The 55,545-nt window shown below is 72.8% G+C and carries 55 protein-coding genes (1 of these 55 only partly in view); 31 read left to right on the forward strand and 24 right to left on the reverse strand.

Annotated elements, in window-relative coordinates:
- Window positions 1-235: 235 nt before the first annotated feature.
- The 4 genes from Q0994_RS28225 to Q0994_RS28240 form a co-directional block, all read right to left on the reverse strand.
- Window positions 236-646 (reverse strand): rodlin, encoded by a 411-nt coding sequence (locus Q0994_RS28225; RefSeq protein WP_299540030.1) that lies wholly within the window; start codon window positions 644-646, stop codon window positions 236-238.
- Window positions 647-871: 225 nt separating this feature from the next.
- Window positions 872-1,189, reverse strand: coding sequence for a hypothetical protein (locus Q0994_RS28230; protein ID WP_299540032.1), 318 nt, complete (start codon window positions 1,187-1,189; stop codon window positions 872-874).
- 252 nt (window positions 1,190-1,441) lie between these two features.
- A complete protein-coding gene (locus tag Q0994_RS28235; RefSeq protein WP_299540034.1) occupies window positions 1,442-1,675 on the reverse strand; it encodes a chaplin in 234 nt (77 codons plus the stop codon).
- A gap of 290 nt (window positions 1,676-1,965) precedes the next feature.
- Window positions 1,966-2,367, reverse strand: coding sequence for a rodlin (locus Q0994_RS28240; RefSeq protein WP_299540036.1), 402 nt, complete (start codon window positions 2,365-2,367; stop codon window positions 1,966-1,968).
- Between the two features lie 661 nt (window positions 2,368-3,028).
- Between Q0994_RS28240 and Q0994_RS28245 the strand changes: the two genes are divergently transcribed.
- Window positions 3,029-3,721: a chaplin gene (locus tag Q0994_RS28245; protein WP_299540039.1), complete on the forward strand. Its 693-nt coding sequence runs from the start codon at window positions 3,029-3,031 to the stop codon at window positions 3,719-3,721.
- Between the two features lie 337 nt (window positions 3,722-4,058).
- Here Q0994_RS28245 and Q0994_RS28250 read toward each other — a convergent pair whose 3' ends face one another.
- Window positions 4,059-5,363 carry a YihY/virulence factor BrkB family protein gene (locus Q0994_RS28250; RefSeq protein ID WP_299540042.1) on the reverse strand — a complete coding sequence of 435 codons (1,305 nt, stop codon included), beginning with the start codon at window positions 5,361-5,363 and terminating at the stop codon, window positions 4,059-4,061.
- Window positions 5,364-5,380: 17 nt separating this feature from the next.
- Here Q0994_RS28250 and Q0994_RS28255 point away from each other — a divergent pair, with 17 nt between their 5' ends.
- The 14 genes from Q0994_RS28255 (at window position 5,381) to Q0994_RS28315 (ending at window position 19,051) form a co-directional block, all read left to right on the forward strand.
- A complete protein-coding gene (locus Q0994_RS28255; RefSeq protein ID WP_299540045.1) occupies window positions 5,381-7,018 on the forward strand; it encodes an acyl-CoA dehydrogenase family protein in 1,638 nt (545 codons plus the stop codon).
- 340 nt (window positions 7,019-7,358) lie between these two features.
- Window positions 7,359-8,612: a helix-turn-helix domain-containing protein gene (locus tag Q0994_RS28260; RefSeq protein ID WP_299540250.1), complete on the forward strand. Its 1,254-nt coding sequence runs from the start codon at window positions 7,359-7,361 to the stop codon at window positions 8,610-8,612.
- Between the two features lie 78 nt (window positions 8,613-8,690).
- Window positions 8,691-9,290, forward strand: a complete 600-nt coding sequence (locus Q0994_RS28265) for a GNAT family N-acetyltransferase (protein WP_299540047.1) — start codon at window positions 8,691-8,693, stop codon at window positions 9,288-9,290.
- Window positions 9,291-9,540: 250 nt separating this feature from the next.
- Window positions 9,541-9,624: a putative leader peptide gene (locus Q0994_RS34205; protein WP_363325583.1), complete on the forward strand. Its 84-nt coding sequence runs from the start codon at window positions 9,541-9,543 to the stop codon at window positions 9,622-9,624.
- Between the two features lie 119 nt (window positions 9,625-9,743).
- Complete coding sequence (locus Q0994_RS28270; protein WP_299540051.1) at window positions 9,744-11,441, forward strand: nitrite/sulfite reductase; 1,698 nt, start codon at window positions 9,744-9,746, stop codon at window positions 11,439-11,441.
- Complete coding sequence (locus tag Q0994_RS28275) at window positions 11,438-11,617, forward strand: hypothetical protein (protein WP_299540054.1); 180 nt, start codon at window positions 11,438-11,440, stop codon at window positions 11,615-11,617. The genes Q0994_RS28270 and Q0994_RS28275 overlap by 4 nt, the downstream gene beginning before the upstream one ends.
- Window positions 11,614-12,330: a phosphoadenylyl-sulfate reductase gene (locus Q0994_RS28280; protein WP_299540056.1), complete on the forward strand. Its 717-nt coding sequence runs from the start codon at window positions 11,614-11,616 to the stop codon at window positions 12,328-12,330. Before Q0994_RS28275 ends, Q0994_RS28280 begins: the two co-directional genes overlap by 4 nt.
- Window positions 12,331-12,353: 23 nt before the next feature.
- Window positions 12,354-12,899 (forward strand): adenylyl-sulfate kinase, encoded by a 546-nt coding sequence (gene cysC / locus Q0994_RS28285; protein ID WP_299540252.1) that lies wholly within the window; start codon window positions 12,354-12,356, stop codon window positions 12,897-12,899.
- Window positions 12,896-13,831, forward strand: coding sequence for a sulfate adenylyltransferase subunit CysD (gene cysD / locus Q0994_RS28290; RefSeq protein WP_299540058.1), 936 nt, complete (start codon window positions 12,896-12,898; stop codon window positions 13,829-13,831). The genes cysC and cysD overlap by 4 nt, the downstream gene beginning before the upstream one ends.
- 2 nt (window positions 13,832-13,833) lie before the next feature.
- The gene (locus Q0994_RS28295) at window positions 13,834-15,189 is read left to right on the forward strand and encodes a sulfate adenylyltransferase subunit 1 (protein ID WP_299540060.1); all 1,356 of its coding nucleotides are present in this window, start codon (window positions 13,834-13,836) and stop codon (window positions 15,187-15,189) included.
- Window positions 15,190-15,421: 232 nt separating this feature from the next.
- A complete protein-coding gene (locus tag Q0994_RS28300) occupies window positions 15,422-16,537 on the forward strand; it encodes an aliphatic sulfonate ABC transporter substrate-binding protein (protein ID WP_299540063.1) in 1,116 nt (371 codons plus the stop codon).
- A 39-nt stretch (window positions 16,538-16,576) separates the two neighbouring features.
- Window positions 16,577-17,368, forward strand: a complete 792-nt coding sequence (locus Q0994_RS28305; protein ID WP_299540065.1) for an ABC transporter ATP-binding protein — start codon at window positions 16,577-16,579, stop codon at window positions 17,366-17,368.
- Window positions 17,355-18,278, forward strand: a complete 924-nt coding sequence (locus Q0994_RS28310; protein ID WP_299540068.1) for an ABC transporter permease — start codon at window positions 17,355-17,357, stop codon at window positions 18,276-18,278. Before Q0994_RS28305 ends, Q0994_RS28310 begins: the two co-directional genes overlap by 14 nt.
- Before the next feature lie 8 nt (window positions 18,279-18,286).
- Window positions 18,287-19,051, forward strand: a complete 765-nt coding sequence (locus tag Q0994_RS28315; RefSeq protein WP_299540070.1) for a sirohydrochlorin chelatase — start codon at window positions 18,287-18,289, stop codon at window positions 19,049-19,051.
- 20 nt (window positions 19,052-19,071) lie between these two features.
- Here the strand turns inward: Q0994_RS28315 and Q0994_RS28320 are convergent, their stop codons facing one another.
- Window positions 19,072-19,812 (reverse strand): metallophosphoesterase, encoded by a 741-nt coding sequence (locus tag Q0994_RS28320; RefSeq protein WP_299540073.1) that lies wholly within the window; start codon window positions 19,810-19,812, stop codon window positions 19,072-19,074.
- A 197-nt stretch (window positions 19,813-20,009) separates the two neighbouring features.
- Between Q0994_RS28320 and Q0994_RS28325 the strand changes: the two genes are divergently transcribed.
- On the forward strand, window positions 20,010-20,750 hold the full coding sequence (locus tag Q0994_RS28325; RefSeq protein WP_299540076.1) for an ABATE domain-containing protein: 741 nt from the start codon (window positions 20,010-20,012) through the stop codon (window positions 20,748-20,750).
- A gap of 106 nt (window positions 20,751-20,856) precedes the next feature.
- Window positions 20,857-21,648, forward strand: coding sequence for an ABC transporter ATP-binding protein (locus tag Q0994_RS28330; protein ID WP_299540255.1), 792 nt, complete (start codon window positions 20,857-20,859; stop codon window positions 21,646-21,648).
- Between the two features lie 22 nt (window positions 21,649-21,670).
- On the opposite strand, the gene Q0994_RS28335 is transcribed toward Q0994_RS28330, so the two are convergent.
- A complete protein-coding gene (locus Q0994_RS28335; RefSeq protein ID WP_299540079.1) occupies window positions 21,671-22,051 on the reverse strand; it encodes a nuclear transport factor 2 family protein in 381 nt (126 codons plus the stop codon).
- Entirely contained in the window at window positions 22,044-22,589 is a 546-nt protein-coding gene (locus Q0994_RS28340) for a DUF1697 domain-containing protein (protein WP_299540081.1), read from the reverse strand. Before Q0994_RS28340 ends, Q0994_RS28335 begins: the two co-directional genes overlap by 8 nt.
- 141 nt (window positions 22,590-22,730) lie before the next feature.
- Between Q0994_RS28340 and Q0994_RS28345 the strand changes: the two genes are divergently transcribed.
- Both Q0994_RS28345 and Q0994_RS28350 read left to right on the forward strand, forming a co-directional pair.
- Window positions 22,731-23,222, forward strand: a complete 492-nt coding sequence (locus Q0994_RS28345; RefSeq protein WP_299540084.1) for a MarR family winged helix-turn-helix transcriptional regulator — start codon at window positions 22,731-22,733, stop codon at window positions 23,220-23,222.
- Window positions 23,219-23,665 carry a MarR family transcriptional regulator gene (locus Q0994_RS28350; protein ID WP_299540086.1) on the forward strand — a complete coding sequence of 149 codons (447 nt, stop codon included), beginning with the start codon at window positions 23,219-23,221 and terminating at the stop codon, window positions 23,663-23,665. Before Q0994_RS28345 ends, Q0994_RS28350 begins: the two co-directional genes overlap by 4 nt.
- Before the next feature lie 122 nt (window positions 23,666-23,787).
- On the opposite strand, the gene Q0994_RS28355 is transcribed toward Q0994_RS28350, so the two are convergent.
- Together Q0994_RS28355 and argG are read right to left on the reverse strand one after the other, a co-directional pair.
- A complete protein-coding gene (locus Q0994_RS28355; RefSeq protein WP_299540089.1) occupies window positions 23,788-24,984 on the reverse strand; it encodes a S8 family peptidase in 1,197 nt (398 codons plus the stop codon).
- A gap of 856 nt (window positions 24,985-25,840) precedes the next feature.
- A complete protein-coding gene (gene argG / locus Q0994_RS28360) occupies window positions 25,841-27,292 on the reverse strand; it encodes an argininosuccinate synthase (RefSeq protein WP_299540091.1) in 1,452 nt (483 codons plus the stop codon).
- 256 nt (window positions 27,293-27,548) lie between these two features.
- Here argG and Q0994_RS28365 point away from each other — a divergent pair, with 256 nt between their 5' ends.
- Complete coding sequence (locus Q0994_RS28365; RefSeq protein WP_299540093.1) at window positions 27,549-28,295, forward strand: dienelactone hydrolase family protein; 747 nt, start codon at window positions 27,549-27,551, stop codon at window positions 28,293-28,295.
- A 59-nt stretch (window positions 28,296-28,354) separates the two neighbouring features.
- On the opposite strand, the gene Q0994_RS28370 is transcribed toward Q0994_RS28365, so the two are convergent.
- From Q0994_RS28370 to Q0994_RS28380, 3 genes are read right to left on the reverse strand one after another with little or no spacing between them, the layout of a single operon-like run.
- Window positions 28,355-29,644: an ABC transporter substrate-binding protein gene (locus Q0994_RS28370; protein WP_299540095.1), complete on the reverse strand. Its 1,290-nt coding sequence runs from the start codon at window positions 29,642-29,644 to the stop codon at window positions 28,355-28,357.
- Window positions 29,644-30,483 (reverse strand): carbohydrate ABC transporter permease, encoded by an 840-nt coding sequence (locus Q0994_RS28375; RefSeq protein WP_299540097.1) that lies wholly within the window; start codon window positions 30,481-30,483, stop codon window positions 29,644-29,646. The genes Q0994_RS28370 and Q0994_RS28375 overlap by 1 nt, the downstream gene beginning before the upstream one ends.
- Window positions 30,480-31,430, reverse strand: coding sequence for a carbohydrate ABC transporter permease (locus tag Q0994_RS28380; RefSeq protein WP_299540099.1), 951 nt, complete (start codon window positions 31,428-31,430; stop codon window positions 30,480-30,482). Before Q0994_RS28380 ends, Q0994_RS28375 begins: the two co-directional genes overlap by 4 nt.
- A 123-nt stretch (window positions 31,431-31,553) precedes the next feature.
- Between Q0994_RS28380 and Q0994_RS28385 the strand changes: the two genes are divergently transcribed.
- The gene (locus tag Q0994_RS28385; protein ID WP_299540101.1) at window positions 31,554-32,450 is read left to right on the forward strand and encodes a phosphotransferase enzyme family protein; all 897 of its coding nucleotides are present in this window, start codon (window positions 31,554-31,556) and stop codon (window positions 32,448-32,450) included.
- Window positions 32,451-32,480: 30 nt separating this feature from the next.
- Here the strand turns inward: Q0994_RS28385 and Q0994_RS28390 are convergent, their stop codons facing one another.
- Both Q0994_RS28390 and Q0994_RS28395 read right to left on the reverse strand, forming a co-directional pair.
- Entirely contained in the window at window positions 32,481-33,221 is a 741-nt protein-coding gene (locus Q0994_RS28390; protein WP_299540103.1) for a 3'-5' exonuclease, read from the reverse strand.
- A gap of 65 nt (window positions 33,222-33,286) precedes the next feature.
- Window positions 33,287-34,519 (reverse strand): SAV2148 family HEPN domain-containing protein, encoded by a 1,233-nt coding sequence (locus Q0994_RS28395; protein ID WP_299540105.1) that lies wholly within the window; start codon window positions 34,517-34,519, stop codon window positions 33,287-33,289.
- 433 nt (window positions 34,520-34,952) lie between these two features.
- On the opposite strand from Q0994_RS28395, the gene glgX reads away from it, so the two are divergent.
- Together glgX and treY are read left to right on the forward strand one after the other, a co-directional pair.
- Window positions 34,953-37,133, forward strand: coding sequence for a glycogen debranching protein GlgX (glgX, locus tag Q0994_RS28400; RefSeq protein WP_299540107.1), 2,181 nt, complete (start codon window positions 34,953-34,955; stop codon window positions 37,131-37,133).
- A gap of 219 nt (window positions 37,134-37,352) precedes the next feature.
- Complete coding sequence (gene treY / locus Q0994_RS28405) at window positions 37,353-39,725, forward strand: malto-oligosyltrehalose synthase (RefSeq protein ID WP_299540109.1); 2,373 nt, start codon at window positions 37,353-37,355, stop codon at window positions 39,723-39,725.
- A gap of 50 nt (window positions 39,726-39,775) precedes the next feature.
- On the opposite strand, the gene Q0994_RS28410 is transcribed toward treY, so the two are convergent.
- The gene (locus tag Q0994_RS28410; RefSeq protein ID WP_299540111.1) at window positions 39,776-40,342 is read right to left on the reverse strand and encodes a DUF1707 and FHA domain-containing protein; all 567 of its coding nucleotides are present in this window, start codon (window positions 40,340-40,342) and stop codon (window positions 39,776-39,778) included.
- 293 nt (window positions 40,343-40,635) lie between these two features.
- Here Q0994_RS28410 and treZ point away from each other — a divergent pair, with 293 nt between their 5' ends.
- The gene (gene treZ / locus Q0994_RS28415; RefSeq protein WP_299540114.1) at window positions 40,636-42,396 is read left to right on the forward strand and encodes a malto-oligosyltrehalose trehalohydrolase; all 1,761 of its coding nucleotides are present in this window, start codon (window positions 40,636-40,638) and stop codon (window positions 42,394-42,396) included.
- Between the two features lie 73 nt (window positions 42,397-42,469).
- Here the strand turns inward: treZ and Q0994_RS28420 are convergent, their stop codons facing one another.
- From Q0994_RS28420 to Q0994_RS28430, 3 genes are all read right to left on the reverse strand, one after another.
- Window positions 42,470-43,600, reverse strand: coding sequence for an aminopeptidase P family protein (locus Q0994_RS28420; protein ID WP_299540117.1), 1,131 nt, complete (start codon window positions 43,598-43,600; stop codon window positions 42,470-42,472).
- 178 nt (window positions 43,601-43,778) lie between these two features.
- Window positions 43,779-44,816: an SGNH/GDSL hydrolase family protein gene (locus tag Q0994_RS28425; protein ID WP_299540120.1), complete on the reverse strand. Its 1,038-nt coding sequence runs from the start codon at window positions 44,814-44,816 to the stop codon at window positions 43,779-43,781.
- A 228-nt stretch (window positions 44,817-45,044) separates the two neighbouring features.
- Window positions 45,045-45,713 (reverse strand): nucleoside/nucleotide kinase family protein, encoded by a 669-nt coding sequence (locus Q0994_RS28430; RefSeq protein ID WP_299540122.1) that lies wholly within the window; start codon window positions 45,711-45,713, stop codon window positions 45,045-45,047.
- 155 nt (window positions 45,714-45,868) lie between these two features.
- On the opposite strand from Q0994_RS28430, the gene Q0994_RS28435 reads away from it, so the two are divergent.
- From Q0994_RS28435 to Q0994_RS28455, 5 genes are all read left to right on the forward strand, one after another.
- Entirely contained in the window at window positions 45,869-46,258 is a 390-nt protein-coding gene (locus Q0994_RS28435) for a VOC family protein (protein ID WP_299540125.1), read from the forward strand.
- Between the two features lie 215 nt (window positions 46,259-46,473).
- Window positions 46,474-46,872, forward strand: coding sequence for a VOC family protein (locus Q0994_RS28440; RefSeq protein ID WP_299540127.1), 399 nt, complete (start codon window positions 46,474-46,476; stop codon window positions 46,870-46,872).
- A 390-nt stretch (window positions 46,873-47,262) separates the two neighbouring features.
- The gene (locus tag Q0994_RS28445; protein ID WP_299540130.1) at window positions 47,263-49,782 is read left to right on the forward strand and encodes a GTPase-associated protein 1-related protein; all 2,520 of its coding nucleotides are present in this window, start codon (window positions 47,263-47,265) and stop codon (window positions 49,780-49,782) included.
- Window positions 49,783-49,878: 96 nt separating this feature from the next.
- Complete coding sequence (locus Q0994_RS28450; RefSeq protein ID WP_299540132.1) at window positions 49,879-50,349, forward strand: DUF6924 domain-containing protein; 471 nt, start codon at window positions 49,879-49,881, stop codon at window positions 50,347-50,349.
- A gap of 183 nt (window positions 50,350-50,532) precedes the next feature.
- The gene (locus tag Q0994_RS28455; RefSeq protein WP_299540134.1) at window positions 50,533-51,267 is read left to right on the forward strand and encodes an SDR family oxidoreductase; all 735 of its coding nucleotides are present in this window, start codon (window positions 50,533-50,535) and stop codon (window positions 51,265-51,267) included.
- A gap of 10 nt (window positions 51,268-51,277) precedes the next feature.
- On the opposite strand, the gene Q0994_RS28460 is transcribed toward Q0994_RS28455, so the two are convergent.
- The 3 genes from Q0994_RS28460 to Q0994_RS28470 all read right to left on the reverse strand — a co-directional run bounded on the left by Q0994_RS28460 (window position 51,278) and on the right by Q0994_RS28470 (window position 53,303).
- A complete protein-coding gene (locus Q0994_RS28460) occupies window positions 51,278-51,862 on the reverse strand; it encodes a TIGR03086 family metal-binding protein (RefSeq protein ID WP_299540137.1) in 585 nt (194 codons plus the stop codon).
- 68 nt (window positions 51,863-51,930) lie between these two features.
- On the reverse strand, window positions 51,931-52,752 hold the full coding sequence (locus Q0994_RS28465) for a GNAT family N-acetyltransferase (RefSeq protein ID WP_299540140.1): 822 nt from the start codon (window positions 52,750-52,752) through the stop codon (window positions 51,931-51,933).
- Entirely contained in the window at window positions 52,749-53,303 is a 555-nt protein-coding gene (locus Q0994_RS28470) for an ATP-binding protein (RefSeq protein ID WP_299540142.1), read from the reverse strand. The genes Q0994_RS28465 and Q0994_RS28470 overlap by 4 nt, the downstream gene beginning before the upstream one ends.
- Window positions 53,304-53,462: 159 nt before the next feature.
- Here Q0994_RS28470 and Q0994_RS28475 point away from each other — a divergent pair, with 159 nt between their 5' ends.
- Complete coding sequence (locus tag Q0994_RS28475; protein WP_299540144.1) at window positions 53,463-54,323, forward strand: helix-turn-helix transcriptional regulator; 861 nt, start codon at window positions 53,463-53,465, stop codon at window positions 54,321-54,323.
- Complete coding sequence (locus tag Q0994_RS28480) at window positions 54,320-54,565, forward strand: DUF397 domain-containing protein (protein WP_299540146.1); 246 nt, start codon at window positions 54,320-54,322, stop codon at window positions 54,563-54,565. Before Q0994_RS28475 ends, Q0994_RS28480 begins: the two co-directional genes overlap by 4 nt.
- Window positions 54,566-54,643: 78 nt before the next feature.
- Here the strand turns inward: Q0994_RS28480 and msrB are convergent, their stop codons facing one another.
- Both msrB and murC read right to left on the reverse strand, forming a co-directional pair.
- Complete coding sequence (gene msrB, locus Q0994_RS28485) at window positions 54,644-55,051, reverse strand: peptide-methionine (R)-S-oxide reductase MsrB (RefSeq protein WP_299540149.1); 408 nt, start codon at window positions 55,049-55,051, stop codon at window positions 54,644-54,646.
- A 13-nt stretch (window positions 55,052-55,064) separates the two neighbouring features.
- Window positions 55,065-55,545: the final stretch of a UDP-N-acetylmuramate--L-alanine ligase gene (gene murC / locus Q0994_RS28490; RefSeq protein WP_299540152.1), read on the reverse strand. It continues 917 nt past the right edge of the window; the window shows 481 of its 1,398 coding nt (coding positions 918-1,398); the start codon falls outside the window, past its right edge — the gene reads right to left on this strand; it ends in the stop codon at window positions 55,065-55,067.

Genomic DNA, 55,545 nt, shown 5'->3' on the forward strand with positions numbered 1-55,545 from the left:
CCATCGACAGGGGGCAACAGTCATGCCGGGCCCGGAGGCCAGCGGCCCCATTGCAGGACCGCGAAAAAGATAACGGGACCTGAGGGCACCGCGTCCGCACACGGTGCGGGGCCCGCCCCTGCCGCGCACCCGGACAGGGGGTGCGGTGCGGAAGGGTGCGGGCCCCGCGAGGTCCGACGTACGGGGGTGGGACGGGCGGCGCTCACGAGGAGCCCCGGCCCCGCCCCTCGGGGCGTCAGCTGTTGGCGGCGCCGTTGCCCGAGAGGATCGGGATGTTGTCGAGGATGTGCGACAGCGCCTCGTCGCCCTTGGCCTGGGTGGAGTTCTCGGTGCACTGCTGGGTCTGCGGCGACGACAGGACGTTGATGTCCTGGACCGAGATCGGCACGAGACCGAGCAGCGAGCCGACGTTGGCCTTGGCCGGCAGGGCGATGCAGGGCTTGTTCAGCGAACCCTGGATGAGGGCGAACTGCGGGCTCCAGTCGCCGTGCGTGGCGGAGTTGCCGTACGCCTGCGAGGCACCGTTGCCGTTGACCGTCGTGGTGCCGGCGTCGTCCCCGATCGCCATGGCGGCGGGGGCGGCAGCGGCGGAGACGCCGACGACGGACGCGGCCACCGCGGCCGACGCCATGAGCTTCTTGATCATTTGAATTACCCTTCGGTGCTTTCTGCGTACCCGCCTGCCCGGAGCGCCCTGAGCGTCTCGCGGTGGCGGGAATGGTGAGTTCCGTCCGACCGGACGGCAGCCCGCGCGGACGACCGGTCCCGCCCGGACTCCGTACGCCGCTGGGGCGACGGCATCGACGGGCGGGGTGTCGGAGCGCGACGGCCGGTGGGAAGAGGAGGGCAGCCGGATGAGGTCCGGCCGGCGTCAGCGGCCGAGCGGCAGGCCGCCGATGAGGGCGGGCGCGGCGTCCTCGACCGCTCCCGTGGCCTGGCCGGCCACCTTGTCCACGGTGCCGTCTTCCTGGAGACGCCCGGCGGCGCCTCCCACGACTTCGGTGGCCTGGCCCGCGGTCTCGACCAGCGGGTCCACCACCTGGGGGCCGCTCGCCATGACCTGGTTCAGCCCGGTGTCGAGGCTGAAGACCGGAGCCGTGGGGGTCTCCGTGACGGCGAAGGCGGGGGCCGCCGCTCCGAGAGCAGCCACGGAACCGGCGAGCAGTGCGGCGGTCTTCGCGTACTTCACTTTCAGGATCCCTTCTGCGGCGGCAGCTTTACGGCTCCCACTTTCCGGGCCGCGCACGGGCCTTCTTTACCCGTGCCCTCTGCCGCTTCCGAAAGGGACAACGATCGAGTCGCCGCCGGGAAACTGTGCGGCACAACATTTCTCCGGGACGCTCGGGAATTCGGTTCTCGGCACGCGGACAGGAGCGGGCCCCGGACCGCAGGAGCGGTCCGGGGCCCACCGGGGAAGAGCGTCAGCTCGACCGGTACGACGTCAGTCGTTGATGCAGGTGTTGCCGAAGGCCGGGTTCAGCAGGCCGATGACGTTGATGGTGTTGCCACAGACGTTGACCGGGATGTGGACCGGCACCTGGATGACGTTGCCGGAGATGACGCCCGGGGAACCGGCGGCGACGGCACCGGCGCCCGCGTCGGCCATGGCCGGCGCAGCGGCACCCAGCGCCATGAGGGTTCCGGCGGCGACAGCGGCAACCTTGGTGTACTTCACTTTTCGTCCCTTTCTGCGGGCGGAGTCCGGAGCGGTCACGTCTTTCGTGCCGCACGAGCGGTTGTTGACTGCTCGTAACTCCGCGCCTGACTTTCTTAACGACGGACGGGCGAATACGAAACTCCCCGACGGGGATTTCGCTGTGAATCGCCCGAATGACACAGTCCCGCCGGAGGCGCCGCGGAAGGCGGCCCGACGGACGCGTGCGTCGGCGCGCGGTACGCGAAAGGCGGCGGAGGGCCCGGCCCGGCGGGGAGGATGCCGTGGGGCAGGGCCGCTCCGCTACGGGATCAGCTGTTGCCGGCGCCGTTGCCCGAGAGGACCGGGATGCCCTCCAGGATGTGCGACAGCGGCTCGTCGCCCTTCGCCTGGGTGGAGTTCTCGGTGCACTGCTGGATCTGCGGGTTGGACAGGACGTTGACGTCCTGGATCGCGATCGGCACCAGGCCGATGAGCGACCCGACGTTGGCCTTGAGCGGCAGACCGATGCAGGGCTTGTTCAGCGAACCCTGGATCAGCTGGCTCTGCGGGCTCCAGTCACCTTCGGTCTCGGCGTTGCCGAAGGACTGCGACGCACCGTTGCCGTTGACGGTGGTGGTGCCGCCGTCGTTGCCGATCGCCATGGCCTGCGTGGCCCCGAGACCGAGGACGGAGGCGGCGACGGCGCCCGTAGCCAGAACCTTCTTGATCACGATTAACCCTTCTCGTACACATGGCCCCGAGTCGGAGCGCACTGATCAACTCTCGGCGGCTCGTTTGGTTCCGCCGCTTCACCCGAACGCGTGGCACTTTCCCGGACGGGACGCGAAATCTCTCTCTTCTCGAACGGGATTCGACCGGGACGTGCGTGCGAAAGCACCACGGGACAGGAACCGCGCCGCGCGGAGGACACACCCGAACCTCGCGGGGTGCTCACCGGAACAAGGCGGCCGAACCTGCGCACGATAGGCGTCCGGGGTTCCCGAAACGTGAAGAAGATGCGTTTCTGCCAACAGAAGCGCCCGCAACCGAACATCGGTGCGCAGCGCTTCCACCGGAATCCCACTGCTTTCGCACCCCCTGCGTGGAGCCCTCAACAAACCCTCCCGAAAACGTGGTTGAAAGAAGCGCTTCTCCATTTCCGTGCAGGCGCCATTCGTCAGTGGCGCCGACCATTTGACCCGTTCGGGTGGATACGGAATTTTCACCGACGGGAGAGTTCCCTTCGTCGCGCCCCGGTCGTTAAGGGAGACATCCAGCGCGCACGTGGGGCTCCTGCATACGCCGTGGGCCCTTGTCCCGGCGCAGGAACGACACCCACCCGATTCCGGGGCACATGTGCCCGCACGGAATTTTTCCGAGGAAGAGCAGGGAATGCGACAAGTCCTGAAGAGAAGCACGCTCGTCATGGCAGCGGCCTCCGGCCTGCTGACCGTCACCGGCGCGAACGCGATCGCTCACGCCGACTCGTCGGCAGAGGGCGCGGCCGTCGCGTCCCCCGGGGTCGCCTCGGGCAACGCCGTCCAGGTTCCGGTCGAGGTGCCGGTCAACCTCTGCGGCAACACCGTGAACATCATCGGGGCCCTCAACCCCGCCTTCGGCAACTCCTGCGCCAACGTGAGCGGTCCGCCGGTGGCGAAGCCGCCCACCGAGGAACCGCCCGGCTACGAGGAGCCGCCCGGCTACGAGGAGCCTCCGGGGTACGAGGAGCCGCCGACCGGCCAGCCGCCCACGGAGGAGCCGCCGTGCGAGGAGCCCCCGACGGAGGAGCCACCCACCGAGGAGCCCCCCACCGAAGAGCCCCCGACGGAGGAGCCGCCCACCGAGCAGCCCCCCACCGAAGAGCCGCCGACCGAGCAGCCCCCCACGGAGCAGCCGCCCACCGAGCAGCCCCCCACCGAGGAACCGCCCACGGAGCAGCCGCCGACCGGTGTCCCCGGGAAGCCGACCCCGCCGAGCATGGCTGAGACCGGCGCCGCCGGTCTCGGCGCAGCGGCCGGCGCGAGCGCCGCGCTGATGCTGGGCGGTCTGGTCCTGGTCCGCCGGACCCGCGGCAACCAGGGCTGATACGGCTCCGGACCCGGAAGTGTGCCGGGGCGTGGACGCAGCGGCCGACGAGGTGGCCGGCCGACGTCGGGCCGGCCGTGACGTCGTGCCCGCCCCGCCCTCGTACGAAGCAGGAGGCCCCTGCCGGACGTCGTCCGGCAGGGGCCTCCTGGCGCGACGGCCGTCAGCGACGGCCGGCACCCTGCTCGCAGCCGTACGCGCGCACCGGCTCGCAGCGCGTCTCCGGCGTCCGGTCGCCCTCACCGGAGCCGGCCGCGGCGACGCCCCGACCGCCGGTGCTCCTCCCCCGCAGAGGGTGTCCCGGGCCGCCGGGACGCGTGGGCCGGCGGCAGGGCCGTCAGGAGGGCGGAGATCCCGGCCTCCTGGCGTGGCGGCCGTGGGAGCGTTCGTGGGGCGCGGGGGGCCGCGGGCCGGCGGTGTTCCGGGGACCCTCCAGGTCTCCGGACTCCTGCGTTTCCTTGAGTTCCTTGGGCTCGCCGGGCGCCTTGGACCCCCGCTCGCGGGGGTCCTTGTGCTCCTTGTCCCAGGCCGCGTGCAGGCGGGCCCTGAGGTCGTCCGGCGGAAGGAAGCGGGACCAGCGCTCGGGGAACTCCGAGGGCATGAAACCGTCCCCCTCGTCGTCATCGTCGTCCTCGCCCGGTTCCCGGACGACGGAGCGGGTGCGGGCGACGAACTCGGCGGCCTGGACGGCGCGGGCCAGATCGGTGGCCTCACGGGCCTCCGCGGTCGCCAGGGACGGCCAGACCCGGTCGATGGCGGCGTTGACCGCCGCGCCCACGAGGACCGCGAAGGCGGAGACGCCTATCCACAGCAGTACGGCGATGGGCGCGGCCAGCGAGCCGTAGATGGTGGGGCCCTCGACGGTGCTGGTGAGGTAGATCCGCAGCAGCACGCTGCCGAGGACCCACATGGCGAGGGCGACCAGGGCGCCGGGGACGTCCTCGATCCAGGGCGATCTGACCGGCACGGACACGTGGTAGAGCGTGGTGAGGAAGGCGATGGTGAGCACCACGACCGCCGGCCAGTACAGGACGGCGATGACCTCGGTGCCCCAGGGGACGAGGTCGACGACCCGGTCGGGGCCGACCACCAGCAGCGGCAGCACCACGGCTCCGAGGAGCAGGGCGACGACGTACAGCAGGAAGGAGAGGAGCCGGGTCTTGACGATGCCGCGGTGGCCGTCCAGTCCGTACATCACGGTGATGGTGTCGATGAAGACGTTCACGGCGCGGGAGCCGGACCACAGGGCGATGGCGAAGCCGATCGAGATGACGTCGGGACGCGCGCCCTTGGTCACGTCGTGCAGCAGCGGTACGGCGAAGTCGCTGACCCCGCGTTCGGAGAGCACGGTCCGGGCGGCGTCGAGGATGTTCCGCTCGATGGAGGCGACGGTGGTGGTGGACGTCCACTCGTCGACGTAGCCCAGCAGGCCGATCAGGCCCAGGAGGAGCGGTGGCAGGGACAGCAGGGTGAAGAACGCCGCTTCGGCGGCGAGCCCGAGGATGCGGTACTCGACGCACGAGTTGACGGTGTCCTTGAGCAGGTGCCACGCCATCTGCCGCTTGGAGACGTTGCGGTAGAGGGCTCGGGCGCGGTGGAGCCGGCTCGTTTTCCGCTCGTTGGTTTCTTTTGCTGCCTGCACCTCCTTACCGTATCGGCATGGCAGCCACCACCCACACCGTGACCAATCAGGTACCACCGCTGGTGGGCCACGACGTCTTCGCGGCCGACCGCGCCCTGTCCGAGGCCGTGGAGCGGCATCTGCCGCCGGACGTGCTCGACGGGGCCCGCGGGGAGCTGGGCGAACTCGGCCGGGCCGCGGGCTCCGCGCAGGCGCAGGCCTGGGGGAGACAGGCGGACGAGCAGCCGCCGAAGCTGCGCACGCACGACCGGTACGGGCACCGCATCGACGAGGTCGAGTTCGCTCCGGCCTGGCACCGGCTGCTCGGGCACGCGGTGTCCGCCGGGCTCACCGACGCCTGGGGCAGACCGGGCGGGCACGTGCGCCGGGCGGCGGGCTTCCTGGTGTGGACGCAGGCGGAGGCGGGGCACGGCTGCCCGCTGTCGATGACGCACGCCGCGGTGCCGGCGCTGCGGGCGGACCCGGAGCTGGCGGCGCAGTGGGAGCCGCGGCTCACCTCGCACGTGTACGAGGAGGGGCTGCGGCCGGCCGCGGAGAAGGCCGGGGTCCTGTTCGGGATGGGCATGACGGAGAAGCAGGGTGGCAGCGACGTACGGTCCAACACCACCCGGGCCGAGCCGCTCGCCGAGGCGGGGACGTATGCGCTGACCGGCCACAAGTGGTTCTGTTCGGCGCCGATGTCGGACGGGTTCCTGGTGCTGGCGCAGGCGCCGGGCGGGCTGAGCTGCTTCCTGCTGCCCCGGGTGCTGGCGGACGGGGAGCGGAACGTGTTCGCGATCCAGCGGCTCAAGGACAAGCTGGGAAACCGGTCGAACGCGTCGGCCGAAGTCGAGTTCGACGGGACGTGGGCCCGGCTGGTCGGCGAGGAGGGGCGCGGGGTGCGGACCATCATCGAGATGGTCGCGGCGACCCGGCTGGACTGCGTGGTGGGGTCGGCGGCGCTGATGCGGCAGGCGGTGACGCAGGCGGTGCACCACGCCGCCCACCGGGAGGTGTCCGGCGGCCCGCTGATCGACAAGGTGCTGATGCGCAACGTGCTGGCCGATCTGGCGGTGGAGTCGGAGGCGGCGACGGCGCTGGCGATGCGGCTGGCGGCGGCCCAGGACGCCGGTACGGAAGCGGAACGGGCGTTCCTGCGGATCGTGCTGCCGGCCGCGAAGTACTGGGTGACCAAGCGGTGCACCCCGTTGGTGGCGGAGGCGCTGGAGTGCCTGGGCGGCAACGGTTACGTCGAGGAGTCGGGGATGCCCCGGCTGCTGCGGGAGGCGCCCCTCAACTCGCTCTGGGAGGGGTCGGGGAACGTGCAGGCGCTGGACGTGCTGCGGGCGCTGCGCCGCGAGCCGCAGGCGCTGGACGCGCTGCTGCGGGAGCTGGGCGCGGCCCGGGGCGCCGACCACCGGCTGGACGCGGCGGTGCGGGAGCTGCTGACGGAGCTTGCGGACCTGGGTGCGGCGGAGGGGCGGGCCCGGCGGATCGCCGAGCTGCTGGCGCTGGTGGTCCAGGGGTCCCTGCTGGTGCGGTGGGCTCCGCCGGAGGTGGCGGACGCGTTCTGCGGGTCGCGGCTCGGCGGGGACCGGGGGCACGCGTTCGGGACGCTGCCGCCCACGCTCGGCCTGGCCGCGGTGGTGGAGCGGGCGCGTCCGGTGGCGGGCTGACGGAGCCTCAGCGGCGGGGCCGGACGGGCGGCGCGACGGAGGGTGGTGCTGCGCCGACACGGCACCACCCTCACGCTCGTGCTGCACCGGCGGGGCGGACACGGGGGCCGCTCCGGACGGTGCGCTGCCCACTCTGCGACCGGGCGTGGCGTCTGGCCAGAGTTGCAAAGGGTTGCAAGCATGGTGCGGAGTGCGGTTCGGGGAGAGCCGCGCGACGGCAGGATGGGGATGCCGGGGTCGTCGGGGGAGGGCTCACCTTTTCTCTTGGGGGGAATCCGTGACCGAGACAGGCGGAGCAGAGGGGGCCGTGCCGCAGCGGCCGGTGCCGACGCGGGCCACCCTGCGGACCGGGAGGCCCGTGCGGGGCGCCGGGAAGCGGCCGCCGGTTCCGCGGGCGGAGATCGGGGCGTCCTGGCAGCGGGTCCGCAGCGCCGGGTTGGACCCCACGCGGGCGATGGGCGCGGGGCGTCTCGCGAGCGACGAGATCGAGCACCGGCGGCGGTCCACCGCGCTCGGTGAGGTGATGCCGCTGCTGCGCGGGAGGCTGGCGGGTCTGGCCGACACCTCGCGGCAGATCATGGTGGTCAGCGACGCCGAGGGGCGGGTGCTGTGGCGGCAGGGCGACCGTGCGGTGCTGCGGCGGGCCGACGGCATCCGGCTGCTGGAGGGGGCCGCCTGGACGGAGTCGGCGGCCGGAACCAACGGGATCGGCACGGCGCTGGCGGGCCGGGTGCCCATCCAGGTCCACTCCACCGAGCACTGGGCGCACGTCCTGCGGACCTGGACGTGCACGGCTGCTCCGGTGCGGGACCCGCGCGACGGCAGGCTGATGGGGATCGTCGACATCAGCGGTCCGGCCTCCACGTTCCACCCGGCGATGCTGGCGCTGGTGGACTCGGTGGCGCGGCTGGCGGCGAGCGAGATCCGCACCAGGCACCTGGCGACGCTGGAGCGGCTGCGCGCGGTGGCGGCGCCGATCCTGTGCCGGATCGGCGGCCGGGCGATGGCCGTGGACACGCACGGCTGGCTGGCCGCCGTGTCGGGGATGCCGCCGGTGGACCGGTTGCCGCTGCCGAAGACGCTGGAGCCGGGGCGGGTGTGGCTGCCGTCGCTCGGCATGTGCCGGCTCGAGCCGTTGCCGGGCGGCTGGCTGGTCCAGGTGACGGACGGGACGGCGGACGGTCCGCCGCGCCGGGTGGTCCTCGACCTCAGCCGGGCCGGTGCGCCCGAGGTGCACGTGACGGGCCGGCTGAGCGCGTGGACGCATCGGCTGTCCCCGCGCCACGCCGAGCTGCTGTACGCGCTGGCGCTGCGCCGCGAGGGGCGGACGGCCTCGGGGCTGGCGGAGGACGTCTTCGGTGACGCGACCCGCACGGTGACGGTGCGGGCCGAGGTGTCCCGGCTGCGCCGGCACCTCGCGGAGGTGCTGGCCCACCGCCCGTACCGGTTCGAGGAGGGGGTGGAGGTGGAGGTGGTGCATCCGGAGCACCCGGACGACCTGCTGCCGCACTCCACCGCGCCGGTGGTGCTCGCGGGGCGGGTGCGGGGCGCCTCGGTGGGGTCCGTGGCGGGGAGCGGTCCGGGGGCGGGCTGACCCGGGTCGAGGGGGCGGGAGCGCCCGCGCCGGAGCCCGGCGTGCGGCGGGTCGCGGGCACGTGGTTTTCTGGCCGCCATGAGCAACACCGCGCGCCCCGACGCCCCCGCCGCCCTCGAAGTCACCACCTGGTCCCTCGAACAGACCTCGCCCGACGACCTGGTGCCCGCCGCCGTGCCGGAGGGCGACCTGCGGATCGTCCGCGCGGAGGTGCCGCTGCCGGAGTTCAGCCGGTTCCTGTACGCGTCGGTCGGCGGCGACCTGCGGTGGTCGGACCGGCTCTCCCTGACGTACGCGCAGTGGCGGGAGATCCTGGAGCGCCCCGGTGTGGAGACGTGGGTGGCGTACGCGAACGGGACGCCGGCCGGGTACGTGGAGCTGGACCCGCAGCCCGACGGGGCCGTGGAGATCATGTACTTCGGGCTGGTCCCGGCGTTCCGGGGGCGGCGGATCGGCGGTCATCTGCTGTCGTACGGGGTGGCGCGGGCCTGGGACCTGGCGGAGCGCTGGCCGGGCCGGGAGGCGACGAAGCGGGTGTGGCTGCACACCTGCTCCAAGGACGGCGAGCACGCGATGGCCAATTACCTGCGCCGGGGGTTCCGGCTCTTCGACACCCGGGTCGAGACGGAGGAGGACGCGCCGACCCCCGGCCCGTGGCCGGGGGCGTACGGCGCCTGAAACCGGGGCCGGACGCGCCGGTCCGCCATCCGGACGGGCGGCGCGGGGGCGCAACCGTACCGCCGCTGAGCTGCGTGGTCGCTCCGCAGGTGGGCGAGCGGGGGGCCGTCGGGACAAATGCGGACCGAAGCGGAGCCTTGGGAGACGATCATGCGTGACCGACACCACGTCGTCCCACATTTCGAGACCAACTCGTCCAGATGATGGATAGGTGTGGACTGCTCCGAGACTCGCGTGACACGCTTCCGTCATGTCTGGATCTGGAATCGCCTTGGTGAGTCGACGTCACGTCGACCTCGGCCGCATGTCCAGCGCCATCTGTTCGGCGGGCTGAAAGTCCCAGCACCGCCGCATTCTTTCTCTGTTACCTCTGTTCGCACCCGCGCAGTGCCGCGCCCTCGCGCGCCTGCGCCGCTCAGAGCCGCCCTCCCGCAGTCCCGAAGGACGTACCCCATGGCCGCCACCCCTGATCAGCCTGCGACCACCACGCCCCGTCGCAAGGCCGGACGCCACCGCGGCGAAGGCCAGTGGGCCATGGGTCACTTCACCCCGCTCAACGGCAACGAGCAGTTCAAGAAGGACGACGACGCGCTCAACGTGCGCGCCCGCATCGAGAACATCTACTCCAAGCGCGGCTTCGACTCGATCGACCCGAACGACCTCCGGGGCCGGATGCGCTGGTGGGGCCTGTACACCCAGCGCAAGCCCGGCATCGACGGCGGCAAGACCGCGGTGCTGGAGCCGGAGGAGCTGGACGACCGCTTCTTCATGCTGCGCGTGCGCATCGACGGCGGGCGCCTGACCGTCGCCCAGCTCCGTGCCATCGGCGAGATCTCGCAGCAGTACGCCCGCGGCAGCGCCGACATCACCGACCGGCAGAACATCCAGCTGCACTGGATCGCCATCGAGGACGTTCCGGCGATCTGGGAGAAGCTGGAGTCCGTCGGTCTCTCCACCACCGAGGCCTGCGGCGACTGCCCGCGCGTGATCATCGGTTCGCCGGTGGCCGGCATCGCCGCCGACGAGATCATCGACGGCACGCCCGCCGTGGACGAGATCCACGAGCGCTACATCGGCAGCCCCGAATTCTCCAACCTGCCGCGCAAGTTCAAGACCGCCATCTCCGGCTCGCCGGTGCTCGACGTGGTGCACGAGATCAACGACATCGCGTTCGTCGGCGTCGAACACCCCGAGCACGGACCCGGGTTCGACGTCTGGGTCGGCGGCGGCCTGTCCACCAACCCCCGGTTCGCCGAACGCCTGGGCGCCTGGGTCCCGCTGGACGAGGTGCCGGACGTGTGGGCCGGCGTGGTGGGCATCTTCCGCGACTACGGCTACCGCCGGCTGCGCACCCGCGCCCGGCTGAAGTTCCTGATGGCCGACTGGGGGCCCGCGAAGTTCCGCCAGGTACTGGAGGACGAGTACCTGAAGCGTCCGCTGCTCGACGGCCCCGGCCCGGCGCAGCCCACCTCGCGCTGGCGCGACCACATCGGGGTGCACCCGCAGAACGACGGCAGGTTCTACGTCGGCTTCGCCCCCCGGGTGGGCCGGGTCGACGGCGCCACCCTCTCCAAGATCGCCGACCTCGCCGCCGCGCACGGCTCCGACCGGCTGCGCACCACCGTCGAGCAGAAGATGCTCGTCCTGGACGTCGAGGCGGACCAGGTCGACCCGCTGGTCGACGGCCTGGAGTCGCTCGGCTTCCAGGTCAGGCCGTCGCCGTTCCGGCGCGGCACGATGGCCTGCACCGGCATCGAGTTCTGCAAGCTCGCGATCGTCGAGACGAAGGCGCGCGGCGCGTCGCTCATCGAGGAACTGGAGCGCAGGCTCCCGGAGTTCGACGAGCCGCTCACCATCAACATCAACGGCTGCCCCAACGCCTGCGCCCGCATCCAGACCGCGGACATCGGTCTCAAGGGCCAGTTGATGCTGGACGCCGACGGCAACCAGGTCGAGGGGTTCCAGGTGCACCTCGGCGGTGCGCTCGGACTGGAAGCCGGGTTCGGCCGCAAGGTCCGCGGCCTGAAGGTGACCTCGGCCGAACTGCCCGACTACGTCGAGCGCGTCCTCGGCCGCTTCCAGGAGGAGCGCGAGCAGGACGAGCGCTTCGCCACCTGGGCCGCCCGCGCCACCCCGGAGTCGCTGTCATGAGCGAACGCGCCGCGCCGTTCTACTGCCCGTACTGCGGGGACGAGGACCTGCGGCCGCACGAGACCGGGCACGGCGCCTGGGAATGCGCCTCGTGCAACCGCGCGTTCCAGCTCAAGTTCCTCGGTCTGCTGACCCGGGGACTCACGCGCAACGACGGTGAAGGGGACGGGACATGACCGAGACTCTGCAGGCCGGCGAACGGAACGGGACCGGACTGCGGGAGCTGGCCGAGCGGGCGGGCCGGGAACTGGAGGACGCCGCGGCTCTCGACATCCTCGCCTGGGCGTCGGACACCTTCGGCGACCGGTTCTGCGTCACCTCCTCCATGGAGGACGCGGTCGTCGCCCACCTCGCCTCCCGGGTCCGCCCGGGGGTGGACGTGGTCTTCCTCGACACCGGCTACCACTTCCCCGAGACGATCGGGACGCGGGACGCGGTGGACGCCGTGATGGACGTGAACGTCATCACCCTGACGCCCCGTCAGAGCGTCGCGGAGCAGGACGCCGAGTACGGACCGCGGCTGCACGACCGGAACCCCGACCTGTGCTGCGCGCTGCGCAAGGTCAAGCCCCTGGAGGACGGGCTGACCCGCTACACCGCGTGGGCGACCGGGCTGCGCCGGGACGAGTCGCCGACCCGGGCCGGCACCCCGGTGGTCGGCTGGGACGAGAAGCGCCGCAAGGTGAAGGTCTCCCCCATCGCCCGCTGGACGCAGGACGACGTGGACGCCTACGTCGCCGAGCACGGGGTGCTCACCAACCCGCTGCTGATGGACGGTTACGCCTCCGTCGGCTGCGCGCCCTGCACCCGCCGGGTGCTGGAGGGCGAGGACGCACGGGCCGGCCGCTGGGCCGGACGCGGCAAGACCGAATGCGGGCTGCACGGCTGATGACGACTGATCAGGAGATATCGATGGGCGTGACGGAGACGGGAGCCACCGTCTGGCTCACCGGTCTGCCGAGCGCGGGCAAGACCACGATCGCGTACGAACTGGCCGACCGTCTGCGCGGCGAGGGCCATCGGGTGGAAGTGCTCGACGGCGACGAGATCCGCGAGTTCCTCTCCGCCGGTCTCGGCTTCTCGCGCGAGGACCGGCACACCAACGTCCAGCGGATCGGCTTCGTCGCCGAACTGCTCGCGGCCAACGGCGTGAAGGCGCTGGTGCCGGTGATCGCCCCCTACGCCGACAGCCGGGACGCCGTCCGGGGGCGTCACACGTCCGAGGGCACCCCGTACCTCGAAGTGCATGTGGCCACTCCGGTGGAGGTGTGCTCGGAGCGCGACGTGAAGGGCCTGTACGCCAAGCAGGCGGCGGGCGAGATCAGCGGCCTCACCGGGGTCGACGACCCGTACGAAGCACCCGGGGCGCCCGATCTGAGGATCGAGTCGCACCGGCAGACCGTGCAGGAGTCCGCGGCGGCGCTGCACGCGCTGCTCACCGAAAGGGGTCTGGCGTGACGACCGTCGCCACCGTGCCGGGAGGCACCGTCCACCCGTACGCGCTCAGCCACCTCGACTCGCTGGAGTCGGAGGCGGTGCACATCTTCCGCGAGGTGGCGGGGGAGTTCGAACGGCCGGTGATCCTCTTCTCCGGCGGCAAGGACTCCATCGTGATGCTGCACCTGGCGCTGAAGGCGTTCGCGCCGGCCCCGGTGCCCTTCACCCTGCTGCACGTCGACACCGGCCACAACTTCCCCGAGGTCCTCGACTACCGCGACCGCACCGTCGAGAAGCACGGGCTGCGTCTGCACGTCGCCTCCGTCCAGGAGTACATCGACAACGGCACCCTGCGCGAGCGCCCCGACGGTACGCGCAACCCCCTCCAGACGGTCCCGCTCACCGAGGCGATCCAGCAGCACCGCTTCGACGCCGTCTTCGGCGGCGGACGCCGCGACGAGGAGAAGGCCCGCGCCAAGGAACGCGTCTTCTCCCTGCGCGACGAGTTCTCCCAGTGGGACCCCCGCCGCCAGCGCCCCGAACTCTGGCAGCTCTACAACGGACGCCACGCCCCCGGCGAGCACGTCCGCGTCTTCCCCCTCTCCAACTGGACCGAACTCGACGTCTGGCAGTACATCGCCCGCGAGGACATCGAACTCCCCGGCATCTACTTCGCCCACCACCGCGAGGTCTTCAACCGCCACGGCATGTGGCTCACCGCCGGCGACTGGGGCGGCCCCAAGGACACCGAGACCGTCGAGACCCGCCTCGTGCGCTACCGCACCGTCGGCGACATGTCCTGCACCGGCGCCGTCGACTCCGACGCCATCACCCTCGACGACGTCATCACCGAGATCGCCGCCTCCCGCCTCACCGAACGGGGCGCCACCCGCGCCGACGACAAGATGTCCGAGGCCGCGATGGAAGACCGCAAGCGCGAGGGGTACTTCTAACCATGACCACCACCCGAACCACCCCCGCCCCCGGTCCGGCAGGACCGCTCGCCGAGACCACCCTGCTCCGCTTCGCCACCGCCGGCTCCGTCGACGACGGCAAGTCCACCCTCGTCGGCCGCCTCCTGCACGACTCGAAGTCGGTCCTCACCGACCAGCTCGAAGCCGTCGAACACGCCTCCCGCAACAGGGGCCAGGACACCCCCGACCTCGCCCTCCTCACCGACGGCCTGCGCGCCGAACGCGAGCAGGGCATCACCATCGACGTCGCCTACCGCTACTTCGCCACCCCGCGGCGCCGGTTCATCCTCGCCGACACCCCGGGACACGTGCAGTACACCCGCAACATGGTCACCGGCGCCTCCACCGCCGACCTCGCCGTCGTCCTCGTCGACGCCCGCAACGGCGTCGTCGAGCAGACCCGCCGCCACGCCGCGGTCGCCGCCCTCCTGCGCGTCCCCCACGTCGTCCTCGCCGTCAACAAGATGGACCTGGTGGATTACGCGGAGCCGGTGTTCGCCGCGATAGCCGAGGAGTTCACCGCGTACGCGGCCTCGCTGGGCGTCCCGGACATCACCGCGATCCCGATCTCGGCGCTGGCCGGGGACAACGTGGTGGAACCGTCCGCCCACATGGACTGGTACGGCGGCCCGACCGTGCTGGAGCACCTGGAGACCGTGCCGGCCAGTCACGACCTGACCGCCTGCCCGGCGCGCTTCCCGGTGCAGTACGTCATCCGCCCGCAGACCGCCGAGCACCCCGACTACCGGGGTTACGCCGGTCAGATCGCCTCGGGCGTGCTGCGCGTCGGCGAGCCGGTCACCGTGCTCCCCTCGGGACGCACCTCCACCGTCGCCGCCATCGACGCGCTCGGCGTGAGCGTGAAGGAGGCGTGGGCCCCGCAGTCCGTCACCGTGCGGCTCGCCGACGACGTGGACGTCTCGCGCGGCGACCTGATCGCCCCCAGCGGCGATCTGCCGGCCAGCACCCAGGACATCGAGGCGACCGTCTGCCACGTGGCCGACCAGCCGCTGTCCGTGGGGCAGCGGGTGCTGATCAAGCACACCACCCGCACGGTCAAGGCGATCGTCAAGGACATCCCGTCGCGGCTCACGCTCGACGACCTCTCGCAGCACCCCGCGCCCGGAAAGCTGGTGGCCAACGACATCGGCCGGGTCGTGGTCCGCACCGCCGAGCCGCTGGCGCTGGACGCCTACGCGGACTCGCGGCGCACCGGATCGTTCCTGCTGATCGACCCGGCGGACGGCACCACGCTGACGGCCGGCATGGCCGGCCACTCGTTCGCCGAGTCCGCAGGGAGCGGGTCGGCGGCGGACGACGGGGAATGGGACTTCTGATGACGACCGACTTCTTCTCCGGGTTCGCGAAGGAGGGCGGCCGCGTCGGCAGCGGCGCCCTCGGCAGCGGCCAGGGCGGGGTGGCGCGATGTGCGTGATGACGTACGCGCACCGCTTGCGCGCCCTGCCGTACCACCAGCACCGCCCGTACCGACGAAGACCTGCCGACTTCCCGGCCGCCTCCCCCTGATCGCGGGGACGTGTCACCGGGCCAACGAGGGGAAAACCTCCCGTGCCTGCCATCCGTACCACCGTGCGCCGCAGCCTGGTCGCTGCCGCCGCCCTGCCGCTGCTCGCCGTGGCGCTCACCGCCTGCGGTTACGGCTCCGACTCCAAGGACGACGCCGCCCCCAAGGCCGATGCGAGCGCCGGCGGCGCGAAGCTCTCCGCCGACACCGTGAAGATCGGGTACTTCCCGAACCTCACGCACGCCACCGCCCTGGTCGGCATCCAGGAGGGCACCTTCCAGAAGGAGCTGGGCGGCACCAAGGTGCAGTCCTCCACCTTCAACGCCGGTCCCTCCGAGATCGAGGCGCTGAACGCGGGCTCGATCGACATCGGTTTCATCGGCCCCTCGCCGTCCATCAACGGCTACACCAAGTCCCAGGGCAAGGGCCTGCGGATCATCGGCGGTTCGGCCTCCGGCGGCGTGAAGCTCGTCGTCAACCCGGACAAGATCAAGAAGATCGCGGACCTCAAGGGCAAGAAGATCGCCACCCCGCAGCTCGGCAACACCCAGGACGTCGCGTTCCTGAACTGGATCTCCGAGCAGGGCTGGAAGGTCGACGCGCAGAGCGGCAAGGGCGACGTCTCCGTGGTCCGTTCGGACAACAAGGTGACGCCGGACGCCTACAAGGCCGGTTCGCTGGACGGCGCCTGGGTGCCCGAGCCCACCGCGTCCAAGCTCGTCGCCGAGGGCGCGAAGGTGCTTCTCGACGAGTCGACGCTCTGGCCGGACAAGCAGTTCGTCATCACCAACATCATCGTGTCGCAGAAGTTCCTCACCGAGCACCCCGACGTGGTCGAGGCGGTGCTGCGCGGTTCGGTGAAGACCAACAAGTGGATCAACGCCAACCCGGACGAGGCCAAGGCGTCCGCCAACAAGGCGCTGGAGACCCTCAGCGGCAAGGCGCTGGCCCCGGAGATCATCGACCCGGCCTGGAAGTCGATCCAGATCACCAACGACCCGCTGGCCGCGACGCTCAACTCGCAGGCGGAGCACGCGGTGAAGGCCGGTCTGCTGGAGGAGCCGAACCTCCAGGGCATCTACGACCTGAAGCCGCTGAACAAGGTCCTCAAGGCCGAGGGCGAGCCCGAGGTCGACAACGCCGGACTCGGCGTCAAGTAACCCGACCGCTCCCGACGAGATTCCCAGGAGGTGACGACCATGGCGATCAGTACCCTCACCAAGGCCGAGGACCGCGCGGCGGTCGAGCACACCGCACGCATCACGAACGTCTCGAAGTCCTTCGCCGGGCCCGCCGGCACGCAACTGGTGCTGGACGACATCACCCTCGATGTCGCGCCCGGCGAGTTCGTCACCCTCCTGGGAGCCTCCGGGTGCGGAAAGTCCACGCTCCTCAACCTGGTGGCGGGGCTCGACCGTCCGTCCGCGGGGTCCATCGAGACCCCCGGCGGGCGGCCGGCCCTGATGTTCCAGGAGCACGCGCTGTTCCCGTGGCTGACCGCGGGCAAGAACATCGAGCTCGCCCTGCGGCTGCGCGGGGTGCCGAAGGCCGACCGCAGGCCGGAGGCGGAGCGCCTGCTGGAACTCGTGCGCCTCGCCGGTGCGTACGGCAAGCGGGTGCACGAACTCTCCGGCGGCATGCGGCAGCGGGTGGCGCTGGCCCGTGCGCTGGCCCAGGACAGCCGGCTGCTGCTGATGGACGAGCCGTTCGCCGCGCTCGACGCCATCACCCGTGACGTGCTGCACGACGAACTGACCCGGATCTGGCGGGAGACCAACGCCTCGGTCCTCTTCGTCACCCACAACGTCCGGGAGGCGGTCCGGCTCGCCCAGCGGGTGGTGCTGCTGTCGTCCCGGCCGGGGCGGATCGCCCACGAGTGGACGGTGGACATCGAGCAGCCGCGCCGCATCGAGGACACCGCGGTCGCGGAGCTGTCCGTCGAGATCACCGAACAACTGCGTGGGGAGATCCGCCGTCATGGCCAGCACTGACATCAAGTCCGCCGAGGACAGGGCGGACGGGCCCCCGCCCGCCAAGACGCCCGCCGACGACCTCGCGGGGCTGGAAGCCGGACTCGACGCCCTGGACGCCGTCCAGGTGCGCCGGACCCCGGTCCGCGAGGTCCTGCTCGGCAAGGTCGTGCCGCCCGTGGTGGCGGTCGTCCTGGTCGTCCTGGTCTGGCAACTGCTGGTCGAGGCGAAGGTCACCGAGGACTACAAGCTGCCGCCGCCGTCCGCGGTGTGGGACAGCCTGACCGACATGTGGCTGGCCGGCACGCTGCTGGAGGTCGTCTGGACCAGCGTCTCGCGCGGCCTGTTCGGCTTCCTGATGGCAGTGGCCATCGGCACCCCGCTCGGTCTGCTGGTGGCCCGGGTGAAGCTGGTGCGCGCCGGGATCGGCCCGATCCTGTCCGGGCTCCAGTCGCTGCCCTCGGTGGCGTGGGTGGCTCCCGCCGTCATCTGGCTCGGCCTCAACGACCAGATGATGTACGCCGTCATCCTGCTCGGCGCGGTCCCGTCGATCGCCAACGGGCTGGTCTCCGGCGTCGACCAGGTGCCGCCGCTGTTCCTGCGCGCGGGCCGCACGCTGGGCGCCACCGGGCTGCGCGGCACCTGGCACATCGTGCTGCCGGCCGCCCTGCCCGGCTACCTGGCGGGGCTGAAGCAGGGCTGGGCGTTCTCCTGGCGGTCGCTGATGGCCGCGGAGATCATCGCCTCCTCCCCCGATCTGGGGCTGGGGCTCGGCCAGTTGCTGGAGAACGGGCGCAACAACTTCGACATGCCCGGCATCTTCCTGTCCATCCTGCTCATCCTGTTCGTCGGCATCGCGATCGACCTGCTCATCTTCAGTCCGCTGGAGCGGTGGGTGCTGCGCAGCCGAGGTCTTCTCGTCAAGAGCTGAGTCACCTGATGCCCGCACCCGTTCTTCTCGTCGTCGCCCACGGCAGCCGCGATCCGCGGCACGCCTCGACCGTGCACGCGCTCGCCGCGCGGGTACGGGCGGGGCGGCCGGGGCTGCGCGTCGAGACGGGCTTCCTCGACTTCAACGCCCCGTCCGTGCCACGGTTGCTGGAGCGCCTGCACGCGCAGGGCGCCCATGACGTCGTCGCGCTGCCGCTGCTGCTGACCCGCGCCTTCCACGCGAAGTCCGACATCCCGTCGGTGCTGCACGAGGCCCGGACCCGGCTGCCCCTGCTGCGCGTACGCCAGGCCGAGGTGCTCGGTCCGTCGCCGCTGCTGCGCGCGACGCTGGAACGGCGGCTCGGCGAGGCGGGCATCACCCCCGCCGACCGGCGCTCGACCGGTCTGGTGCTGGCCTCGGCGGGCTCCACGGACCCGGAGGCGATCGCGGTGATCGCGGACATCGCGCGGGAGCTGCGGCACACCGGTTGGTGCGCCGTGCGGCCCGCGTCCGCGTCCGCCCATTCCTCCGGCGGCTTCCCGGGGACGGGCGACGCCGTCCGGGCCCTGCGGGCGGAGGGCGTACGCCGGGTGGCGGTCGCCCCGTACGTCCTCGCGCCGGGCCGGCTCCCCGACCGGATCGTCGCGGGCGCCCGCGAGGCGGGCGCCGACATCCTCTCCGACGTACTGGGCCCCTCCCCCGAGATCGCCCGGCTGCTCCTCGACCGGTACGACGAGGCCCTGGTCACGGACCGAGCGCCGCTGACGGCCTGACGGGGGCGGCCGTGCCGCGCTCAGATCACCACACGGAAGTGGGTGGTGAGCCGGTGGTCGTCGTCGAGCACGTGGAAGGCGAGCGCCGGCGGCTGGTCGCGGTCGGCGGGGGCGTCGCCCTCCCAGGGCATCCGCAGCGTCCAGGTGACGGCGGGGCCGACGATCACCGGGCGCCCGGCGAAGACCGAGGCGGCGGCGGTGTGGGCGTGGCCGGTGATCAGCGCGACCACCTGCGGATGCGCGCCGAGCAGACCGGCCAGCCGGTCGGACTCCTGGAGCATGTAGGCGTCGGGGAGCGGGTGGTGGAGCGCGACCGGAGGCTGGTGGAAGGCGAGCAACGCCGGGGCCCCGCGCGGCAGACCGGCGAGGGTGGCGTCGATCCAGTCGAGCGTCTGCGCGTCCAGTCGCCCTTCGTCGCGCCCCGGAACGGTCGAGTCGCACATCAGGATCGACGTGCCACCGATCCGACGGACCCGGTTGACCGGCCCGTCGGACGGCTCCTCTCCGAGGAAGGCCTTGCGGTAGGCCGCCCGGACGTCGTGGTTGCCGGGGCAGGTGAGCACCGGGAAGGGTGCCGCCAGCAGGCGGGCCGCCTCCTCGTACTCGGCCTCGGCGCCGTGGTCGGCGATGTCGCCGGTGACGAGGAGGGCGTCCACGGGGCGGGGCAGGGAGCGCAGATGGTCCATGACCCGGGCGGCCCGGCGGCCGGCCCGCTCGCCGCCGTCCAGATGAAGGTCGCTGAGCTGGGCGAGTAGCAGCATGGTTCCTCTGTCTCCTCCGACGACGGGACCTCCACGCGCGTCGGGCGCGAGCAGGACGTGCCGGGCGGCGATGGCTCCACCACCCCACCCGTTAACGCTTACTGGTCCTTTTTCCGTGAGGAACATAGAGTGCGGCCGGGACCGCGGGCAAGAGGCCGCCCGTCGGAGGGCGGGACGGGCGGAGGGAGAGCGGTGGCATGGAGAGTGGAGCGGAGCCCTCTGCGGCTCTGGCCCTGGTGAACACCGTCCGCCATGACGGGGCGGGGGGCGTGACGGACGATCTGGCGACCGTCGGGGGGACCGCGGAGTGGCTCGACGGCCTGCCCGGCCCCTTGGCGGGCGACTCCGCCACCGATGCCGCCCTCGTGGTCGACGACCGGCTCAGGCAGGACATCGTGGCCCTGCGGCAGGCGGTCCGCGCCCTGTTCGCCCGCGCGCTCGCTCCGGGACCGGCCAGCCCCGCCGACGCCGGCCGGCTGATGCCGGCCGACCGCGCCCTGGAACTGCTCAACGCTGCCGCCGCCCGGACACCGGTCGTGCCGCGGCTGGACTGGCCGGACGGCCCGGACGCGGTCCCCGTCGTGCGGACGCTGTCCGCGAAGCACGGCGATCCGGGCGCCCGGACCGTCGCCGCCCTGGCCCGTGCCGCCGTCGACTTCCTCGCGGGCCCCGAACGTGCCCGGTTGCGCGCCTGCACGGCCCCCCGCTGCGTGCGGTACTTCGTGAAGAGCCACGGGCGCCAGGAGTGGTGCAAGACCTCCTGCGGCAACCGCGCCCGGGCCGCCCGGCATTACCGGCTGCACCACGGTCCGGCCGACGCCGACCGGGTCGACGGGACCGACCGGGCCGACGGGGCCGGCACCGGACCGCGGTCACCGGCTACGGCGACCCCGCCGCCCCCGGACTGTCCACATGCCGGACCGGTAGTCTCGGAATAACGCATGCAAGGAGCACACAGTGTCCGGACCCAGCCCTGCCGCCCTCCCCGCCACCGCGCCCGGCCGGGAGCTCCCGCACCCGCCGGACACCGCCCGCCCCGGACCCGTGCCCGTCGTCCGGGCGGACGAGGTGTCCCTCGTACGGGACGGCAAGGTCCTGCTGGACGCGGTGTCGCTGACCGTGCGGGCCGGGGAGCACTGGGCGCTGCTGGGGGCGAACGGGGCGGGCAAGAGCACGCTGCTCGGCTGCCTCGGCGCGGTCACCCACCCGAGCGCGGGAACGGTGGAGGTGCTGGGCCGCAGGCTCGGCCGGGTCGATCTGCGCGAGCTGCGCACCCTGCTGGGCCACGTCGATCCGCGCCATCCGCTGCGCTCGCCGCTCACCGTCCGCCAGGTGGTGCTGACCGGGCTGACCAACTCGGTGGAACCGGTGCCGCGTCGGCGCGCCACGGAGGAGCAGCGGGAGTCGGCCGAACGGCTGCTGAAGATGCTCGGCATGGGCGGCAAGGAGTCGTCCCGCTGGCCCGCCCTCTCCCAGGGCGAGCGAGGCCGCACCCTGATCGCCCGGGCCCTGATGCCGCGACCCCGGCTCCTGCTGTTGGACGAGCCCGCCACCGGACTGGATCTGGCCGCCCGGGAGCAGTTGCTCGACAGCCTGGACACCCTCCGCGAGGAGAACCCGGAGCCGGCGACCGTCCTGGTCACCCACCACCTGGAGGAGCTGCCCGCCTCCACGACGCACGCGATGCTGATGCGGGGCGGACGGTGCGTGGCTTCGGGTCCGGCCGACGAGGTGCTGACCACCGAGCGGGTCAGCGACTGCTTCGGCCATCCGGTTCGGATCAGCCGCACCGACGGCAGGTGGGCCGCGCGCGCCCGGCGGGTGTCCCGCGACTGACCGCGGCCCGGTGCCCGGCGGGTCAGTCGTCGGCCCCCTCCTCGACGAAGGGGGTGGCCTGGTGGAAGTAGAGAAGCCAGCCGGAGTCCGTCAGCCGCCACAGCGAACTCCGGTGAGCATGACGGCCCTTGGACTCAGTGTCGAAGGTGAGATGGACCAGGTCGGGGGCGAGCTGGACGCCCCGCAGCCGGGAGGCGGTGAGCGGCGCGGGGCTCGGGGCGTCGTCGGCGACGAGCGAGGCGATGATCGCGTCGCGGTCGGAGACCGTGCCGGTGGACCCGATCTCCCGGAAACGCGGGTGGAGCAGGGTGGCGAGCAGCGCGGCGGAGGCGCGGACGCGGGGGTCGAGGAGTCTGAGCTCGCCCTCCACGGCGGCGGCGACGGCGGCCGAGGGCTCAGTCACGGGTCATCCCCACCAGCGCCTCGACGGTGTTCCAGTTGCGGCTGGTGGCGACGAGGCCACGGGTGACCGCGGGCCGGGACAGCGCGGCGGCGAGCTTGGACCGGCCGAGGCCGTCGGGGACGTACAGGTACAGTGCGCGGTCGCCGAGGCGGAACTCCTCGGGCAGGTGGGCCGCCGGGTCGACGGAGGCGAAGCGGGCGGGCTCGACGGGCCGGTCGTAGAAGGTGACGTGGAGCTGTCTGCCCTCCAGTTCGGCAGCGGGGAACGGGCAGTTCGCGGCCACCTGGGCCAGGTGGGCGGCGTCGCGCACCAGACAGGCGACCGAGCGGCCGAAACGGGCCTCCAACGCCTGCGCGATGCCTGCGGCCAGCGTGTCCTCGTCACCGTGGTCGCTGGTGAAGACGGCATTGCCACTGCGGAGGTAGGTGGCGACGCCGGTGTGCCCCAGCTCCCCGAGCAGCTCGCGGAGATCCGCCATCGGCACACTCGTCCGGCCGCCCACGTTCACGCCCTGCAACAGGGCCGCATACCTCGTCATGGGGCACAGCCTAGGGCGGACCCGCGAGGCTTCGGGGTTGCCGGACCGCCGGTGCGGAGCGTCGACGGCCCGCGCCGTGAGCCCGCGTCGGGGCTCGGAAAACAGTAGCCATGGACATCATAGCTATGTACTCTTTCTCTCATGAGCATGGACGCACCCGGTCCCACCCCCGGATTCCTGGTCTGGCGGCTCGCCAACAAGTGGCGCGTCGCGGTGGACCGCGCACTGGCCCCGCTCGGCCTCACCCACGCGCAGTACGCGGTGGTCGGGTCGCTGTACGGCATGGGGCGCACCGGCGAACGGCCCAGCCAGCGCCGGCTCGCCGACCACACCGGGCTGGAGGCCCTGTACGTCTCGAAGCTCGCGCGTTCCCTGGAAGCGGCCGGCCTGGTGGGGCGGACCCGCGACCCCCGCGACCCGCGGGCGGTGCAACTCACCCTCACCGACGAGGGGCGCAAGGTCGCCGAGCGGGCCGTCACGGTGGTCCAGGAGCTGGTCGGGCAGTTGCTGGAGCCGCTGGGCGGCCCGGACGCCCAACGGGCGCGCGTCTTCACCGACGAGCTGACGGCCCTGCTCGGCGCACCTCTCGACCCATCCGTCCCGCACGACGCGACCCACCGGAGGACACCATGACCACCACCGGCACCCCGCCCGCCGGCTCCCGCACCCTGGGCCTCGCCCACTACGCCGCGCGCGGCGTCCTGGAGCAGGTGCTCGCCCGGCACGACATCACCTTCCAGCAGCAGATCACCCTGCGCGCCGCGGTCACCGCCGCGGCCCCGCCGGCCAGGGACGAGCTCGTCGCACTGGTCGGGGCCTCCCTCAAGGCCGATCCGGCCGGCATCGGCGCCGACGTGGACGCGTTGCTGACCGCGCGCCTGCTGACGGAGGACGGTGGACGCCTGCGCCCCAGCGACGCCGGGCGCGCGCTGCTCGCCGCCGTCGACGCGGAGGTCGCTCCGGTCAGCAGGCGCATCTGGGGCGGCATCACCGCCGAGGATCTGGCGGTCGCCGGGCGTGTCCTCGCGCTGGTGACCGAGCGGGCCGACGCCGAACTCGCGGCGATGCGGGCCTGATCCGTACCCGCGCGGGACACACGTCGGCCGCCGCGCCCCGTGGGGTGGGCGCGGCGGCCGGGGGTGACCGGGTGGGGAGGCGGGGTGCGTGCCGTCCCGCCCGGCCGGTGGAGCGGGTGGCGCTACTCGACGATCTTCAGCAGCTTGTTGGCGGTGCCCGTGGTCGCGTCGGAGATCGCGTCCGCGGTGGCGCCGTCGGTCAGCGCCGCGGACACCTCGGCCGGGGTGGCGTCGGGGTGGCCGGCGAGATAGACGGCGGCCGCTCCGACGACGTGCGGGGTGGCCATCGAGGTGCCCGAGATGGTGTTGGTGCTGCTGTCGCTGTCGTTCCAGGCGGAGGTGATGTCCGAGCCGGGGGCGTAGACGTCCACCACGGAGCCGTAGTTGGAGAAGTACGACTGCGTGTCGTCCACCGTGGACGAGGCGACGGTGATGGCGTCGGGCACCCGGGAGGGGGACCCTTCGCCCGCGTCGGCGGACTCGTTGCCGGCCGCCACCGCGAAGGTGACGCCGGAGGCGATGGCCTCCTCGACCGCGGCGTCGAGGGCCGGGTCCGCGCCGCCGCCGAGACTCATGTTGGCGACCGAGGGGCCCGAGTGGTTCTCGGTGACCCAGTCGATGCCGGCGATGACCTGCTCGGTGGTGCCCGACCCGGCGTCGTCCAGGACCCGGACCGCGACGATGTCGGCGTTCTTGGCGACCCCGTACGACGACCCGGCTATGGTGCCGGCGACGTGGGTGCCGTGGCCGTTGCCGTCGTCGGCGTCGGCGTCGTCGTCCACCGCGTCGTAGCCCGAGGTGGCGCGTCCGCCGAAGTCCTCGTGCGTCACGCGGACCCCGGTGTCGATGACGTACGCGGTGACGCCCTCGCCGCCCGCGTCCGGGTAGGTGTAGGCGTCGTCGCCGGCGGTCTCGGCCTGGTCGATCCGGTCCAGCCCCCAGGACGGCGGCGAGTCCTGGGTGGCGTCGATGTGGAACTTCTTGTTCTGGACCACCTGGGAGACGGCCGGGTCGGCGGCGAGGCGCTTGGCCTCGGTCTCCGTGAGTCCGCTGGCCGAGAAGCCGTGGAGGGCGGCCGAGTAGGAACGTTCGAGCGTGCCGCCGTACTCCTTCGCCAGCTCGGACTTGTCGGCCTCGTCGTCGAGCATCACGATGTAGCTGCCCGACACGGCGGTCGCCGCGTCCGCGCCGTAGACGGTGCCCATGGCGGGCGCGGCTCCGGCGAACGAGGTGTTGAGGAGCGTGATCCCGGCTGCCGCCGCCGTCGCGGTGATCGCCGCGGTGAGCCTGGTCCTGCGGGTGCGCTGATGAATGGTCATGAAGAGGGGTCTCCTCGTCATTCTTTGTGGGGGGTTGCGCCCTCGGCGGGAAGATCTCCGGGGGCTGGCTCGAAACCCTGGCCGATTGACGCGCACAGATCAAGGCTCTCCACGGCTTCGACACACCCGCGCAAATCTTCCGCGCTTTTTCGGCCAACCTCCGACGCGCCGATCTTGAGCGGTGCCACCTCCGGCCCGAACCGGCCCGGTCCACCAGCCTTGTTGCCGCATTCCTCCACCGGGAGCTTCCTCCCGGGCACACCGGAACGGGCGTGATCAGCAAAGAGAGACGGCGTGAAATCGCCCCCACCTTTCGCCCGGACGCATGCGACACACCCGCGCTGGGCATCGGCGAGCGGGGAGACCGCGCCCACGACCGCCACCGCGTCCCCCGGTGAGCATGCGGTACGCCTCGGACGCGCCGGCCGCGACGGGGACGTCGCAGGTGCGGCCATCAGGTTTCCGTACCTCCCTGCGCGCCCCTCGGGCAAGATCGCGCTACGGGAGCATGCGGGGGTACGGGCGGATGCGCGAAGGGGGGAAAGGCCGGGCGGAATGTCACACGGTGAGGGAGAACTCAAGCACGTCCGACGGGTGTTGTGCGGAGTGAGCGGGACGGCCCGGGAGGCGCGGTGGAAGGCGTCCTGCGGGGTGGACGGCGGTCCGGGCGGGACCGGCTTCTCCGTCGCGACGGGCCCGAGCCACGCCCCTGTCCGGCCGGGTGACCGGGGAATCACGACGGCCGCGCCCGCGCGGCCCCCGCGCGCCCGGAGGCGTACGGAGAAGGCGCGGACACGGCCGAAGGGTCGTGCTCCGGGACGCCGGACGGACGCGGCCGCCCGGCGGTGCCGGTGTGTCAGTCGGTGCCGAACTCCATGGCGGCACGGTCCAGCATCTGCTCGTCGTCGCTTCCGGCACTGCCGCGGGAGGCGATGACCTCGGCGCCGCCCGCCGGCATGGCGCCGATCAGACCGGTCGAGGCTGCCTGGGCGGCGCCGAGCAGGGTCCGGTTGGTGTTGCCGACGACACCGAGCCCGGCGTACTGCTCCAGCTTGGCGCGCGAGTCCGCGATGTCGAGGTTGCGCATGGTGAGCTGGCCGATCCGGTCGACCGGGCCGAACGCCGAGTCCTCGGTGCGCTCCATGGAGAGCTTGTCCGGGTGGTAGCTGAAGGCGGGACCCGAGGTGTCGAGGATCGAGTAGTCCTCGCCGCGCCGCAGCCGCAGGGTGACCTCGCCGGTGATGGTGGTGCCGACCCAGCGCTGGAGCGACTCGCGGATCATCAGCGCCTGCGGGTCGAGCCAGCGGCCCTCGTACATGAGCCGGCCGAGGCGCCGGCCCTCGTTGTGGTACTGGGCGACCGTGTCCTCGTTGTGGATCGCGTTGACGAGCCGCTCGTACACGACGTGCAGCAGGGCCATGCCCGGGGCCTCGTAGATGCCGCGGCTCTTGGCCTCGATCACCCGGTTCTCGATCTGGTCGGACATGCCGAGCCCGTGCCGGCCGCCGATGGCGTTGGCCTCCATCACCAGGTCGACGGCGTTGGCGAACTCCTTGCCGTTGATCGTGACGGGGCGGCCCTGCTCGAAGCCGATCGTGACGTCCTCCGTCTCGATCTCGACCTCGGGGTCCCAGAACCGGACGCCCATGATCGGGTCGACGGTCTCGACACCCGTGTCGAGGTGCTCCAGGGTCTTCGCCTCGTGGGTGGCGCCCCAGATGTTGGCGTCGGTGGAGTACGCCTTCTCCGTGCTGTCGCGGTACGGGAGGTCGTGGGCGAGCAGCCACTCCGACATCTCCTTGCGGCCGCCGAGCTCGGTGACGAAGTCGGCGTCGAGCCACGGCTTGTAGATGCGCAGGTGCGGGTTGGCGAGCAGGCCGTAGCGGTAGAACCGCTCGATGTCGTTGCCCTTGAAGGTCGAGCCGTCGCCCCAGATCTGCACGCCGTCCTCGAGCATCGCGCGCACCAGCAGCGTGCCGGTGACGGCACGGCCGAGGGGCGTGGTGTTGAAGTAGGAGCGGCCGCCGGAGCGGATGTGGAACGCTCCGCACGTCAGCGCGGCCAGGCCCTCCTCGACCAGCGCGGCGCGGCAGTCGACCAGGCGCGCGATCTCGGCGCCGTACGCGGTCGCACGGCCGGGCACCGACGCGATGTCGGGCTCGTCGTACTGGCCGATGTCGGCCGTGTAGGTGCACGGGACGGCGCCCTTGTCGCGCATCCACGCGACCGCGACGGAGGTGTCGAGACCCCCGGAGAAGGCGATGCCGACGCGTTCGCCGGTGGGCAGGGAGGTGAGAACCTTTGACATGGGAAGAGTATGCATCACATCGCATGGTCATGCAAAATCGCTCGGTCGACTGGTCCTCCCGACCGAGCCGGCCGACAGAACGGGGCGGGGCGCGCCCCCGCCCGCGCGGTGTGGTCCCGCTCGTCCCCGCTCCTCGGACCGCCGGAGACCCGGCGCCGGGACACACCGCACCCGGCCGCCCCGGTCCCGGCAGCCCGGCGCGTACCCTGACGGCCCACGCCCCGCGCCGGGGGCGCGGCGGACGGAGAGGAACACCGTGCCCACCACCACGCTGAAGATCCCCACCGCGGACGGCGGGGCCGACGCCGTCGCCGCCTCCCCGGAGGGCGGCGGACGGCACCCCGGAGTGCTGCTGTACATGGACGCCTTCGGCCTGCGGCCCGCACTGGAGCGGATGGCCGAGGAACTCGCCGGGCACGGCTACTACGTGCTCGTCCCCAACGTGTTCCACCGGCACGGACCGGCGCCCGTGGTGGACCTCCCCCCGCACATCGGCAACGACGTCCGGCCCGCGGTCTTCGCCGGGATCCTCCCCCTGATGGAGGCGCACACGCCCGCGCGGGCCGAGGGTGACGCGGCCGCCTACCTCGACTTCCTCACCGCGCGCCCCGAGGTGGCCGCGGGGCCGGTCGCCGTGGTCGGCTACTGCATGGGCGCGGCGCTGGCCCTGCGCACCGCGGCGGCGCACCCCGGCCGGGTGGCGGCCGTCGCCGGCTTCCACCCGGCCGCGCTGGTCACCGACGCGCCGGACAGTCCGCACCGCCTGGTGGGGGACATGGACGCGGAGGTGTACTTCGGGCTCGCGGAGAACGACATGACGCCGGAGGCCGCCGAAGAGCTCGGCCGGGCCCTGGACGCAGCCGGCGTCACCCGGTCCATCGAGGTCTACCCCGGCACCGTGCACGGCTTCACCATGTCCGACACCGACGCCTTCGACGCCTCCGCACGCGAGCGGCACTGGGACCGCCTGCTGCCGCTGCTGGCGCGGAACCTGACCGTCTGACAGACCCGCGCACCGGGCCCGTGCCCGCACGTCCACACCGGCGCACGGGACGCGGCCGGTCAGCGCTGGTAGCGGGCCAGGACCCGGTTGCCGTCGGTGACCAGGCGCTTCTTCAGGTCGCCGAGGCCGATCGCGCCGCTGTAGTACTCCTGGAGGGCCGGGGTGGCGACCTTGTCCTTCCACTCCGGATAGCCGCGCACCGACTGCGCGGGGGCGGGGCGCAGGTTCTCGGCGAGCGCGGTGCCGGTCGCCCAGCCGTTCTCGGCGGTGTGCAGCGCGGGGTCGGCCAGCGCCTTGGTGCCGGTCGGCAGCATCCAGTCGCCCTCGGCCAGCCGCACCATGTTGCGGGGGCTCAGCAGGAAGTCGAGGAAGGCGACGGCCTCCTTCTTGTGCGGGCTGTCCTCGGCGACGGAGAGGGTCTGCGGGCTGACGCCCTGGGCGGTCCCGTCACGACCGGCGGGCATCGGCAGCACCGACCACTCGAAGCCCTCGGGCGCCTGCTCGACGACCTGCTGGCGGTAGGCGAACCCGAGCGGAACCATCGCGTACTTGCCGCCGAACAGGCCCGGCAGGGTATCGGATCCGCCCATGCCGAGGGCCGACCGGGCGGCGCTGCGGTCGGTGTTCACCTGGGCGTGGACGGTGTCCGGGACGACCCGGTCGCCCTGCTCGAAGCGGAGGTCCACCGTGCCGTCCGCGCCCCGGTGGAAGAGCTGCCCACCGTCGGAGAGGCCCATGTTGAGGGTGATCGACACGGGTTCCTTCAGGGGCCAGGCGACGCCGTACGTCCCCTTCCCGGTCAGCTTCCGGGAGACCTCGCGGAACTCCGTCCAGCTCCAGGGGCGCTCGGGGGTGGGGATGCGGACCCCGGCCTTCTTCAGCAGCCGGGTGTTGGCGATAAGGACCTTGGGTTCCTGGAGGAACGGAACGCCGTAGATCCCCTCGTCGAACGTGGTGGTCCGCCAGGACTCCGCCGGGATGTCCGAGCGCAGCCGGTCGGGCAGCAGGGTGCGGAGGTCGGCGAGATAGCCCCCGTAGGCGAAGTCGGCGAGGTCGTCGGAGGCGTCGTGGATGATGTCGGGCGCCTCGCCGCCCTCGAACGAGGTGAGCAGTTGGTCGTGGACGCTGTCCCAGCTGCCCTGGACGTAGTCGACCTGGACGTCGGGGTGGGCGGCGTTCCACTCGGCGACGAGTTCCTTGTTGGCCTCGACGGACTCGGTCTGCCAGGCCAGCGACTGGAAGCGGAGGCGGATCGTCCCGCTGTCGTGGGGGGCGTCGCCGGACGTGCAGCCGGTGAGCAGCAGGGCGAGGGCGGCCGCCGCCGAGGCGATGCGGGCGAGCGCCCGCATCAGCTCTTCACCGCCCCGGCCAGCATGCCGCCCGTGATCCGCCGCTGGATGACCGCGAACAGGAGCAGGGAGGGCAAGGTGGCGAGGAACGCGGCGGCGGCGAGCGGCCCGAGGTCGGCCGCGCCCTCGGCGCCGATGAAGTGGGTGAGTACGACCGGCAAGGTCTGGTTCTCCGGTGTCTTGAGCAGGACCAGGGCGAAGAAGAACTCGTTCCACGCGGTGATGAAGGCGAAGAGGGCGGTGGCGACGATGCCGGGAGCGAGCAGCGGGGCGATCACCGAGACGAGGATGCGGAGCTTGCCGGCGCCGTCGACCGAGGCGGCCTCCTCCAGTTCGGTGGGCACGGCCCGTACGTAGCCGACGAGCATCCACAGGGCGAACGGGAGCGACCAGACGACGTACACCATGATCAGCCCCCACAGGGAGTTGATCAGGTGCAGGTTCTTGAGGATCAGGAAGAGCGGGATGATCAGCAGGACGAAGGGGAACGCCTGGCTGACCACCACCCAGCCGGTGGCGAGGGCGGAGAGCCTGTTGCGGTGGCGGGCCATCACATAGGCCATGGGCGTGGCGATGAGGACGCAGATCACTCCGGCGCAGACGGCGGCGGTCAGTGAGTTCCCCGCGGCCCGGAGCAGCGGCTGTTCCTCGAACGCCTGCCGGAAGTTCTCCAGGGTGGGGTTCTCGGGGATCCAGGTGGGGTGGAGGGAGCCCAGTTCGCGGGCGGGCTTGAAGGCGGTGGAGAGGAGCCAGAGGAACGGGAAGGCGAGGAAGACGAGGTAGCCGAGGAGGGCGGCGTACTGTCCGGCGCGGGCGGCTCGTCCGGTGCGCATGCTCATCGGTCCTCACCTCCGCGGAGCCGGCCCACCAGGTAGAGGGCGAGGATGACGGAGATCAGGGCCACCATCACGCAGCCCATGGCGGCGGCGTAGCCGAACTGGCCGTAGCGGAAGGCCTCTTCGTAGGCGAAGAGCATCGGCAACCGGGTCCGTCCGCCGGGTCCGCCGCTGGTCAGCACGTAGACCAGGGCGAAGGAGTTGAAGTTCCAGATGAAGTTGAGGGCGGTGATGGAGAGCGCGACCGGCTTGATCGCGGGCCAGGTGACGGTGCGGAAGCGGCGCCAGGCGCCGGCGCCGTCGAGGGCGGCGGCCTCGTGGAGTTCGTGCGGGGTGTTCTGGAGTCCGGCGAGCAGGGCCACGGTGGTCTGCGGCATTCCGGCCCAGATGCCGACGACGATGACGGCGGGCAGCGCGGTCGCGAAGCCGGTGAGCCAGTCCCGGCCGTCGCCGAGGCCGAGGTCGCGGATGGTCTCGTTGAGGATGCCGGCGTCGGGGTTGTAGACGAGCCGCCACATGATGCCGACGACCACTTCGGGCATGGCCCACGGGATGATCGCCAGTGCGCGGGCGAGCCAGAGCAGCCGGAGCTTCTGGTTGAGCAGCAGGGCGAGACCGAGTGCCAGCAGGAACTGGGGCACGGTGACGCCGACGGCCCAGAGCAGTCCGATCCGGAACGAGTCCCAGAACAGCGTGTCGTGGAGGAGGTCCTGGAAGTTGAGGGCGCCGATCCACTGGGTGGAACGGGTGCGTCCGGACTGCGCGTCGGTGAACGACAGCGCGATGCCGTAGAGCAGCGGGCCGACGCTGAGGATCAGGATCGGGATGAGCGCGGGCAGTACGAGGAACCAGGCCGCTCTGTCCCGGGCGGCGCGGTCCGGCCGGCCGGCGGGGCCGCTCCGTCCTGTGCGCCGCTGTCCCGACCGCTCCGTCGCGGTCGCCGATGTCACCACTACGGCCCCTTGTCGTTTTGATCCGGTTCATCCCGGTCTGATCGCCTCGTCGGCCTCCGTCATCGTGCTGACGGGGGATCCGTTCGTCAAGGTGGCCTGCACGGATGCGAAAATCGCGCCATGGACGAAAAGCGTGCGCGCGAGGTGCTGACCGCCGCGGGATATGCCGGAACTGTATCTTCCGATTCGGCCGGGACCAGCGGTGCGAAGCTCATCGCACTCGGCGAGAACGCGGTCTTCGCCGTCGGCGACCTGGTGGTCAAGGTCGGCCGGAACTCCACGCTCCATCCCGAACTGCACGAGCGCGCGCAGCGCGAGGTGGCCGTCGCCGGATGGCTCGCCGCGGCGGGCGTGCCCGCCGTCCGGGCCGCCGAATCCGACGTCCGCACGGCCGAGGGCCACCCCGTGACGGTGTGGCACCGGCTGCCGGATCCCGTGCGCCCGACGGAGCCCCGCGACCTGGCCCCGCTCCTGCGCCGGGTGCACGCCCTGCCGGCCCCGGACGGCTTCACCCTGCCGCGCCGCGAACTGCTCGGCGGGGTGGAGCGCTGGCTCCGGATGGCCGGCGACGCGATCGACCCCGCCGACGCCGACTACCTCCGCGCCCGGCGCGACGGCTTCGCGTCGGCTTCGGCCGCGCTCGTCCCGCACCTGACGCCCGGTCCCGTCCACGGCGACGCGCTTCCGCGCAACGTCGTGGTCGGACCGGACGGACCGGTCCTCGTCGACCTGGAGACGTTCTCCGCCGACCTGCGCGAACACGATCTGGTGGTGCTCGCGCTCTCCCGCGACCGCTACGGCCTCGACCCTGCGGCCTACGACGACTTCACGGCCGCCTACGGCTGGGACGTGCGGGAGTGGGACGGCTGCGCCGTGCTGCGCGGCGCCCGGGAGACGGCCAGCTGCGCCTGGGTCGCCCAGCACGCGCCGTCCAACCCGAAGGCGCTGGCCGAGTTCCGCCGCCGGGTGGACTCGCTGCGCGACGGCGACCCCGAGGTGCGCTGGTACCCCTTCTGAAGGAGCCCGCGACCGGCGCGGCGCGGGTGCTCAGACCCGGGCGTCGCTCGGTTCGACGACGACGCGCCGCAGCGGCCAGTCTCCGTCCACCACCGCGTCCGCCGAACCCTTGCGGCGCAGGAACGCCTGGAAGTCCGCGGCCCACTCCGCGTACCAGGTGATCTGGCGCTCGTGCAGCTCGGCCGCGGTGAGGGCGGCGACCGCGGGGTGCCGGCCGGCTATCGCGTACGCGACCCGGACCGCGGCGAGGGCGTCGGCCGAGGCGTCGTGGGCGCCGCCGTGCACCACGCCGTACTCGGTGCAGACCGCTTCCAGATTGCGCTTGCCCTTGCGGTACCGGTCGACGGCCCGGTCCACGGTGTACGGGTCGATGACCGGGCCGATGCCCGCCCCGCCCAGCCTGTCCCGCAGGGAGGGCAGCCCGTGGCGGCGCAACTCGGCGCTGAGCAGCGTCAGATCGAAGGCCGCGTTGTACGCCACCACGGGCACGCCGTCGCGCCAGTGCGCGACGAGCGTGTCGGCGACCTCGTCCGCCACCTCGGCCACCGGGCGCCCCTCGGCCGCCGCCCGCTCGCTGCTGATCCCGTGGATCGCCGACGCCTGCGCCGGGATCCTGATGCCCGGATCCGCCAGCCACGCCCGCGCGCCCACCGGTTCGCCCGTCCCGTCCCCGACGGTGACGACGGCCGCGGTCACGATCCGGGCCTCCAGCGGCTCGGTGCCCGTCGTCTCCAGGTCGAAGCCGACCAGCGGCTCGCGGTGCCAGCTCATCCCTACCTCCTTCGTGGTGCTTTCCCCCGATGAGGACACCCTGCCACGCGCCACTGACAGCCCCGTCAGGAGACCGGTCTGGAGTCGGTCCAGACCGACTCGAACTCCTCGCGGTACGTCTCGAACAGTCCGTGCTCGCTGTCCTGCCCCGCGCGCACCACGCCACGCCCGGCCCCGCGGAGCACCAGCACCGGGGCCTCCATGCCGCGGGCGCGCCGCAGATAGGTCTGCACGACGCCCACGGCGTCCGGGCCGTCCCCGTCCACCAGGTAGGCGGTGAAGCGGGGCGTCTCGTCGAAGACCTGGATCTGGAAGGCTCCGGGGTCGCGCAGCCGGGCCCGCACCCGGCGCATGTGGAGGATGTTCATCTCCACCGAGCGGCTCAGTTCGCCCTTCTTGAGCCCGAGTTCCCGCTCGCGCCGCCGGACCGCGCTGCTGGCCGGGTTGATGAACAGGAGGCGGACCCGGCAGCCGGTCTCGGCCAGCCGGATCAGCCGGCGACCGGAGAAGTTCTGCACCAGCAGGTTGAGCCCTATGCCGATCGCGTCGAGCCTGCGGGCGCCGCCGAACAGGTCCTCGGCGGGGAGCTGCCGTTGCAGCCGGACCCGGTCGGGGTGGACGGAGACGACGTCGGCGTAGCGGTCGCCGACCAGGGACTCGACCGCGTCCACCGGCAGCCGGTCGGCGGAGGGGACCGGGGCGCCGCCGCCGAGGATGTCCAGCAGCCGCGCCGAGGCGCGCTCGGCCTGGGCCAGCACGGCTTCGTTGAGCGCCCGGTTGCGGGAGACGACGTTGCGGGCGACCTCCAGCTCGTCGAGGGCCAGCTCGACGTCCCTGCGGTCGTCGAAGTACGGCTCGAAACACGGCCAGTGCTGGACCATCAGCTCGCGGAGCTGCGGCAGGGTGAGGAAGCTGAGCACGTTGTCGTCGGCCGGGTCCAGCAGGTAGCCCTTGCGCCGGGACACCTCGCGCACCGCGACGGCCCGCTGCACCCACTCCTGTCCGGCAGGCCCGGCGGCGGCCACCACCCAGTCGTCGCCGTTGACGGGCTCGTAGACCGGCCCCAGGACGGCGGCGACCACGGAACGCAGCCGTTGTTCGACGAGATTCAGCCAGATGTACGCACGGCCGGCGCGCTGGGCACGCGTACGCACCTCGCCCCACGCTTCCGCGCCCCAGCCCAGTTCGGCGCCGATTTCCATGGGCTGCGCCAGGGAGACGGCTCCGGGCGGGGCGTCGTTCGGCTCCCCGTCGTGACTCACGTCACCCGGGGGCAGCTCGAACCCTCCCGAGCTCACCCGCATACCGCCTTCCACTCCCCCACCCAACGATCAAGGAAGGGTACTCCGGGGACATGGGGCGGTGCAGCCGGATGGAGAGGCTCCTTCACCAACTCCCCCACGCATCCGACTCGTTCCGGACATCGAGATGGGGTGGAGTGAGCGGATTCATAGTGATGAAGCACCCTGTCCCCGGCCGGGCCCTCCGCCGCACCGGCGCGGCGACGCGCTGGACACGCCCGGGGGTGAAGGGCGGCGCGCGGGGTTGACCGGGCCCCCGGAAGCGGCCCGAACACACACGGGAAACGGGGGCGTGCGCCGCCGTGCGCGCCCCGCCGCTTCCGGCCGAACCGCCCGGCGTACTAGGTAAGGACCCCACTTTCGGGGATTATCTGGCTGAAGAGCCCGAGAACGGCACCGCACCCGGATCAGAAATGGAAGAGTCATATCTATGCAGGTCTGGCCGGGACACGCGTATCCGCTCGGCGCCACGTACGACGGCGCCGGAACCAACTTCGCGGTCTTCTCGGAGGCCGCCCACCGCATCGAGTTGTGCCTGTTGCACGACGACGGTTCGGAGACGGCGGTCGAACTCCGTGAGTCCGACGCCTTCGTCCGGCATGCCTACCTGCCCGGCGTGATGCCGGGTCAGCGCTACGGCTTCCGGGTGCACGGCCCCTACGAACCGGAGCACGGGCAGCGGTGCAACTCCGCCAAGCTGCTGCTCGACCCCTACGCGCGGGCCGTCTCGGGGAAGATCGAGTGGGGCGAGGCGGTGTACGGCTACCCCTTCGGGCGGCCGGACGAGCGCAACGACCTCGACTCCGCCCCGCACATGATGTCGTCGGTGGTGGTCAACCCGTACTTCGACTGGGGCGACGACCGGCGCCCCCGGACGGACTATCACCGCACGGTGATCTACGAGGCCCACGTCAAGGGCCTGACGATGCTTCACCCGGGCCTGCCCGAGGAACTGCGCGGGACGTACGCCGGGCTGGCGCACCCCGAGGTCATCGCCCACCTGACCGAGCTGGGGGTGACCGCGATCGAGCTGATGCCGGTGCACCAGTTCGTCCAGGACCACCGGCTGGCCGACGCGGGCCTCGCCAACTACTGGGGGTACAACACCATCGGCTTCTTCGCCCCGCACAACGCGTACGCCTCCTGGGGCGACCGCGGCGAGCAGGTGCTGGAGTTCAAGCAGGCGGTGAAGGCGCTGCACCAGGCGGGCATCGAGGTCATCCTCGACGTCGTCTACAACCACACCGCCGAGGGCAACCACCTGGGGCCGACGCTCTCCTTCCGGGGGCTCGACAACGCCTCGTACTACCGGCTGACCGACGACCAGCGCTATTACATGGACACCACCGGCACCGGGAACTCACTGCTGATGCGGTCCCCGCACGTGCTCCAGATGATCATGGACTCGCTGCGGTACTGGGTCACCGAGATGCATGTGGACGGCTTCCGCTTCGACCTCGCGGCGACGCTGGCGCGCCAGTTCCACGAGGTGGACCGGCTGTCGTCGTTCTTCGACCTGGTGCAGCAGGACCCGGTGGTGAGCCAGGTGAAGCTGATCGCGGAGCCGTGGGACGTCGGTGAGGGCGGTTACCAGGTGGGGAACTTCCCGCCGCTGTGGACCGAGTGGAACGGCAAGTACCGCGACACCGTGCGCGACCTGTGGCGGGGCGAGCCGCGGACCCTGGCGGAGTTCGCCGGGCGGCTGACCGGCTCCTCGGACCTCTACCAGGACGACGGGCGCCGACCGCTGGCCTCGATCAACTTCACCACCTGCCACGACGGTTTCACCCTGCACGACCTGGTCTCGTACAACGACAAGCACAACGACGCCAACGGCGAGGGCAACCGCGACGGCGAGAGCCACAACCGGTCCTGGAACTGCGGGGTGGAGGGCGACACCGAGGACGAGGCGGTGCGGGAGCTGCGGGAGCGGCAGATGCGCAACTTCATCGCCACCCTGATGCTGTCCCAGGGCGTACCCATGCTGAGCCACGGCGACGAGTTCGCCCGCACCCAGCGGGGTAACAACAACGCCTACTGCCAGGACAACGAGCTGTCTTGGGTGCACTGGCCGGCGCCGCGTTCCGCCTCCGACGGCCGGGGCGAGGGTGAGGGTGACGGGGACGAGGCGGCGGGCGGCTCGGCGGGGGCGGACGTACGCCTGCTGGAGTTCACGCGCTCGATGGTCTGGCTCCGCCGCGACCACCCGGTGTTCCGCCGTCGCCGCTTCTTCCACGGGCGTCCGGTGGAGGGAACCCACGACGAGCTGTCCGACATCGCGTGGTTCACCCCCGAGGGCGAGGAGATGACCCAGCGGGACTGGCAGGCGGCGCACGCCAAGGCGATGACCGTGTTCCTGAACGGCCACGCGATCTCCGAGCCGGGGCCGCGCGGCGAGCGGATCTCCGACGACTCGTTCCTGCTGATGTTCAACGCGGGCGCGGAGACGCTGGAATTCGCCGTTCCGGTGAACCACGGGGCGCACTGGGAGGTGGTGGTCGACACCGCGCTCCGGGACGGCGTGCCGCCGGGCGCCGGACCGAAGGTGTCGGCGGGCGAGCGGGTCCAGCTCGTCGGCCGCAGCCTCACGGTGCTCAAGCGGCCCGCATAGGCCCGCCCGGCCCTTCCGGGGCGCTCCGGGGCCGACCGGCCACGAAGCGCCCCGGCTCCGGCTCCGGCTCCGGCTCCGGCTCCGGCTCCGGCTCCGGCTCCGGCTCCGGCTCCGGCTCGGCCGAACGGGTGGTGCCGGCGGGTGAATTCCCCGGCGCGCGCGGGCTGCGTACCGCCGCCCGATGACACGGATCGGCTCGGGCTGGGTACTTACGTGTGCATGACGCCATCCGCCACGTACCGGCTCCAGCTCCAACCGGACTTCACCTTCGCGGCCGCCGGGGACGCGGTTCCCCACCTGGCCTCGCTCGGTGTCTCGCATCTGCACCTCTCCCCCGTGCTGGAGGCCGTACCCGGCTCACGGCACGGGTACGACGTGGTGGACCCGACCCGGGTCCGGGACGAGCTGGGCGGTGAGGAGGGGCTGCGCCGGCTCGCCGCGACCGCCCGCGCGCACGGACTCGGGCTGATCCTCGACATCGTGCCGAACCACATGGCGGCCTCGCCGCGCCACAACCCCGCGCTGCGCGAGGTGCTGCGCGTGGGACCGGACTCGCCGTACGCCCGCTGGTTCGACATCGACTGGGCCGCGGGCGGTGGCAAGGTGCTGCTGCCGGTGCTCGGCGGCCGGGTCGGCGACGAGCTCGGCCGGTTCACCGTCGACGGCGAGGTGCTGCGCTACGGCGAGCAGGAGTTCCCGCTCCGGGCCGGGACGTCCTCGCTGCCGCTGCCGGAGCTGCTGGACGCCCAGCACTACCGGCTGGCCTGGTGGCGGCTGGCCCGCACCGAGCTGAACTACCGCCGCTTCTTCACCGTCTCCGAGCTGATCGGCGTGCGGATCGAGGACCCGGAGGTCTTCACCGCCACCCACGCCAAGGTGCTGGAGCTGATCGCGGACGGCGTGGTGGACGGGCTGCGCGTCGACCACCCGGACGGACTGGCCGACCCCGGCGCCTATCTGGACCGGCTGGCGGCGGCCACCGGCAGCCGGTGGACGGTGGTGGAGAAGATCCTCACCGGACAGGAGACGCTGCCCGCCGGCTGGGCGGTCGCCGGCACCACCGGCTACGACGCGCTGCACCGGATCGACGGCCTGTTCACCGACCCGGACGGGGCCGCCGAGCTGGTGGGCCGGTACCGGGACTTCGCCGGGCCGCCCGAGGACCGCGGCGGCTACTGGCCGGCGACCGTCCGGCGCGCCGCCGAGCACGTGGTGGAGCACGAGCTGGCGGCGGAGACCGCCTGGCTCACCCGGCTGGCCACCGAGGTCTGCGCGGCCGACCCCGCCCTGCGCGACCACGCGCCGTGGGCGCTGCGCACCGCACTCCGCGAACTGCTGGTCCGCGTCCCCGTCTACCGCCCGTACGTCACGGCCGGCGGCCCGGTGACGGAACTCGCGGAGTCCGCGCTCCCGGAGTCAGCGGTGCGCGACGCGAAGGCGGCGTTCGACGTGCCGGAGGAGGCCACCGCCGTCGAGGTCGTCCGGGAACTGGCGCTGGGGCGGCTCGGTGACGGCCCGGCGCAGGCCGCTTTCTGCGCCCGGTTCGCCCAGACCGCCTCGGCGCTGCACGCCAAGTCCGTGGAGGACACCGCCTTCTACCGGTACGTCCCGCTGATCTCCGCCACCGAGGTGGGCGGCGACCCCGGCCGGCCCGCCGTGGCGCCCGAGGAGTTCCACGCGTTCAGCGCGCGCCTCGCGCGCGACTGGCCCGGCACCGGCACCGTGCTCACGACGCACGACGCCAAGCGCAGCGGGGACGTGCGCGCCCGTGTCGCGGTGCTCTCGGAGTGCCCGCGCCGCTGGGCGGAGCTGGTGGACCGGCTGGCGAAGGCCACCGGAGTGCTGCCGCCCGATCCCCAACTCGCCTGGAACGCGTGGCAGTCGGCGTTCGGCTGCGCGGACCTCGACGCCCACGAACTGGCCGGCCGGCTGGAGCCGGCCCTGCTGAAGGCCGTCCGCGAGGCGGGGCTCTCCACCACCTGGACCGAGCCCGACCCGGCGTACGAGCGGGCGGTGTCGGACTTCGTGGCGGCCGGTCCGGGCAGCGCCGAGGGGCCGGTGCGGGAGCTGCTGACCGGCTTCGCCCGGGAGCTGCGCCCCCATGTGCGGGCCAATGTGCTCGGCGCGGCGCTGGTGCACCTGACCATGCCGGGCGTGCCGGACCTCTACCAAGGCACCGAGGACGACTATCTGGCGCTGGTCGACCCGGACAACCGCCGCCCGTTCCGGCGGCCGGGCGGGGAGCCGAGCGAGAAGGCGGCGCTGACGGCCGCCGCCCTGGATCTGCGCTCGCGGCTGCCGGAGGCGTACGGCGAGTCGGGGACGTACGCCCCGCTGGCCGTGCGGGGCCCGGCGGCCGACCATCTGCTGGCGTTCGCCCGCTCCGGGGAGGCCGTCACCGCGGTCACCCGGCTGTCGCTGCGGCTGGCGGAGGCGGGCGGCTGGCGGGACACCGTGCTCACCCTGCCGGACACCGGGCGCTGGGCCGATGTGCTGGCTCCGGAGCGGGAGTTCACCGGTGGCGAGGTCGCGGCGGCGGAGCTGTTCGCGGCCCGGCCGGTGGCGCTGCTGCGCCGGGTGCGGGAGGGGTAGCGCGCAGCCGGGCGGGCGTCGGCCCGCCCGGCCGGTCGCCGGGGCGGGCGTCAGCCCCGCTGCGGCGGGACCGGGGCGGTGAGGCGGAAGCTCATCCGGCCGAAGCTGACCTGGTCGCCGTCGCGGACCGGAACCGCGCCGGTCACCCGCTGGCGGTTCACACAGGTGCCGTTGGTGGAGCCGAGGTCGCGGATCATCCACCAGCCGCCGTGCGCGGTCAGTTCGGCGTGCCGCCGGGAGACCGTCTCGTGGTTGAGCCGCAGGCCGTTGCCGGGATCGCGGCCGATCAGCAGCGGCGCCGGTCCGGCGGGCGGCAGCAGCAGCCTCGGCAGCCGTTCGGTCTGCCAGGCCATCCGGATCCGGGAGGGAAACCCGGAGACCTCTCCGACTGCCCGGTACAGCCGGCGCGACCACGGCTCGCGCGACGTCAGGTCCGCGGTGAGCGCGGCGAGTTGGTCGGACCGGTGCGCGGCGAAGGCGAGTTCCATGCGGCGCACGAACGTGTCGTGGGAGAGCCGCCCCTGCGCCGCGCCCTCCCGGAGCACGTCGAGCACACGGTCCCGCTGGGCGTCGGACACCCGCGCGGGAGTCGTGCTGGGCTCGAAGGAGGACGTCACAGTGCCGATTGTCGGGCCGAGGCCCCCGCACTGTCCAGAACGGGCGGCGCCCGGAACGGCCGGTCCCCGCGGAACACCGGCTTCCGCGCTCGGGTGCGTACGGCTCCCGGGGAGTCCGGTCCCGGTCGCGGGCCGTGTCACGTATGAGCGGGACGCGGCCGGGAAATGATCAGGTCCGAACGGCCTTCGCCGGGGAACGGGCGGGCTCCGGCACGGGGAGGCCGCGGCGGCGCGCCCGGCCGATCATGGGACCACCCGGCCCTTTCATGCGGACGACGGACGAGGAGTGGCGGATGCAGTTCGAGGTGTGGGCCCCGGACGCGGCGGCGGTGGAGCTCCGGCTGTCCGGTGCGGGCGTGCCGATGGAGCGCGACCCGGCGCGTGCGGGCTGGTGGACGGCGCAGGCGGAGGCCGCCGACGGCGACCGGTACGGCTACTCGCTGGACGGCGGGCCGGTGCTGCCCGACCCCCGTTCGCGGCGGCAGCCGGGCGGCCCGGACGGGGAGAGCGCGGTGGTGGACCAGGACGCGTACGCCTGGGCGCATCCGTGGCCGGGGCGCGGGCTGCCGGGCGCGGTGCTGTACGAGCTGCACGTCGGGACGTACACCGGCGCGGGCACCTTCGACGCGGCCGCGGACCGGCTGGGCCATCTGGCGGAGCTGGGCGTCACCCATGTGTCGCTGATGCCGGTCTGCCCGTTCCCGGGCACCCACGGATGGGGGTACGAGGGCGTCTCGCTGTGGGCGGTGCACGAGCCGTACGGCGGGCCGGAGGGGTTCAAGCGGTTCGTGGACACCGCGCACGGCCTCGGGCTCGGTGTGCTGCTCGACGTGGTGCACAACCACCTCGGCCCGTCCGGCAACCACCTGCCCGCCTTCGGCCCGTACTTCACCGACACCCATCACACCCCGTGGGGCTCGGCGGTCAATCTGGACGCCCCGGGGTCCGACGAGGTCCGGGCCTACCTCCTCGGCAGCGCGCTCGCCTGGATGCGCGACTTCCGCCTCGACGGGCTGCGGCTGGACGCGGTGCACGCGCTCGCCGACACCCGCGCGCTGACCTACCTGGAGGAGCTGGCAGCGGCCACCGACGCGCTGGCCGCGGAGCTGGGCCGGCCGCTGGCGCTCGTCGCCGAGTCGGACCTCTGCGACCCGCGCACGACGACCCCGCGCGCGCAGGGCGGCCTCGGGCTCCACGCCCAATGGAACGACGACTTCCACCACGCGCTGCACACCGCGCTCACCGGCGAGTCCCAGGGCTACTACGCCGACTTCGCCGCCGCCCCGCTGGCCGCCCTGTCCAAGACGGTGACCCGCGCGTTCTTCCACGACGGCACGTACTCCAGCTTCCGGGGGCGCGTGCACGGCCGCCCGGTCGACGTGTCCCGGTCCGCGGCGCACCGGTTCGTCGGGTACGCGCAGACGCACGACCAGATCGGCAACCGGGCGCTCGGCGACAGGCTGGCCGCCTCCCTGTCGCCCGGTCTCCAGGCGTGCGCCGCGGCCCTGGTGCTGACCGGGCCGTTCACCCCGATGCTGTTCATGGGTGAGGAGTGGGGCGCCCGCACGCCGTGGCAGTTCTTCACCGACCACACCGACCCCGAGCTGGCCGAGGCCGTACGCAACGGCAGACGAAGGGAGTTCGGGGCGCACGGCTGGGCCGAGGAGGAGATCCCCGACCCGCAGGACGCCGCCACCCGTGACCGTTCGTGCCTGGACTGGACCGAACCGGACCGCGAGCCGCACGCCCGGCTGCTCGACTGGTACCGCGAACTGATCGCTCTGCGGCGCACCTTGCCCGATCTGCACGATCCGGACCTGGCCTCGGTGAAGGTCGCCCACGACGAGGACGCCCGCTGGCTCGCCTACCGCCGGGGCGACGTGCGCGTCGCGGTGAACCTGTCGGACGCCGAGGCCGTCGTCCCGCTCGGCGCGCCCCGGCACCGAGGCGACGGCGGCAAGGTGCTGGCCTCCTGGGGCGAGGTGTCCGCCCCGGACGCCGACGGACTGCTGCGCCTGCCGGCCGAGTCGTGCGCGGTGCTGTTCGACGGGTGAGCCCCGCACGGGGGGCCCGGACGGGGGCCCGGACGGATGGACGTGTGAGGCGGCCGTGCGGGAGGCCCCCGGCCTACTCCACCACCGCCAGCTCGCGGGCGGTGGCGTTCAGCCGGCGGCCACCGTCCTCGGTGACGGTCACGATGTCCTCGATCCGGACGCCGAACCGCCCCGGCAGGTAGATGCCCGGCTCCACGGAGAAGCACATGCCGGGCACCAGCGGCCGCTCCTCGCCCTCGATCATGTAGGGCGGCTCATGGGTCGTGACGCCGATGCCGTGGCCGGTGCGGTGGATGAACCGCTCGCCGTACCCGGCCTCGGTGATGACGGCGCGGGCCGCCCGGTCGACGTCCTGGCAGGCCGCGCCGGGCCGCACCGCGTCGCAGCCGGCCCGCTGGGCCTCCCGGACGATGTCGTGGACGCGCTGCTCCTCGGCGGTCGGCTCGCCGACGTGCACGGTCCGGGAGGTGTCGGAGCCGTAGCCGTGCTTCAGCCCGCCGAAGTCGAGGACCACCATGTCGCCGCGCCCGATGGTCCGGTCGCCGGCCTCGTGGTGCGGGTTGGCGCCGTTCGGGCCGGAGCCGACGACGGTGAAGTCCACCTGCTCGTGCCCGTACCGGGTGAGCAGGTCGGTGAGGTCCGCCGCGATCTCCGTCTCCCTGCGGCCCTCGAAGCGGACCTTCAGGATCTCCTCGTACGTGGCGTCGGCCGCCGCGCCCGCCGCCGCCAGCCGCTCCAGTTCGGCCGCGTCCTTCACGGCCCGCAGCATCGGCAGTACCTCGGTGAGCGAGGCGTACGCACTGCCGGGCAGCCGCTGCTGGATGCCGAGCAGGTGCATGGCCCAGGCGTTGTCGCTGATGCCGTAGCGGCCGGCGGCGTCGAGGAGCGGGACGGTCACGTCGTACGGGTTCTTCGCGTCGGTCCAGTCCCGCAGGGTGAGCGCGGGCGCGCCGACGGCACGTTCCGCGTCGGGCGCCTCCAGCGTCGGGACGACCAGCACGGGGTCCTTGCCGGGGGCGAGCACCAGCAGGGTGAGGCGCTCGGTGCCGATCGGCTGGTACCCGGTGAGGTGGACCAGGTCCGGCCCCGGCGCGACGAGCAGCCCCGCGAGCCCGGCCTCCCCGGCGGCGTCGGCGGCCCGTGCCATCCGGGCCCGGTAGACCTCGGCCGTGAAGGGCTGGGGCTGGTTCGGCTGGTCGGACATACGGGCCTCCTGGCGACGCGTGCGGAACGGGGCGCGCACCCGTCCGCCGGGCGCGCACCGCACCCAGCATCCTCCCGCGCGGGCGGCGGGGACGCGAGCGGGTGCGGGGCGGCCGCCGGCCCGCCCCGAGGAATGACATCCCGGGGCAGGCTGATGGGGGCGGGGGAGGCCGGACCGGTCAGCTGAGGAGGGCGATGCGGATGGCGCGCTCGACGTGGTTCGCGGTGTTGGCGTGACCGTCGGCGTTGGGGTGGACCAGGGTGGCGCGCTTGTTGACGAGGGCGCAGTTCAGCGCGCCGACCTTGGCGGGCCAGTAGTCCGCGGCGTCGCCGCAGACACCCTCCACCCACTTCTCCTGCGCGGGCTGACAGGCGTCATGGCCGACGCTGGAGGAGTAGACGTCGACGTAACGGTCGCCGAAGAACCCGGACACCCGCTGGATCGACGCGTTCAGCCTCTCCAGGACCTCGTCCCGGAGCCAGTCGACGTCGGCGTGGGAGATCGCGCCGACCTCGGTGAGGGCGAGGCGGTTGCAGTCGCTGCTGTCTTCGGGCAGGACCGCCGGATAGCCGACGGTGATCACTTGGGCGTTCGGTGCCGCGTCGTGCACGTGGGCCAGCATCTCGATGTACTCGCCCTCGACCCGCCGGAGCTTCTCCTCGATGCTCTCCTCCCCCTCCGGCGGGTTGGTGTAGTGGTCGCGGCAGGACTTGCCGGTAGCACCGTCGTTGAGGCATCTGAGGAGAATGCCGCCGAAGGGAAGGCTGTTGCCCCCGATGCCGACGGTGACGACGTCGGTCTCGTCGTTCAGGCCGGCCCTCTTGATCTGCGTGTCCACCGCCGGCCAGCCGTCCGCGGGGGGCTGGACCAGGCTGATCGGCGTCTGCTTGACGGTGGCGATGTTCTCGACGGTGGCATTGCCGCAGCTGACGTTGGTCAGGTCGACGGGCCTGCCGGGCGGGAACTCGGCGAGCTCACGCTCGACGACGTCGGGGTAGGCGTCGGTGGTGCGGTCGCAGCCGTCGCGCGAGGCGTCGCCCAGCGCGGGCAGCGGATCGCCCACGAAGCCGCCGGCGGTGTACGAGTCGCCCAGTGCGGCCCACGCGTACGGATCGGCGGCCGCACCGGCGGAACCGGCGGGCACGAGTGCGGCGGCGGCCAGCGCGAGGCCGACGGCCAGGGCCCGCGGGCGCAGGCGGGAGACAGGGTGTCGCATGGATCCTCCAGGATCGGCGGAAGACGCCCCGGGCCGGAAACTGCCCCAGGACGGAGGCACCTCGTCAAGATCATCCATGCCTTCCCACCACCCTCCCGACAAACCGGAGCACAACACTCCGATCGAGCTAAATGGTCAGATCTTTCGCCCGGCGCCCCGCACACCCCGGCGGTCGCACGCGGGACGCTTCCCGCGCGCCCGACGACGCCCTGCCCAAGGGCTGCCTGGTCAAGGACGCCGCAGGTTGGCCCGCATCCGGTCGACGTCCGCCGTCCCCTCCCGCACCACGAGGTCGGCGCGGGCCCGACTCCGCTCGACCAGGCGGGCGTTGGGCTCGTCGGAGCGGGCCACCCATGCCTCGGCCGCCGGGCGCGGGCGGCCGAAGCGGACGTGCCGGGCGACGAGGCGTTCGACGCGTACCGCGGGGTCGAGTGCGACGTACCAGCTCTCGTCCAGCAGCCCGCGCACCTGTCGCCACGGACCCTCGTCGTGCAGCAGGTAGTTGCCCTCGGTGATCACCAGCGGGACGTCCGGCTCGACGGCCACGGCTCCGGCGAGCGGCTCCTCCAGGGCACGGTCGAAGCGCGGGGCGTAGACCGTTCCGGCCGCGGGCCACTGGCGCAGCCGGTGCAGTAGGGCGACGTACCCGGCCGCGTCGAAGGTGTCGGGAGCGCCCTTGCGGTCGGCGCGGCCCAGCCGCTCCAGCTCCGCCCCGGCCAGATGGAATCCGTCCATGGGGACGAGGACGGCGAGCGGGCCGAGTTCCCCGACGAGCCGTTCCGCCAGGGTGGACTTACCCGCTCCGGGCGGCCCGGCGATGCCGAGGACGGCACGCGCGCCGGGCACGGCGAGACTTCGGGCGCGGGCCACCAGCCCGGAGATGTCGCTCAGGTCCATGCGGTGCATTGTGGTCCCGGCGGCGGACCGCGCGTTAGTGTTACGTATAACCAATCCCTGGCCCGTCGTCCGGTCCGGTGCGTCGGCGTCACCGCGCCGCCGCCCTCCCCCGCCGTCGAGGTCCGCCGCCCAGGTCCCGCCCCCGAGGAGCCGTCATGTCGCACATCCCCCTGGTCACGCTGGTCGTCCGCGACTACGACGAGGCCATTGCCTTCTACCGCGACGCCCTCGGCTTCGCGCTGGTCGAGGACACCGACCGGGGCGACGGCTCGCGGTGGGTGGTCGTGCGGCCGCGCGGTGCGGGCGAGGGCGCCGGGCTGCTGCTGGCGCGGGCGAAGGACGAGGCCCAGCGCGCGAGCGTCGGCGCGCAGACGGCGGGCCGGGTGGGGTTCTTCCTGCACACCGAGGACTTCGCCGCCGACCACGCGCGGATGTCGGCCGCCGGTGTGCGTTTCCTGGAGGAGCCGAGGCACGAGACGTACGGCTCGGTCGCGGTCTTCGAGGACCTGTACGGCAACCGCTGGGACCTGCTCCAGCCCGCGTGACGGGGGCGACGCGAAAGAGTCGAGCGTCGGCCGGGCGAAGCTCCGGCCTGCCCGCACCCAAGCCGGCTCGCCCTACGGCGAGTTCCGCACCGCGTCCCGTGACCTGGACCGCCACCCGGACCGCCGCCCGGACTAGAATCGGGGGCGGCATCGCGTGCCGGTCACCGTCCGGGTGAGGCATGGAGGCGCCAGGACATGCCCGCAGGAGGCATTCCTTGTCGGTCGAGTTGAACCACACCATCGTCCACGCCCGGGACAACCGGGAGTCCGCGCGGTTCTTCACGGAACTGCTCGGTCTCGACATCACAGCCGAGTGGGGCCCGTTCGTCGCGGTGGCCCTGAGCAACGGCGTCACGCTGGACTTCGCCACCGTCCCCGCGGACACCATCACCCCGCAGCACTACGCATTCCTGGTCTCCGAGACGGAGTTCGAGGCCGCGTACGCCAGGATCGAACGGCTCGGCGTCGAGCACTACGCCGATCCCCACCGCAGGCAGCCCGGCACGGTCAACCACAACGACGGCGGCCGGGGCGTGTACTTCATGGACCCGGCGGGCCACGCCATGGAACTGATCACCGTGCCGTACGGCGGTTGGCCGGCCGAGGCGCGGTAGCCGCCGCCCGGGTTGCCGCGCCACCCGGCTAAGGGGCCGGGTGGCGCGGCCCGCCCGGCGCCTCGATGCGGGCCGGCACGTCGAATCGCCCTCGCTCAGGCCTCGCGGGCCGCGACCGCCCCTGGGCCGAGGGCCGTCGCTCGTCCCGGAACCCCCGTGCGCCCGGCCCGCGCGGGCCCCGCCCCGCCCCGCTTCCCGACCGCTCCAGGCCACCCGTCGGCCGCCCGCACGCCCGGCGCCGGCCGGTACGGGCGGCCTCGCGGGCGTACGTGGGTCGCGGGGGCCGGACCTTGATAGCGTCGCCCCCACACGACTGCCGGGCCTCTCCCCGCCGGCGTCCTGGGTGGGGAATTTCGGGGATGGTCGCGGCAAGGACGAGAGAGCCGACAGATGAGCCTCGCACAGGTGCACTACACCTCCGCCGCACCGGGGGACGACGGAACCCGCGGCCGGTTCACCGCGGTCGCGCCCGGCATCTCCTCGGCCCTCCTCGCGGAGATCGAGCCACTGCTCGGCTACGAGGCGCCCGAGGACGCGCCGTTCCTGCCCACGGACGCCGAACTCCGTTCCCTGCCCGAGGCGTTCACCTACACCTTGCTCGCCGACGGCGGCCGGATGGTGTCCCGGACCGTGCCCGTGCGCAGCGACGGTTCGGGGCCGCCCCGCTTCCACTCCCACGCGGTCTTCGTCCCCGCGGGCGGGCAGCTCCCCGGCGACCGGCTCCCCATCACCGCGTGGCGCTCGCCGCGCTGGGTCGCGGTGACGCCCGGCGGCGCGATACCCGACCCGCTCGGCGGCACGCACGCGGCCCTCGGCCTGGAGCGCGAGGCGCTGGGCGATTTCGCCGTGTCGCGCGGCCCCTGGCTCACGGGCGTCTTCGCCGACCTGCGCCGGGCCTGCGCCGGGTCTTCCGGCGGACCCTCCGGCGGCTCTTCCGGCGGCGGCGAACAGGTGGTGCTGGTCGAACGGCAGAGCGCGGACGTGGCCCGGTGGCTGGGCCTGGCAGCCTCCGCACTGCCGCCGGAGCACGCGGAGCGCCTGACCTTCACGACGTACACCCGCAGTCCCCGCACCGCCCCGCAGCGGGTACTCGGGGTGCTCCCCCGGGACGCCGAGGGGCTGGCGGAGGCGGGGCTGCACGTCCATGTGTGCACCGGCCCCCGCAGCCGGCCCCTGAGCGGCCCCGGTGACGCGTGGGCGGAGACCGCCGCGCTGGTGTGGCGCAACCGCGCCCCCGAACTCTTCGCCGAGGCCCGGAAACTGCATGGTGAACCCTTCGCCGCCGGCCCTCTCGCCGTGACCGCCCTCGGCGCGGGCATCGCCCTCGGTTCCGCCGAGCGCGCCGCCGCCGCCCGCTGGGCAGCCGAGCGGCCGTACGCGCTCGACGCCAAGCAGACCGCCCGGCTCGTGGACGCCCTCACCGCCCCCGGGCCGGGCGACCGCAACCGCGACGAATTCGACGCCGTGGGGCGGCTGTTCGGCGCCCTCGACGGCCGCGCCCCCGCCTCGGTGACCGCTCCGCTGGCCGCGATGCTGGCGACGGAGGCCGTGCGGGGCGGCAACGACTCCCTCGAACTGCCCGGCCGGGACGCCTTCGACGGCCCGGAGGGCCGGGCCGTCGCGGAAGCGCTGGGACCGGAGATCCGCACCGAGCTGAGCGGTCCCGCTTCCCGGCCCGAGGTCGCACGGACCATCCAACTCCTGCGTGTGGCAAAGCTCTTGGACGTCGACTGCGCCGATCTTCTGCCGGACGCGATACGCCGGCTGGCGCCCGCGATGCTGGGCGGCGACGCCGAACCGGATTGGGGCCCCGCCCTGTTGGAACTGCTGTACGAACAGTTCGACGTGCGTACCGCCCTGCTGGTCGCCCTGGACGAGCTTGCACCCACCGAACCGGTGCGGGTGGCCGCCCTGTTGAGACAGGTCGAGCTGCCCTTCACCGGTTCGCAGTCACTGCCCCACCTGCGGATGTGCGCGGCGTCGGCGGAGGCCAGGGCGAGCTGCGGCGAGGACCGGGCCGCCGCCCTGCACCGGGTGCTGCGGGCAGCGGGACTGTCGCCCTTCGCGGAGCCCTTGGTGCTGCGGACGGCGGTGGGCCTGGTGTGGGACGACCGTGCGCCGACCGCGGGCGAGGCGCGGCTGGTGCTGGAGGCCGCCACGTCGGACACCCACCGCGCGGCGGGCACCTGGTCCCGGCTCGTGGACGCGGCCCTGGCCGCCCCCGCCGACGACGAGGACGCGACGGAGCTGGCCCACGAGGTGCTCCAGGGCTTTCCCCAGCAGATCGGCGGCCGGGTACGTTCGGCGCTGCTGCTGCTCGACTTCGCCCGAACCATGGGGAGTTCGGCGTCCGTGTCGGCGGAGGGCGGCGATCGGGGCGGCGATCCCGCCGCCGAGACGGGAGAGCCGCCGTCCGCCGCGTCCGGCTGGGCGGAGTACGTCCGCTCGCTGGCGTCCCGCGCCGAACCGCTGGAGGCGGCGGTACGCGAGCACGCCTACGGCGCACTCGCCCGCCGCCTGCTGACCCCCGGCCGCCCCGAAGCGGAGATGTACGCCTTCGTGCACACCGACGACCCCGGCCTCCTGGCGGCGTACGCCCGCGAGGCGCGGGAGGCGGCGGTGGGCGAACGGCTGCGGGTGGACGCCGGATTCACCGCCGACTGCTACCTCACCTGGAGCACCCACCCGCACGCGGGCGACCACTGGACCCGCACCGCGTCCGCCCTGCTGGAGGACGTACTGCGCCCCGCCGTACGCGCCCTGCCGGCCGAATCGCTGGCGGCCGTGGAAGCGGCGATCGAGCAGGCGGGCAGCAGCGGCCGGACCGAGTCCTTCCGCGCCTGGAACCGCCGCCCGAGCCCACTGGGCCGCCTCGGCCGCCGCATCGCGGGACGGGTACGGCGGGGCTGAGCGCGGGGGCGCGGAACTGTTGACTCGTGGGGCGGCCGGTGACCATGATCATGGTGGCGCCGCAGAGTGCGGACGAGACGAGACGGAGGCGGGACCTTGACCCGGGCCCCTCGCGATGAGTTCGACGTCGTGGTCGTCAGGACGGACTACGGCGACGACCGGGCGTGGCACGCACTGGTGGCGGCCCTTCGGGGCCCCTCCGGGGAGCACGGGTTCGAGGCGCACGTACACCTCGTGGACGAACCGGCCTGGGAAGGGGCGACCACCGATGCGGTGCGTGCCGCGTTCCGAGCCGAGGAAGACCTGTCCGTCGTGTTCGTGGCCGACCGGGTGAGCATGCGGACCGAAGAGCACCCGCTGCTCGCGCTGACGCTGGTGACGCGGGAGGACTGCGCGGACGACGAGGAGTACGAGGAACTGACGGAGTTCGGAACCTCGTTCCGTGCCTCGCCCGCAGCCGCGGACGAGATCCACGCGAACCTGAGCATCGCCAACTTGGGGTTCGAGGACTTCGCGGCCGCCGCCCACTATGACCCCGAGGGGATCTGCCGGGCCTCGGCGAGGTAGGGGCCGCCGCCCGGACGGCCGACCGTTCCGTCCCCCCCACGGGCTCGACGGCGTCCCGGCCCGGATCGATCCCCGGTCGGCCACGGCGCGTGCGACAGGCCGACGCTGCGCACCAATGCAGACCTATGGGGCATTCGTGCCATATTTCGGGTGAATCCCCGCACAGGCATCGAAAGGCATCCCATGAAGATCGCGGTCGTCGGCGGTACCGGGCTCATCGGTTCGCGGGTCGTCGAGAAGTTGAACGCCTCCGGGCACGAGGCGGTGCCGCACGCGCAGTCCACCGGCATCGACGTCATCAGCGGCCGAGGGCTGGACGAGGCGGTGACCGGGGCGGGCGTCATCGTCAACCTGACGAACTCCCCCACTTTCGACGCGGCCTCCTCGGACTTCTTCCGCACCTCCATGGAGAACCTGCTGGTCGCCGGCCGCGAGGGCGGTGCGGGTCACTTCGTGGTGTTGTCGATCGTCGGCGTCGACCGGGTCCCGGAGCTGGACTACTACCGGGCCAAGGTGCTCCAGGAGGAGATCCTGGCGGCCGGTCAGATCCCCTATTCGATCGTCCGGGCCACCCAATTCATGGAGTTCATCGACGCGGTGCTCTCCTGGACCACCGAGGGCGACACCGTCCGGCTGCCCGCCACGCCGATCCAGCCGATCGCCGCCGAGGAGGTGGCCGACGCGGTGGCCGAGGTCGCCGTCGGCGCGCCGCTGAACGGGGTGCGGAACGTCGCCGGGCCGGAGGTCTTCGCCCTGGATGAGCTGGGCCGGATCACCCTGGCGCACCGGCCGGACGGACGTTCCGTCGTCGCCGACCCCGAGGCGGGGATGTTCGCCGCCGTCCGGGGGGACGTCCTCACCGACGAGGACGCCCGGCTCGCCCCGACCCGTTACGCGGACTGGCTCGCCCGCACCTGACCGCTGCCGGTCAGCGCCCGAGGACGTCCGCCGCCCGAGGGTCGCGGCCCATGAACGCCACGAAGCGGTCCACGGCCGGGGCGTCGGCGGCGACCGGCACGACGTCGCCGAACGCCTGGCCCGGCCCCCGGTACCGCGGGGGCAGGGTGCCCTCGGCGCGGGCGAGCACCGCCGCACCCTCCTCCTCGGTGAACGGGACCGGCTGGCCGGTGGCGACGGCCAGGTCCCAGCCGTGGGCGAGGTATTCCATCAGTGTCATGTCGAGCACCATGGGGGCGGGCAGTTCGCTGCCCCCGGTGACGGCGACCTTCCGGTCCGTGCCGTACGTGCGCCACCCTTCCAGCAGGCCGGCGGCGGTCGCGCGGAACTCGCCGGCCGGGTCGTCGCCGCAGACGTGGGCGGCCGCGTCGCCTTCGTACGTCCGGCCGTGGCAGCCGGCCTCGAAGACGCCGAGCCAGCCCACGATGTGGTTGCGCAGCGTCTCCACGTCGTACTCCGGGCACGGGGTGGGAGCGGACAGCTGGTCGTCGCGGACGCCCGCGACGAGGTCGCCGGTCTTGGACAGGATTCCGGACAGCAGATCGATGTCGTTCATGCCGCCGACCCTAGGAGAGCGCGGGCCGGGAGCGCTTGAAGAAACGCGACACGTGCGCCGCCCGCCCGTCAGCCGGAGTCGGCGGTGATCACCAGCCGGTCGGAGACGGCCTCGTACCCGATGCGCCGGTAGACGCCGTTGCTCGTGGGGTTGGCGAGGTCCGTGAAGAGCAGCACCTCCCGTGCCCCCTCCTCCCGTGCCGCCGCGCTGACCCTGGCCGTCACCGCCGCCGCGTACCCCCGGCCCCGGTGCTCCGGCGGGGTGTAGACGGTGGTGACCCGGACCATGCCCGCGAGCCGGGGCGAGAGGCCGGCGAGCGACACCGGCTCGCCGTCGACCTCCCACAGCGTGAGCCCGCCGCGCGAGACGCGTTCGTCCACGTTGGTCCTGGCCCGGCCCGCCGGCTGCCCGATCTCCTGGCCGAACGCATGGATCCAGTCGACGAGCAGGTCCCGGTCGGCGAGCGTGGCCACCCTGCCCCGCCCGGCGGGCGGCGGGGTGGGCGGCACCAGTGTCCCGAGCCGGTAGAGCCGCAGCTCTTCCTCCACGCGATGGCGGGGCCACCGGGCGGTGAAGACCGTGGCCGTCCCACGGTCGGCGTTGACGCCCGGCAGCGCGAGGGCGTCGAGCAGTGCGACGGCCGCCTCGGGGGCCGACGCGCCGAGGATCGGCGGGAACGGCGGCGTCTGCACCAGGGTCCCGGCGACCTCGCCGTCCGGCGCACACCACCAGCCGAGCAACGGCGGCTCCGTGCCGTAGGCGCCCGGCCCGGTGTCGCGGAGCTTGGCGGTGACGGTCAGCAGCAGTGTGTTCTCGGCGGGCCGGGCGGCCAGGGCCGCTCCGGCCGCGTCGAGGAAGACGGTGACGTCCTCGGTGAAGGTCCAGGTCATGTCTCATCGTGCCGGGCCGGCTGCCCCGCGGGCACCCGCTTTTCGGGCGCGGGGGCGAGACCGGGAGCGGGCCGGTACGGGAGATCGAGTTCCGCCCGGACCGTCTTGCCGGGCCCGCCGTGCGGTGCGCGGTCGAGCACGGCCCATCGGTCGGCCAGCGCCTCCACGATCCGCAGCCCGCGACCGCCGTCCGCTTCGGCGTCAACCGGCTGTGCGGCGAGATCGCCGGGTCCGGGCGGCAGCCGCTCCCCCTTCGTGTCGGTCACCTCGATCCGCACCACGCCGAACGGCCGCTCGTCGCCGGGTACGTACGTGAGCCGCAGCTCGAAGTCCCGCCCCGGCACCCGGCCGTGGGTGACCGCGTTGGCCGCCAGTTCGGCGACGATCAGGGCCGCCGACTCCGAAGCGTCACTGCGGTAGAGGACGCCCCAGTCGTTCAGCTCGTGCAAGGCGAGGTGGCGGGCGAGCCGGGCGCCGCGTGGCGTCGAACTGAAGCGCTGAACGAACACAGGTACGAGCGCTGCCACTTGGCCGGGCAAGAGTGTTTCCATGCGGCCACGTTGGCCCGCGCGCGACGCCCCTGGCCAGATCACCGACCCGTACGCTGTGTCAGCGTACGGGTGCCGGGGGTGGACGGCCCGCATCACCGTCCGTGACCATGGTCGGGCTGCCGATCAGGCGGTGTTCAGGCGCGCGGGAGGTGGCCGTACATGACGGACGGCACGGTGGGAACGACAGGGGCCGGGGGCGGCGGGGAGCCGGAATCCGCAGACAGCCTCAAGGTGTTCGGCGAGGTGGTGAAGGTGTTCCGCAAACGTGCTGGGCTCACCCAGGAACAACTGGCCCCGAGCGTGCGGTATTCGGTCCCGACCATCGCCTCCATCGAGCAGGGCCGCCGGTTCCCGCCTCCTGCCTTCATCGACCGGGCCGAGGAGGTATTGGACGCGTTCGGAACCATTCGAGCGGCTGCCAAACACCTGGGGCGTAGGCCTGGACTGGCCAACTGGTTCCGCCAACTTGCGCAGTTGGAGACCGAGGCGATCACGATGTACACGTACGAGTGCCGGACGGTACCCGGCCTCCTACAGACGGCCGCCTACACCCGCGCCCTCGGCTACAGCGTTCCACCGCTGCCCTCTGCGGAACTGATCGAGCAACGCGTGGCGAATCGCATGGCGAGGGCCGAGCTGCTCTCCGTCCAGCGTGTACCGGCCGCCGACTTCAGCTTCATCATGGAGCAGGCCGTGCTGGAGCGGCGCACCGGCGGGGAGGAGACCACTCGGGAACTGCTGGACCATGTAGTGCGGGTGGTCGATGAACATCCCAATGTGGAGTTGCAGATCATGCCCCTGCGGCAGCCCGTGCACTCCGGAATCGACGGCCCTTTCCAATTGCTGGAGATGCCGGACCACCGATGGTTCTCCTACACCGAGAATCAGAATACCGGCCATCTCGATGCGGCCCCGAAGACCATCAGCTACCTTCAGCAGCGCTATGCCAGGATGCGCTCGCAGGCTCTCACTTCGGCAGACTCCCTGGCCCTGCTCAAACACATGCGAGGAGCGCTATGAACATCCCACAGCTGTCCTGGTTCAAGAGCAGCCGCAGCGGCGGTGAAGGCGACTCCTGCGTCGAGGTCGCCCTGTCCTGGCACAAGTCCACCTACAGCGGCTCGCAGGGCGACTCCTGCGTCGAGGTCGCCGCCTGCCCCGCCGCCGTGCACGTCCGGGACTCGAAGGTGGACGAGGGGCCGCAGTTGGCTTTCGCACCCGGCGCCTGGTCGCACTTCATCGGGTACGCCGCGCGAGGCTGAGCCCCGGCCCGCACCGCCCCCCGGGCACCCCCGCGGCCCGGGACCTCATCGGTCCCGGGCCGCGGGTGCGGGTGGAGGTCAGGCGGCGTCCGGCGCCAGCTTCACCGAGATGGAGTTGATGCAGTACCGCTGGTCGGTCGGGGTGGGGTAGCCCTCGCCCTCGAAGACGTGGCCCAGGTGCGAGCCGCAGCGGGCGCAGCGCACCTCGGTGCGGACCATGCCGTGGCTGCGGTCCTGGATCAGCTCGACCGCGTCGGTGTCCTTCGGGTCGTAGAAGGACGGCCAGCCGCAGTGCGACTCGAACTTCGTGTCGGAGCGGAACAGCTCCGCGCCGCACGCCCGGCAGGAGTAGACGCCGGCCGTCTTGGTGTCGGTGTACTCACCCACGAAGGCGGGCTCGGTGCCGGCCTGGCGCAGCACCGCGTACTCGGCAGGGGTGAGCTCCGCCCGCCACTGCTCGTCCGTCTTCTCGATCTCGTACGCCACGGTGGGTCGCTCCCTACTTCGACAGGTGGTCCAGGATCTGCGGGCCGAGGTCGGTGACGTCGCCCGCTCCCATGGTGAGAACGAGATCACCGGCCTTCGCCATTCCCGCCACGGCCGCCGGGACGTCCGCCTGGTCGTGGACGGCGGTGACGTCGGCGCCGGCCGCCTTCGCGGCGTCGATGATCAGGTCGCTGGTGACACCGGGGACCGGGTCCTCGCGGGCCGGGTAGATGTCCAGGACGACCGAGGCGTCGGCGAGTGCGAGGGCCTGGCCCATCTCGGTGCCGAGTTCCTGCGTACGGGAGAACAGGTGGGGCTGGAAGACGACGAGGATGCGCGACCCGGCCTCCGCGGCGCCGCGCATGGCCTCCAGGTCGGCGGTCATCTCGGTGGGGTGGTGCGCGTACGAGTCGATGACCTGGACCCCCGCCGCCTCGCCCTTGAGCTGGAGGCGGCGCTTGACCCCGGTGTACGTGCCGAGGGCGGAGGCGAGG

Source organism: uncultured Streptomyces sp. (assembly GCF_947488945.1).
Classification (GTDB): domain Bacteria; phylum Actinomycetota; class Actinomycetes; order Streptomycetales; family Streptomycetaceae; genus Streptomyces.

What these genes read in the sequence shown, in the direction of transcription:
- Q0994_RS28225 (WP_299540030.1), bottom strand. Translation starts at nt 646, where the DNA reads ATGATCAAGAAGCTCATGGCGTCGGCCGCGGTGGCCGCGTCCGTCGTC.
- Q0994_RS28245 (WP_299540039.1), top strand. Translation starts at nt 3,029, where the DNA reads ATGCGACAAGTCCTGAAGAGAAGCACGCTCGTCATGGCAGCGGCCTCC.
- Q0994_RS28255 (WP_299540045.1), top strand. Translation starts at nt 5,381, where the DNA reads ATGGCAGCCACCACCCACACCGTGACCAATCAGGTACCACCGCTGGTG.
- Q0994_RS28265 (WP_299540047.1), top strand. Translation starts at nt 8,691, where the DNA reads ATGAGCAACACCGCGCGCCCCGACGCCCCCGCCGCCCTCGAAGTCACC.
- Q0994_RS34205 (WP_363325583.1), top strand. Translation starts at nt 9,541, where the DNA reads ATGTCTGGATCTGGAATCGCCTTGGTGAGTCGACGTCACGTCGACCTC.
- Q0994_RS28270 (WP_299540051.1), top strand. Translation starts at nt 9,744, where the DNA reads ATGGCCGCCACCCCTGATCAGCCTGCGACCACCACGCCCCGTCGCAAG.
- Q0994_RS28275 (WP_299540054.1), top strand. Translation starts at nt 11,438, where the DNA reads ATGAGCGAACGCGCCGCGCCGTTCTACTGCCCGTACTGCGGGGACGAG.
- Q0994_RS28280 (WP_299540056.1), top strand. Translation starts at nt 11,614, where the DNA reads ATGACCGAGACTCTGCAGGCCGGCGAACGGAACGGGACCGGACTGCGG.
- cysC (WP_299540252.1), top strand. Translation starts at nt 12,354, where the DNA reads ATGGGCGTGACGGAGACGGGAGCCACCGTCTGGCTCACCGGTCTGCCG.
- Q0994_RS28295 (WP_299540060.1), top strand. Translation starts at nt 13,834, where the DNA reads ATGACCACCACCCGAACCACCCCCGCCCCCGGTCCGGCAGGACCGCTC.
- Q0994_RS28305 (WP_299540065.1), top strand. Translation starts at nt 16,577, where the DNA reads ATGGCGATCAGTACCCTCACCAAGGCCGAGGACCGCGCGGCGGTCGAG.
- Q0994_RS28310 (WP_299540068.1), top strand. Translation starts at nt 17,355, where the DNA reads ATGGCCAGCACTGACATCAAGTCCGCCGAGGACAGGGCGGACGGGCCC.
- Q0994_RS28315 (WP_299540070.1), top strand. Translation starts at nt 18,287, where the DNA reads ATGCCCGCACCCGTTCTTCTCGTCGTCGCCCACGGCAGCCGCGATCCG.
- Q0994_RS28320 (WP_299540073.1), bottom strand. Translation starts at nt 19,812, where the DNA reads ATGCTGCTACTCGCCCAGCTCAGCGACCTTCATCTGGACGGCGGCGAG.
- Q0994_RS28325 (WP_299540076.1), top strand. Translation starts at nt 20,010, where the DNA reads ATGGAGAGTGGAGCGGAGCCCTCTGCGGCTCTGGCCCTGGTGAACACC.
- Q0994_RS28340 (WP_299540081.1), bottom strand. Translation starts at nt 22,589, where the DNA reads ATGACGAGGTATGCGGCCCTGTTGCAGGGCGTGAACGTGGGCGGCCGG.
- Q0994_RS28345 (WP_299540084.1), top strand. Translation starts at nt 22,731, where the DNA reads ATGAGCATGGACGCACCCGGTCCCACCCCCGGATTCCTGGTCTGGCGG.
- Q0994_RS28350 (WP_299540086.1), top strand. Translation starts at nt 23,219, where the DNA reads ATGACCACCACCGGCACCCCGCCCGCCGGCTCCCGCACCCTGGGCCTC.
- Q0994_RS28355 (WP_299540089.1), bottom strand. Translation starts at nt 24,984, where the DNA reads ATGACCATTCATCAGCGCACCCGCAGGACCAGGCTCACCGCGGCGATC.
- argG (WP_299540091.1), bottom strand. Translation starts at nt 27,292, where the DNA reads ATGTCAAAGGTTCTCACCTCCCTGCCCACCGGCGAACGCGTCGGCATC.
- Q0994_RS28370 (WP_299540095.1), bottom strand. Translation starts at nt 29,644, where the DNA reads ATGCGGGCGCTCGCCCGCATCGCCTCGGCGGCGGCCGCCCTCGCCCTG.
- Q0994_RS28375 (WP_299540097.1), bottom strand. Translation starts at nt 30,483, where the DNA reads ATGAGCATGCGCACCGGACGAGCCGCCCGCGCCGGACAGTACGCCGCC.
- Q0994_RS28385 (WP_299540101.1), top strand. Translation starts at nt 31,554, where the DNA reads ATGGACGAAAAGCGTGCGCGCGAGGTGCTGACCGCCGCGGGATATGCC.
- Q0994_RS28390 (WP_299540103.1), bottom strand. Translation starts at nt 33,221, where the DNA reads ATGAGCTGGCACCGCGAGCCGCTGGTCGGCTTCGACCTGGAGACGACG.
- glgX (WP_299540107.1), top strand. Translation starts at nt 34,953, where the DNA reads ATGCAGGTCTGGCCGGGACACGCGTATCCGCTCGGCGCCACGTACGAC.
- treY (WP_299540109.1), top strand. Translation starts at nt 37,353, where the DNA reads ATGACGCCATCCGCCACGTACCGGCTCCAGCTCCAACCGGACTTCACC.
- treZ (WP_299540114.1), top strand. Translation starts at nt 40,636, where the DNA reads ATGCAGTTCGAGGTGTGGGCCCCGGACGCGGCGGCGGTGGAGCTCCGG.
- Q0994_RS28420 (WP_299540117.1), bottom strand. Translation starts at nt 43,600, where the DNA reads ATGTCCGACCAGCCGAACCAGCCCCAGCCCTTCACGGCCGAGGTCTAC.
- Q0994_RS28425 (WP_299540120.1), bottom strand. Translation starts at nt 44,816, where the DNA reads ATGCGACACCCTGTCTCCCGCCTGCGCCCGCGGGCCCTGGCCGTCGGC.
- Q0994_RS28430 (WP_299540122.1), bottom strand. Translation starts at nt 45,713, where the DNA reads ATGGACCTGAGCGACATCTCCGGGCTGGTGGCCCGCGCCCGAAGTCTC.
- Q0994_RS28435 (WP_299540125.1), top strand. Translation starts at nt 45,869, where the DNA reads ATGTCGCACATCCCCCTGGTCACGCTGGTCGTCCGCGACTACGACGAG.
- Q0994_RS28445 (WP_299540130.1), top strand. Translation starts at nt 47,263, where the DNA reads ATGAGCCTCGCACAGGTGCACTACACCTCCGCCGCACCGGGGGACGAC.
- Q0994_RS28455 (WP_299540134.1), top strand. Translation starts at nt 50,533, where the DNA reads ATGAAGATCGCGGTCGTCGGCGGTACCGGGCTCATCGGTTCGCGGGTC.
- Q0994_RS28460 (WP_299540137.1), bottom strand. Translation starts at nt 51,862, where the DNA reads ATGAACGACATCGATCTGCTGTCCGGAATCCTGTCCAAGACCGGCGAC.
- Q0994_RS28465 (WP_299540140.1), bottom strand. Translation starts at nt 52,752, where the DNA reads ATGACCTGGACCTTCACCGAGGACGTCACCGTCTTCCTCGACGCGGCC.
- Q0994_RS28470 (WP_299540142.1), bottom strand. Translation starts at nt 53,303, where the DNA reads ATGGAAACACTCTTGCCCGGCCAAGTGGCAGCGCTCGTACCTGTGTTC.
- Q0994_RS28475 (WP_299540144.1), top strand. Translation starts at nt 53,463, where the DNA reads ATGACGGACGGCACGGTGGGAACGACAGGGGCCGGGGGCGGCGGGGAG.
- Q0994_RS28480 (WP_299540146.1), top strand. Translation starts at nt 54,320, where the DNA reads ATGAACATCCCACAGCTGTCCTGGTTCAAGAGCAGCCGCAGCGGCGGT.